The organism is Chryseobacterium sp. 7, assembly GCF_003663845.1.
Lineage (GTDB): Bacteria > Bacteroidota > Bacteroidia > Flavobacteriales > Weeksellaceae > Chryseobacterium.
The window spans coordinates 1,960,827-2,018,497 of the sequence record NZ_RCCA01000001.1; the positions used below are offsets into that span (position 1 = coordinate 1,960,827).

Consider the following 57,671-nt stretch of genomic DNA (forward strand, 5'->3'; position numbering starts at 1 on the left):
GCAGGAATTCCGGAAGATGATCCCCGAAACCCTGCGACGATTGCAGATAACGTGGGAGATAATGTAGGAGATGTTGCAGGAATGGGAGCCGACCTTTTCGGATCTTATGTGGCAACAGTTTTGGCAACGATGGTGTTAGGTAGAGAAACAATTTCTGATGATGCATTCGGAGGTTTTGCCCCAATTCTTTTACCGATGTTGATTGCTGGAACAGGAATTATATTTTCCATGATCGGAACTTTGTTTGTAAAAATTAATGATAATGAAGGTTCATCCACTTCCAGTGTTCAAAATGCTTTAAACCTCGGAAACTGGGGAAGTATTGTGATCACCGCCATTGCCTCTTACTTTCTTGTAACGTATATCCTTCCTGAAAAAATGGTTCTCAGAGGCCATGAATTTACTAAAATGGGAGTATTCGGAGCTATTATGGTAGGATTGGTAGTAGGAACTTTAATGAGTATCATCACAGAATATTATACCGCAATGGGGAAAAGACCGGTTTCCAGTATTGTAAGACAGTCTTCCACAGGGCATGCAACTAATATTATCGGCGGCCTTTCCGTAGGAATGGAATCTACTTTACTTCCAATTATTGTGCTGGCAGGAGGAATCTATGGTTCTTATCTGTGTGCCGGACTTTACGGAGTAGCTATTGCCGCAGCGGGAATGATGGCTACTACAGCAATGCAGCTTGCCATTGATGCTTTTGGTCCCATCGCAGATAATGCAGGAGGAATTGCCGAAATGAGCGAACTTCCTAAAGAAGTACGTGAAAAAACAGATATTTTGGATGCTGTAGGAAATACAACTGCAGCCACTGGAAAAGGATTTGCAATTGCTTCAGCTGCTTTAACGGCATTGGCTTTATTTGCAGCGTTTGTAGGAATTGCAGGTATAGACGGTATTGATATTTACAGAGCGGACGTTCTTGCCGGATTATTTGTAGGAGGAATGATTCCGTTTATCTTCTCATCATTGGCAATTACAGCAGTAGGGCAGGCAGCCATGGCGATGGTGGAAGAAGTGAGAAGGCAGTTTCGTGAAATTCCCGGAATTCTGGAAGGAAAAGCACAACCGGAATATGAAAAATGTGTAGCCATTTCTACAGATGCATCCATCAGAAAAATGATGTTACCGGGTGCTATTGCAATCATTTCACCACTATTAATCGGATTTATCTTCGGACCTGAAGTGTTGGGAGGGTTCCTTGCTGGAGCTACAGTATGTGGTGTATTGATGGGAATGTTCCAGAATAATGCAGGAGGTGCCTGGGATAATGCCAAAAAATCCTTTGAAAAAGGTGTTGATATCAATGGCCAGACCTATTACAAAGGTTCAGAACCCCATAAGGCATCCGTAACAGGAGATACGGTGGGAGATCCATTTAAAGATACATCAGGGCCTTCTATGAATATCCTGATCAAATTAATGTCAATTGTTTCTTTGGTTATTGCACCTACTTTGGCCGTTTTACATAAAGATAAGATTGAGGCGAACAGAAAAGCTAAAATTGAAAGTCTTACAGGAATTACTACTGCTGCAACAGGTATAAATGGAGATACGAAAATCATTACTGTTGTTCCGGGAGAAATTAAAGGGCACCTTAATGAAAGCGGAGACTTTGTATATGAAACTGGAAATATTCAGAAAATAAAACTGGACGGAGGAAAAACAATTGCCGTTGGAGACGGAAGCCAGCTTTACCAGCTTTATAATGTGGTTAAGCAAAAAGACAAATCTGCATTAGATCCTAATAAATGGTATACCATTGAAAACCTTTATTTTGAAACAGGCTCAAGTGATCTGAAAGCAGAATCAGCACTTCAGTTGAATACATTGGCAGAAATTTTAAATGCTTATCCGGATCTGAAAATAAAGCTGGGCGGATATACAGATAATAGTGGTAATGAAGATAGCAATATCAAATTATCCAATCTGAGAGCACAAACAGCAAAACTTAAACTTCTTGAGCTAGGAATTTCCGGAGACAGAATAGAAGCAGAAGGATACGGATCACAGCATCCTGTATGTGAAGCGAATGATACTGATGAATGTAAAGCAAAAAACAGAAGAATTGATGTGAGAGTACTTGCTCTTTAAAATCAAATAAAAAAGTAGAAAAGCATCGCCTTGGCGGTGCTTTTTTTATTGATTATCCTTAAAAATAAAACCTGCACAAATAAAATATCCACAATCATCTGTGAAAATCTTTGCGATCTGTGGGAAAAACAACAGCAGAAATATCAAAGATTCCTTTTCAAGTAGTCCAAAGCCTGAATAATCAACTCATCTTTTTTAGCAAAGCTAAACCTGATATAATCAGAACTGTTTCTGGAATTATAAAAAGCAGAAAGAGGAAGGCACGAAACCTTTTTTTCAATCGTAAGCCATTTTGAAAACTCTACATCTGTCATCGTTTTAGAAATTTCCCTGAAATTAACAACCTGAAAAACACTTCCTTCCGATTTTTGTTCTACCTGTAAAGGAGTATCTTTAATCAGTTCATTAAAAATATCTCTTTTATGCTGCATAATTTCTTTATTGATTACGGGATCAAATACATCAAGGTATTTGGCAATTGCATATTGAGCAGGAGCACTGGCACTGTAAGAAATATACTGCTGATGACACTGGAATCTAGCCGTTAAAGCTTCAGAAGCCAGCATATAGCTCACTTTCCATCCGGAAGTATGAAACATTTTACCAAAAGAAAAAATACAGAAAGTCTTTTCCCTGAGCTCCGGATGAATAAAAGAACTGTAATGTTCTGCTTCATCATAGCAGTAAGTATCATATATTTCTTCGGAAATTAAATAAATATCACGGTCTTTAATCAATTCATACAACTGGTTCCAATCTTCTTCTTTCCATACTTTTCCGGTTGGATTTTGGGGAGAATTGACGATGACTGCTTTGGTTTTTTCTGTGATGCAATTTTTGAATATATCCCAATTGATCGTAAAATCTGTTTCCAGATCATAATAGACCGGAATGCCGCCATTCATTACAACAGAAGGTGCGTAAGTATAATAGGAAGGTTGTAAAATAATAACTTCATCATTCTGATTCAGAATTGATTTGAGGGAAGTATATAAAGCAAAGGTTGCACAGGGAACAATCGTAACTTCTTTATTTGTGACGCTGATGCTGTTAGTTCGTTTGGCATTAAAGTGTATGATACTTTCAATAAGAAGAGGGTTGCCGGCAAGCGGTTCATAATGATGAGTGTTATTTTCAGCGGCTTCTTTTAAGAATAAGGTAAGACGTTCATCAATATCGAAATCAGGAAGGCCAAGGGAAAGATCAAAACTTCCGTGCCTGATTGCCAGTTCGGACATTTCCGTAAAAAAGGAATAATGAGTAAATCCGTAAATTTTATCCACCTATTTTGTATTTTAATCAAATATAATAAAAATTAAATATCATATTTAATTTAAAATTAACGAATTGTTAGTTTTGTTGTGAATTTCGCCATTCCTTGTCTATTTTATAGATGCTACTATTCAATAAAATTTGTTATTTTTAAGAAATTTATTCTTTATGAAAAAAATACTTATACCGTTATTTACTATGGCTGTAATGACCAGCTGCGGGACGGCAAATATATCCAATGGTAACACTTCTCATCCTGTATCTACCAAACACAGCAAAGCATTTAACAATGCTTATAAAGAGATTAATGCCGCAGATTTAAAGAAAAATCTCTATGTGATTGCGGCAGATGATATGGAAGGCCGTGATACCGGAAGTAAAGGACAGAAAAAGGCGGGTGAGTATATGATCAATTACTATAAAAACCTTGGAATTTCAGCCCCTAAAGCATTAGGCTCATATTATCAGAAAGTACCATCTGAATTCATGAAGCAAAGAGGAGGTGGCAATCTTCCGGATTCAGAAAATATTTTAGCTTTTATTGAAGGAAGTGAAAAACCAGACGAGATTGTGGTGGTTTCTGCACATTATGATCACGTAGGAACCAAAAATGGAGTAGTATATAACGGAGCAGACGATGACGGAAGCGGAACTGTAGCTGTAATGGAAATTGCCAAAGCATTCCAGCAGGCTAAAAAGGCAGGTAAAGGCCCTAAAAGATCTATTCTTTTCCTTCACGTTACAGGAGAAGAACACGGACTGTTTGGTTCAGAATATTATTCCGAAAATCCTGTTTTCCCACTAGCGAATACTGTTGTTGACCTTAATATTGATATGATCGGGCGTGATGATCCTGCCAACAGAGGAAAACAATATGTCTATGTGATTGGTTCTGAGATGTTAAGTTCTCAGCTTAAAGTAATTAACGAAGCCGCAAACAAAAGAACCAATAATCTGGAGCTCAATTATAAATATGACGATTTGAATGATCCTGAACAATTGTACTACCGTTCAGATCATTATAATTTCGCCAAGCATAATATTCCTGTAGCATTCTTCTTTGATGGTATTCATGAAGATTACCACAAACCAGGCGACGATCCTGAAAAGATTGATTATCAGCTGCTGGAAAAAAGAACTCAGCTTGTTTTTACAACCGCATGGGACATTGCTAACAGGGATGAAAGAATTGTGGTTGACAGAAAATAATTAAATTTTAATAATAATTTAACTATAAAAAAATGGAATGTTCATTCCATTTTTTTATTTTTGTAGAGTGAATAAAAAAGAACAGATAATTATTGCTGCTATGAAACTCCTTATAGAGAAAGGAGTACAGTCTACACCCATGTCTGCAATCGCAAAAGCTGCTGGTACAGGAATGGGGACTATTTATAATTATTTTTCTACCAAAGAAGAGCTGATTAATGCTATTTATTTGTATATAAAATCTGTTGAAGTACAGTTTGTTATTCAGGAATCTAATGAATCTTCGTTGAAAATTACCTTTCTGAATTATTACAAAGCTTTCATTAATTTCAATATCCAGAATCCGGAGTTCTTCTTTTTTATGGATCAGATGCAGAATTCTCCTGTTATTACTGAAAAAACAAGAGAAGAAGGGCGTATAGAATTTTCACCTGTAACAGAACTTATCCTGAAAGGTCAAAAAGAAGGGATCATTAAAGAAATAAGTATGGAAGCTATTATACAGTTTCTGGGAGGCACATTGACCAATTATGTCCGCTGGGTACTCAATATGAACACTGAAGATCAAAAGAACGGGCATTTGGAGCAACAGCTAAGAATGGTCTGGGATGCGATAAAAGAATAAAAAAATTTAACACTAATTTGGAATGAACATTCATTCTAAATAATAAAATGTAAACAAATGAGAACAATTTTTATGACCGGTACCTCTACCGGATTAGGAAAAGCAGCTGTAAAACTTTTTTGTGATAAAGGATGGAAAGTAATTGCAACCATGCGTAAACCTGAAAACGAAGAAGAGCTGGGTAAGTTGCCTAATGTGACTTTAATGGCTCTTGATGTGACAAACAGTGAACAGGTAAAACAAGTTGTTGCTGAAGTCAATGGAAAATTTGATGTAGATGTTGTGTTCAATAATGCCGGATATGGTTTGGCAGGTCCGTTTGAAGGAGCAGATGAAGATCAGATTTTCAGAAATATCAACACTAATTTATTGGGAGTGATGAGGGTTACGCAGGCTTTTATTCCGCATTTCCGTAAGAAAGGGCAGGGAATGTTTATTTCTACAACGTCTATTGGGGGATCCGTTACTTTCCCGATGAATTCTGTATATCATGCTACTAAATTTGCAGTAGAAGGATGGAGCGAAAGTTTGGCATACGAGCTTGAACCTTTTGGTATTACTGTAAAAACGGTTGCTCCGGGCGGTATCAATACAGATTTTGCGGGTAGAAGTCTGGATCTTTCAAAACATGAAGCCTATGAGGAGATGTTTGCTAAAATATATACTGTTTTTAGCGATCCTGAGAGACGCGCTTCTTATTCAAGTGCAGAGCAGATTGCCGAAGTAGTGTACGAAGCTGTAACCGATGATAAAGCTCAGTTAAAATATATTGCAGGAAATGATGCGAAAGACCTTTTTGCCTTAAGAAATGCAGTAGGGCAAGACAGCTTCCATAAAGAAGTTAAAAATATTTTTCTGGGAAAATAATCACGAATCTCTGAAATTCTGAAAGCCTGCAATTTAATTTTGCAGGCTTTTTCGTTAGAATTAAATATCTTTACTGTTTATATAAAATAATAATGACCATTCGAGAAGCAAAACCGGAAGACATTCCACAGATACAAATTGTAAGAAATGCTGTGAAAGAAAATAGGCTGTCAGATCCGGGGTTGGTAACCGATAAAGATTGTGAGGAATTTTTATTTCAAAGAGGAAAGGGCTGGGTATGTGAGGTAGAAAATCAGGTTGTTGGTTTTTCTATTGCCGATCTGAAAGAAAATAACATCTGGGCACTCTTTGTACATCCTGATTTTGAAAACCATGGAATCGGTAGAAAACTTCATGACATCATGTTGGATTGGTATTTTCAGCAAAATAAAAATTCAGTATGGCTAGGCACATCACCAGGAACAAGAGCTGAAATATTTTACAGAAAATCTGGCTGGATTGAAACTGGAACCCATGGTAAAGGAGAAATCAAGTTTGAAATGACCTCTGAAAACTGGAAAAATAAAAAACTATGACATCAAAACTGAAATCTATCAGACCTTTTATCGGAGCACAAAACTTTGAAATCAGCAGAAGCTTTTACAGAGATCTGGGGTTTGAAGAAGTTATTCTGGAACCTAAATTATCACTTTTTAAACGAGAAGAAACAGGCTTTTATCTTCAGGATTACTATGCAAAAGACTGGATTGATAATACCATGATTTTTATGGAAGTTGCCAATACCGACGAATTCTGGAAGGAACTTTTGTCTCTGGGACTTACAGATAAATATGAGAATGTAAGACTTACTCCTGTAAGAACCATGGATTGGGGAAAAGAATGTTTTGTACACGATCCGTCTGGAATTTTGTGGCATTTCGGTGAGTTTTTTTAAGAAAGAGAAATATGATTTACGCATTCGATACCTATTATTATGAAGATTATGCCAATACCGTGTGTATTGCCTTTGAAGACTGGACCTCTGAAAAAGAAGTGGAAATTTTTATAGAACATACCTCTGTAAATTCAGCATATGAAAGCGGAGCCTTTTACAAAAGAGAGTTACCATGCATTGTAAGCCTGTTGAAGAAAATAACATTAAGACCAGAAGACATTATCATTGTGGACGGATATGTCACTTTGGATAATGACGGCAAAATTGGCTTGGGCGGGCACCTTTATGAAGCTTTAAATGAAAATTGTCCTATTGTCGGAATTGCAAAAAATGAATTTACTACTCCGGATTCCCAGCGAAGAAGTGTTTTTCGTGGTGAAAGTAAAACACCGCTTTTTGTAACAGCAAAAGGAATGAATGTAGATGAAATTCAGCTGAAAGTAGAAAAGATGCACGGCACTTACAGAATACCCACGCTTCTGAAAAAACTTGATCAGCTAAGTAGAGCATAAAAAAACAAAATCTTACAGAAGAGTAAGATTTTTTTAAAACAGTAATATACCGATCAGTATATTGTAAAAATAAAATCTATGAAAGAAGTATTTATAGTTTCAGCAAAACGAACTCCGGTTGGAGGTTTTATGGGAAGCCTGTCCGGATTTACAGCGCCTCAGTTGGGAGCTCTTGCCATTCAGAATGCGTATGAAAGTATTGGGCTTGCTCCGGAGCATATCGACAGCGTTTATATGGGAAATGTACTGAGTGCAGGACTAGGACAATCGCCAGCAAGGCAGGCCGCTATTTTTGCTAAAATTCCTGTTGATAAAGATGCTACAACTATCAACAAGGTTTGTGCGTCCGGTATGAAATCAGCCATGATTGGAGCCCAGCAGATTCAGCTTGGACTTGATGATCTCGTTATGACAGGAGGTATGGAAAGTATGAGTAACGTTCCCCATTATGTAAAAATACGCCAGGGAACAAAGCTGGGAGATACCAACCTTACTGACGGAGTGATCAAAGATGGCCTGTGGGATGTGTATAACAATTTTCATATGGGAAGTGCCGCCGAATTAGGCGTGAAAAAATACGGACTTTCCAGACAGGAACTTGATGAATACGCCTTGTTTTCATATCAGAGAGCTCAGAAAGCCGCTGAAAATGGAAAATTCAATAATGAATTGATTCAGATATCGATTGAAGGTAAAAAAGGGACTACAATCGTTGACAAAGATGAAGATATTGATAAACTCATTCCTGAGAAAATCTCTCTGTTGAAACCTGCATTTGAAGCAGACGGAACACTCACCGCTGCCAATTCCAGTAATCTGAATGACGGCGCAGCAGCAATACTATTAGCATCTTCTGAAGCTGTAGAACGTCATAATCTAAAGCCTTTGGCTAGAATTATAGCCTATACAGATGCTGCCCAATCACCAGAATGGTTTACCACTTCTCCTTCTATAGCGATTCAAAAACTTCTGAAACAAACAGGTCTTAATCTTTCGGATATTGATTATTTTGAAATTAATGAAGCGTATTCTTCCGTGATTTTATCCAATCAGAAAATCCTTGGATATGATCTGAATAAAGTAAATGTGTATGGAGGTGCGGTTGCCTTAGGACATCCGATTGGCGCTTCAGGTGCCAGAATTATAGCCACTTTGGTGAATGTTTTACTCCAGGAAAAAGGAAGGTACGGGATTGCTGCCATCTGCAATGGTGGAGGAGGAGCTTCCGCAGTTCTTATCGAAAATATAGGTTTGAAGAGCTAAAATATCTTAGATTTCAATGATTATAATAAAAAGATCTTTCTTGAAGTTAAATTTGAGAAGGATCTTTTGCGTTGGTAACAGATTGATTATCCATTGATAAATCAAAATTTTTAATAAATACTATAAGACTGAAAACAGCTTATTTTTATTAAACTGACAAATATCATCACATTGTTATTTTTATTCATTCTAAATAAATATAAATTTGTCCCAAGAAATTAAACGAAGAAAATGAAGAAAATAACTACTCTTTCCGGCATTATACTTGTTTCGCTGATGAATGCACAGATGCAGTATTGTATGCCAACCTTTCAGTATGGAGCTGACAGCAACATGATCAGTAATGTGACTTTCGGAAGCATTAATAATACCTCACCTGTACAATCGGGGAATACACAAATCTATGAGAATTTTACGTCAATGTCAACAGATTTGCAATCCGGAAGTAATTATACAATATCTGTAAAAGGCCCTTCAAGTACATTTCCGAGTGACGTAGCAGTTTTTATAGACTTTAATCAGAATGGAAATTTCGATGATGCAGGAGAAAGCTTCTATATCGGAAGACTGGAAGCTGCCAATCCAGCCAATGCTTTTACGATTAATAATACGATAGCAATCCCTGCAAATGCTGCCAACGGGAGTACCAGAATGAGGGTTCTTAAAAATACCAATGTTCAGGCATATTCAAATCCTGCAGCAGCAAACTCCATCAGTTCAGCCTGTGACATCAGTTTAAGAGCAGGGCAGACAGAAGATTATACAGTGAATATTATAGGAAATACAGCCAATTTCCCGGCTCCTTACTGTGGTACTGAAAATATTACAAGCCTTACGGTAAGCGAAATAAGCACCGTAGAATTTGCAGGAACAGTTAAAAACAGCGTGCTTGACGGAAACTCTGATGTTCTTGAAAACTTTACAGCAACTGTTTTCAATGTGAACCGAGGAAATACCTATCCGATAACGGTAACAGGAGGCACTCATGGTCAGGCTACTGTATCAGCCTATGCTTATATTGATTTTAACCATAATAATCAGTTTGATACTGATGAAATGTTTAATCTGGGATATCTGGATAATTCAAATCCGGTGCCTGGTCAGCAATCTGGCGTTACAACCGGCAATATCACCATACCGGCAGGTGCACAGCTGGGAGATACCCGATTCAGGCTGGTAAAAGCTTATGAATCTAATTCATGGATGGGAACTTTAGAAAATCTTCCATGTCCTTCAGGTTGGTTTATCGGTCAGGTAGAAGATTATACCCTTAAAATTCAGCCTGAAAATCTTTCAACATCAGAAGTTTCAAAAGAGGCTTCAGCCAATGTGCAGCTATACCCGAATCCTACATCAGGTTCAGTAACGATCAAGATGAAAGAAGGATTGGAGAAATATGAAATTTACAGCATGTCCGGACAAAAGATGCTGGAAGGTAATTCTATGACGGTTTCTATGGACAGTTTTGTTCCGGGGACTTATCTGATCAAAATCAAAACAAAAAATCAAAAAACAGTCATAGAAAAGATTATTAAAAAATAGACACATCATATCTAAATCATATCCATATCAATTTTTGTTTTTTAATCGACAGGTCGCTACCTGTCGGTTTTTTTTATTGTAATGAATTTTGACGGTATTATGAGCCAGATTCCAGTAAATTCATCAGATCCTGCTTAGAAAGTCCCTGAAGTTTCTTCCCGTCGGTGGTAAGCAGATTCTGAGCCAGTTCTTTTTTCTTTTTCTGAAGGGTAAGTATTTTTTCCTCAACAGTATTGGAACAGATCATTCTTACAGCAATTACATTTTTGGTCTGTCCTATGCGGTAGCTACGGTCAATGGCTTGATTTTCAGCTGCAGGATTCCACCACGGATCTACAAGATAGATATAATCTGCCTGAGTAAGATTAAGACCAACTCCTCCGGCCTTTAAGCTGATCAGAAATACACGGATGTCTTCATTGCTCTGAAAATGAGCTACTTTTTCTCCTCTGTCTTTTGTTTGCCCTGTTAAATACTCAAACTGAATGTTGTGACGTTCCAGCTCAGTTTTAATCAAATCCAGCATTCCTACAAATTGTGAGAAAACAAGGATTTTATGATCTTTTGACTTCCCAAGGATCTGTTCCATCAAAATTTCGATTTTAACAGCATTTTCACCGGAATACCCCTCTTTCATCAGAATTGGGGAATTACATATCTGTCTGAGCCTTGTAAGGCCTGTAAGGACATGCATACTATTTTTGTTCAGATCATCATCATCATTAGCCGCAATGAATTCTCGGAGTTCTTTTTCATAAGCATCGTAAATCTTGCGCTGTTCGGTATTCATTTCACAGTAGATTACTGTTTCTGTTTTTTCCGGAAGCTCTTTGGCAACCTGTTTCTTCGTTCTTCTGAGGATAAATGGTTTTATCTTTTGCTGAAGCTCCACTGCACGCTTACTGTACTCAAATTTATCAATAGGAATGGCATAAATATCTTTAAAATACTGTTTGCTTCCCAACAATCCGGGACAGGCAAAAGAAAGCTGGCTGTAAAGGTCAAATGTGCTGTTTTCAACAGGGGTACCAGTCAGTACAATCCTGTTTCTCGATTGAAGCAGGCGAGCGGCTTTATATCTTTCTGAATTAGGGTTTTTAATCACCTGTGATTCGTCCAGAAATACATAGTTGAAATTAAAATTTTTCAAAAACTGAATGTCCGAAAGCAGCATTCCATACGTGGTAAGGACTACCTCATAATCAGGCATATGAGCTGTTGTTTTCGGTCGGTCTGCCCCATAATGAAGCAAAACTTTTACAGAAGGTGCAAATCTGCTCATCTCTTCCTGCCAGTTGAAGAGCAGGGAAGTAGGAACAACAATCAGATTGGTGGTATGCCCTCGCTTCTCCCTTTGCGAAAGGATAAAAGCAATAATCTGGATGGTTTTTCCAAGCCCCATATCATCAGCCAGACATCCGCCGAATTTGAATTCGTCAAGAAAATTTAACCAGTTCAGTCCGTCATGCTGATAATCTCTCAATTCTGCTTTCAGTTCAACAGGAATAGTCACTTCCGGAATGTCTTTTACCTTTGAAAACTTTGTGGAATAGGAAGTAAGTTCTTCCTGAATTTCTTTGCTCAGGATTTCTTTTTCGAACAGTGACGTCACCTCCGTAAAATTGATTTTCGGAATTTTTAAAAGTTCTTCATCAATTTCTCCTGCACGGAAGTAAGCGGAAATTTTTTCCATCCATTCCTCAGGGAGAATTCCCATGCTGCCATCATCCAGCTGAACAAATTTACTCTTATTCCGGATGGCACGGTGAAGCTGTTTCAAAGAAGCTTCTTTGGGGCCAAATCCTACTTTTAGCTTTGCATTAAACCAATCCAGTCCGCTGGTGATCTGAATATTGATTTTAGCACGGTGAGAATTTAATTTATTGTTTTTCAGTTCGTTAAAGCCGAGTATGATGATTCCTTCATTTCTCCAGGTCTCAAATGCATCAAGAAACCAGTTGCTATCCAGGAACTTATCTCTGTGAAGATAAAAATACTGATAGCCGTCCATCTGCTCTTCAAAATCAGGATGCTGCTGCATTACTAAAGAAGTAAAGCGCGCTTCAGCTGATTCATTTCTTTCTATTTTAAACGGATTTCCATTTTGATCCGTATCAAAAAGCTGCCTCCTGGAATACACAGGAACTTCTATATCTCCGTATTTCATAACGGGAGTAATTCCTATATAATTTTCCTGCTGACGAAGATAAATGACTTTTTCGGTTCGATAATTCTTATCTTCAAACTGTACTTTTGTTGCAGGCTGTATGTATTTGTAATTGATGTGAATACGTTCTTCTATGGGAGATAGGATATTCTCCATAAACGCATCATATTTTGAAGAATGGATCAGTAAAATCTCATTATTAGCTTTAAAAAACCGAATGATTCTGAGCACATCCGGGTCATCTACAAAGCTGAAAATGTTGCGGTTATAGACAAAATATTCATTTCTGAGTACAATATTTTTAAAAGGAACAGAAATGTCATTAAACAACAGTTCTCCTGTTATTTCGAAAAACGGATCTTTCTTAAATACAGATAATTGAACCTCCGCATCTAAAGTATTTAATTCAACCTGATAAAGTGACTTGGCCGAAACAGTTTCTGCAATTTCACGGTCATGATAATAGACTTCCAGTTCAAGAGGATTCTTTACAATGAGTTTTAAAGCTTCCAGTTCTGCCGGATTGTAATCTTCATTATAATTATTCTGAAAAGAGGTAATGGCTGTGTAAAATTTGATGTCTGCCGGTTTCTCGGCTTTCCATATCAGCTGCATGGCATCTACAGGAGTGACCGGATTTTTTATTTTCCCTGTCTGCGTTATTTCTGCCTCCATCAGAGAGAAGGTCATATGATTATAATAACGGTGTTTGCCGATAACTAATATTTGTTTTTTACCATTTTCCAATACTGCCAGTTCATCCAGTTTAGAAGGAAGCTGAGGAAGAAGGCTTTTTGTAAGCATCACATCATCTATAGGAAGCATTTCCTTGATTCTGGGGTGTATTTCAATTTTGCCATCAGCATATTCCAGTTGGAAATATTGATCCAGATCCGGTTCATTTTCAAGGCCGTATACTCTGGCTTTTGGAATAAGAATCTTTTTACGGAGAGCTTCATCAAAAAACAAACGGTAATTTTTATCCTCAATGATGCAGTGGATAATCTCTGCCTGATGAGAGCAAAGCTGGTCTTTTGGATTGTCACAAGTACAGGAGCACATTAACGAGCTTCCGATTTTACTGATGGTAACCATCGGAAAATCCTGTAATGAAGATTGTTTTGTAAATATTCCTGTATTAATTTCAATAGCAGCGGGATAGATCTCACGAAAATCCCTGATCCCAATGAATGTACTGTCTGAAGTATGTTTCAGCAGGTCATATACGGATAGTGTACTGATATTGATGTTGTCAAGAATATATTCTGCCATAAAAATAGATGGAGGCAAACTTACAAAAAACAAATGTATTGAAGAATCCGTTTTGGCTACAGCTTACCCCATTTTGGCAACTTCTGCGTTTGTTCTAATGCTGAACTTTGTCCTGTAATTTTAAACCAAGAAAAATGAAAACAATTTTTATAACAGGTGCTTCTACAGGATTAGGTAAAGCAACTGCCCAATTATTTCAAAACAAAGGATGGAGAGTAATCGCAACGATGAGAAACCCTGAAGCTGCGGCTGATCTTGCTGCGTTGGAGAACGTAACGGTACTTCCTTTGGATGTTACCAATCCGGAGCAGATACAATCTACCGTAAAAAAGGCTTTGGAGCTTGGCGATATTGATGTGGTGTATAATAATGCAGGATACGGCTTAATAGGACCTTTGGAAGCGCTTTCTGATAACCAGATCGTAAAACAGCTTGACACGAATTTATTAGGGGTTATACGTGTTACACAGGCCTTTATTCCTTACTTCAGAGAACAGAAAAAAGGAATGTTCATTTCTACAACGTCTATAGGAGGACTGGTTGCTTTCCCGTTAAGCTCTACGTATCATGCTACCAAGTGGGCGCTTGAAGGATGGAGTGAAAGTCTGGCTTTTGAGCTTAATACATTGGGAATTGATATTAAAACCGTTTCTCCTGGAGGAATTAAGACTGATTTTGTAAGCCGTTCTTTAGACTCAGCCTCAAGCCCGGCTTATGAAGACATGACCAATTCTCTGTTTTCTAAGATGGAAGGGATGATGGAAGCCGCTTCTACACCGGAGCAGATTGCAGAAGTAGTGTACGAAGCAGCTACAGATGGCAAAAAGCAGCTGAGATATGTAGCCGGAGAAGATGCTAAAGCAATCTATGCACAACGCCTTGAATTAGGTGATGAAGCTTTCAGAGAGCAGTTTGGAAAGCAGTTTATTTAGTCAGGTTTTTAAAAGACAGGATAAAGTAATTCACACTTATACTGTCTTTTTCAACAAATAATTTATAATTTTATATCATGGAAAAGAAAGATAACATCCCTTTGAAAATTTCATCCATATCCGAACTGCATAATATGCTGCAGCTCCCTAAACCGCTTCATCCTTTGGTAAGTCTTGTGGATAATACAAAGATGAATATCAAAAAAGATATGCTGAAGAGAAGCTTTATGATGAATTTTTACAAAATCTCATATAAATATTCTACTGTTGGAAAAATGGGTTATGGACAGGGATATTATGATTTCAATGAGGGAGGAATGATGTTCACGGCACCCGGGCAGGTTCTTTCTACCGATGAAAATGCAGAATACTGTGGGTATACTTTGCTGGTGCATCCGGATTTTATCAGAAGTTATGATTTAGCAAAGAAAATCAAGAACTTCGGTTTCTTTTCTTATGATACGAATGAGGCTCTGCACCTGTCTGATCAGGAAAAAACAACAATTACAGGATTGCTGGACAATATTGGAAATGAACTCAATACTGCCATTGATGAAGTAAGCCAGGACGTTATTGTTTCTTATATTGATGTTCTTCTCAATTACAGCAACCGTTTTTATAAAAGACAGTTTATTACCAGAAAGGCAGTAAATAATGATTTGCTGACCAAAATGGATGTTGTGCTGGAAAACTACTTCAATCAGCAGGAAACATTAAATAAAGGGCTTCCTACGGTAGAATTTCTAGCTTCCACACTCAATCTGTCTCCTCATTATCTGAGTGATATGCTCCGAAATCTTACCGGATTAAATGCTCAACAGCATATTCATGAGAAACTGATTGAAAAAGCAAAAGAATACCTTACCACTACTGGTTTTTCTGTATCTGAAGTGGCCTATGCCCTTGGATTTGAGCACCCACAGTCATTCAATAAGCTGTTTAAAAAGAAGACAGAGAAAACTCCTCTGAGTTACAGACAGTCTTTCAATTAGATATATCACCCGATTTAAATATCGGGTGTTTTTTATTTACTGCTTTTCTTTTATAAGTGTTTCGATTTTAAGTTTTGTCGTATTCCACTCATCATCTAAAATACTGTAATAAGCAGCATTTCTTGTGCTGCCGTCACTTAGAACTTTATCTTTACGTAAAATACCTTCAAATACACCACCAATTTTTTCAATGGCTTTTCTTGATCTGAAATTATTGTCTTTTGTTTTTAATTGTACTCTGTTGGTTTTCAAGCAGTTTACATTCAATATTGATGGCTGTTCCCCAGAATTCTTTAGTAATCCATGTCCATCCGATTTCCAATTTTTTGTCTGCAGGGTAAATTTCAAAAAAACGTGTGGATCCAATTAGTTTTCCGGTTTCTTTATGACGAATTACAAATGGGTATTGATTTCCCGTCTCTCTTTCGGATAATGCAGATTCATAGTTTTTATAAAACAGGGTTTTGTCTGAACAGTCTGTAGGAACCAGTGCCCAGAGTTCTTTATCAGCAGCAGCGGTATATAATTCTTCAAAATGTTCTTTTTCAAGAGGAATTAATTCAATGGTTTTTCCTTTCAGAATTGTTGGGTAAGCAATCCACTTTTCTTTCATGGTTTATTTTTGTAGATCGAAATTAATGAAAAATGAAAATCTAAGTTCAAAAAAATAAGTGATTTTATACCATGTTGATGACTGTATTTTTGTTATTGGTTAAAATGGAACATAAAAATGACAAAAACGGACTAGATTTTAATGCACAAGCATATCTAAATTTGCACAAGGAATTTTTATCAACTGTTATAATGAACGAGAGAGAATCTTTTAATGCCAAAATGCCGACAGCCTGTTTTTTACTTTTCTTTGCCCACGGACTTGTTTTTTCTTCATGGGCGAGCCGGATTCCAATCATTAAAACAGCACTTTCCATTAATGAAGCACAATTGGGAACACTTTTGCTTCTTATGCCGATAGGACAGCTTTCCACCATGGTTTTGGCCGGAAAGCTGATCAGTATTTACGGAAGCAGCGGCATTATTAAAAGATGTTTTTTGCTGTATCCTTTTTTTCTGTTATTAATTGGTTTGTCACCTTCTTATTGGACGCTGGGAGTTGTTCTGTTCTTTTTTGGAGTTTCCGGGAACATGTGCAATATCGCCATCAATACACAGGCTATTGAAATAGAATCTATCACCAAAAGAACACTTCTTTCTTCCTATCATGGAGCCTGGTGTTTTGCAGGTCTTACAGGAGCCGTCATAGGTTTGCTTATGATTAACCTCCATGTGGGAACTTTTTACCATTTTGCTGTTATTTTCATTTTGGTAGGAATCCTTTGGTACTACAGTAAAAGAAATCTGACGAATATTATTCATAAGGCAGAACCTCAAACCCGTTCCATATTCAAGGCTGTGAATCCAACATTGGTTGGTTTGGGAATTATAGGATTCCTGAGTATGGCGATTGAAGGAGCCATGTTCGACTGGAGCGGAGTGTATTTTCAAACAATAGTTAAAGCACCTGAAAATCTTGTGATACTGGGATATACGAGTTTTATTTTAATGATGACTTTAGGCCGTTTTATCGGAAACAGAATCATTGAAAAGTATGGGAAAAAGATTGTTCTGCAATGTTGCGGTATTTTGATGAGCGGAGGACTCTTCCTAAGTGTTTTCTTTCCGCAACTGTGGATCTGCATCATTGCTTTTATGATTATTGGTCTTGGAAGTTCACTAAGTGTACCTTCTGTTTACAGCACGGTAGGAAAGGTGAGTACGGTAGCTCCGAGTATTGCTTTGTCATTTGTTTCCAGCATCTCGTTTTTAGGATTTTTGATGGGTCCGCCTCTTATCGGATATATTGCGGAAAGCTTTGATCTCAGATACTCTTATGGCCTATTTGCCTGTTTTGGAATTTTACTGGCTATTATGGCAGGGCAGATGAAAGTATTCAGGAAATCGTAATGAATTTTTCTGTTATTAATAAAATACAGCCCTGAATTCAAGGAATTCAGGGCTGTTACTCTATAAAATTTAAATCCAGTTTTCTATAAGATGAAGCCACAACGCTTTTTCTTTATTAAGCAGAAAAACAGCAGATGATTTCCTTTTGGTTGTGATTTCTCCGGTAACCTGTGTTTCAATATACGTTGCCAATCCATGATGCTCAGAATGATTGACAACCATATTTTCAACCTGAATATTTCTCTCCGGAAATTTTCCAAATACGGCCGGAAGCCATTCTTCAAGCATAGATAGGGTAACGGTCTCTCCGTTTCCGTTTATCATTTTAAAATCTGGCGAGAATCCGGCTAACAGTTCCTTATAAAGACTTTTCTGATTCTCCGCTTTACCCTGAAACCATTTTTCAATATTTTTGTGGAACTCTTCTATTTCCCAAATGATTTTTTCTGTATTTTTCATAATTAAATGTATTTATTTTTGATTTAAATTTACCTTTTAGTCAATGATTTTTCATTAAAATTTTAATTGATTTAATAAAATATAAAGTTAACTATATAGTTGACTTTATATTTTGTATATTTACAACAAATATAGTACAAATGGATTTTGATTTTATTAAAGAATTAAGATATAAAGCTCTGGACAGCAGGCTGAAAAGAATCAGCGACAGGATGTCTCATGATGTACGGAAATTTTATAAAGAATTCGGGATTGATGTGGAGCCCAACTGGTATCTGGTTTTTATGCTGCTGCAAAAGAGGGGTGAAATCTCAATTACTGATATTGCTGAACCATTAGGATATTCGCATCCGTCTGTGGTAGTTATCGTTAAAAAAATGAGTGAAAGCGGTTATCTCATCATCAAAAAAGATAAGGTGGATAAACGCAAACAGATTATTTCATTATCTCCAAAAGCTATTGAAATGCTTCCCCGGCTTGAACAGATTTGGGACAGTTGTGAAAAAGCCATTCTGAAGGTATTATCAGAAGATCTCTCAATTTTCACTTATCTGGATCACATTGATCAGGAATTAAAAAATGAATCTTTTCATCACAGGTTTAAACAGGAATATTTAAAATCAATCCAATCATGAAAACATTAATTCTCATCACAGCGTTTCTTTTTTCTCATAGTTTGATTTCGGCAACGGAAACAAAAGTAATGGTCAGAGCAAAAGCAAGAGATGCCAAATTTATCGGAACTTCATTGGGAGGAGCTCATATTATCATCAGAAATAAGCTTAACCAAAGAATTCTGGCAGAAGGAAATACCACCGGAAGCACCGGAAATACAGATCTGATTATGAAAACTCCCAAAATCCGTGGAAACTCCATTGCAGATGAGCAGACAGGAGGCTTTATGGCAGCAGTGGATATTGATGAACCTACATTTGTGAATATAGAAGTCATTTCTCCTTTGAACAGCAAGCAGGCGCAAGCCGTGGTAAATACAGAACTATGGCTTATTCCGGGCAAGCATATTTTAGGAGATGGAATTATCCTGGAGATTCCGGGATATATTATTGATATTCTGAAGCCCAGAACCCATCAGTATATTGCTTTGAACAGCATTAAAGATAAACCCTTTCTGTTTCAGGCTAATATTGTGATGATGTGCGGATGCGTCATTGATAAAGGAGGTCTATGGAATTCCGATGAAATTGAAGTAAAAGGAATTCTGAAAAAGGACGGAAAATTTGTAAAAAATGTTGAAATGTCTTTAGTGTCAACCAATCTGTTTGAAGGAAGCCAAATGATCATTTCTCCGGGAAATTATGAACTCACTCTGTATGCTTATCACGAAAAAACCGGAAATACAGGGGTAGATAAGGTAAATTATGTGGTTTTTGAATAAACGAAATAAAATATATTCGAATGAAAAGAGACTTCTGTGAGGTCTCTTTTGCATTATAAAACCTGAAGTTCTTTAAAAACCTCAATAATGGCCTCAATTAGCCCTTTATCTATATTTTTTTCCGCAGCAGCGTCCGGAAGGAGAGCCCTTAAGTCACCGTGATCATCACGTTCAATAACCACTTCAGTTCCATCCACATCTACGTATAATTTGTATCCATAAGAGAAGGTGGCAAGTTTTCCATTGAAAAGCAGTTCTTTACCCTTATACGTTACGGGTACTTCAAATTCTTCCATTGCTGTAAGTTTATATTCAATTTAAAATCCGGGCAAATGTCGGAAAATTTTCATTCATATTCTCATACAAGTTTTCCTGATAAAGCTAAATAATCCGAATCACCAGGAATTTTTCCGGGTTAAAATCTGTATATTTATCGATAGTTATGAAAGCATTTCTAAAAAGAAATGATCAATGCAATTGAAACAAACCTTTATGAAAAATACAATTACCCTTTTCTGGTTCAGACGTGATTTGAGGTTAGAAGATAATGTAGGGCTTCACCACGCTCTTCAGTCTGAAGCTCCGGTAATGCCTGTTTTTATATTTGATACGGATATTCTCGATAAGCTTGATGATAAGGAAGACAGAAGGGTAGACTATATTCACCAGGTCTTGGAAGATATTAATATTTCATTGAAAAAGCACCATTCAAAGCTCAGTACTTATTGCGGAAAACCTATAGAAATATTCAGAAAACTTGCTGAAGAATATACTATTGAAAGTGTTTTCTGCAACAGAGATTATGAACCTCAGGCGATTGAGAGAGATAAGGAAATTTATTATTTTTTTAAAGAAAACAATATTCCTTTTAAAGCTTATAAAGATCAGGTAATTTTTGATAAAGACCAGATTATTAAAAAAGACGGCTCTCCTTACACTGTTTATACTCCTTTTGCCAGGAAATGGAGGGAAACATTGACTCCTGAACATTATCAATCTGTTGAGCTAAACTTTAAAAACCTTTTTCCACAGGAATATTCTGACATTCTTACTTTAAAGGAAACCGGTTTTAAAAAAACGGATTTTGATTTTAAAAAACCGATTCTGAATGCTTCTATTATTGATAACTATGATCAATTTCGGGATTATCCGGCATTACAGCATACTACACAGCTCGGAACTGCTTTACGGTTCGGAACCATCAGCATCAGAAAATGTGTGGCTTTTGCATTGAAACATAATACGGTATGGCTTTCGGAACTGATCTGGCGGGAATTTTTTATGCAGATTTTATATCATTTTCCTCAGGTGGTTCATCAATCATTCAAAATTCAGTACGATAATATTCATTGGCGGAATAATGAGGAAGAGTTTAAACACTGGTGTGAAGGAACTACAGGTTACCCAATTGTAGATGCCGGAATGAGAGAGTTGAATCAGACAGGTTTTATGCATAACCGGGTAAGAATGATCGTTGCAAGCTTTTTATGTAAACACTTACTGATCGACTGGCGTTGGGGAGAAGCTTATTTTGCCTTAAAACTCAATGATTATGATCTGTCCGCAAATAATGGAAACTGGCAATGGGCGGCAGGTTCGGGCTGTGATGCAGCTCCTTATTTCAGAGTTTTTAATCCGACCGCTCAGATGGAAAAGTTTGATAAAGACTTACTGTACATCAAAAAGTGGCTTCCAGAATGGAATACACCAGAATATCCTTCTCCAATAGTAGAACATACCTTTGCCCGTGAAAGATCCTTATCCGAGTACAAAAAAGGGTTGGCATCATCATGATCAACACCGGGCTTCGGGAGAACAGCAGAAATAAAATAGCCGGAAGTAATTTACTCTCGGCTTTATATTCTGTAATTTGTTGTATTCTGGGATCAGAACGGCTCTGCCTTTAATTTTTCCGTTTCTCATTCGGTCATATACCTCATTAGCCTGATCCAGGTTATATTTTTCAATTTCAATATGAATTTTTTTATGTCTTGCCAATCCTACCACTTCCATGAGCTCAACTCTTGATCCCCAGTAAGGATTTGTTATGCTCACTCCAAATGGCAGACCAGACATGCTGTATTGATAATGCCCACCGCCTAGTCCAACGATAGTAAGGTCACCATCCAGACTCACAATTTTACTTCCAAGTTCAATGGTTGATGTAGCCCCTACAAAATCAATAACTACTTTAGCTTTTTTAATTCCAGTGATTTTTTGAATCTGTTCCGCAGCATCTGCATCTTTCGAGTTCACAGTAAAAGTAGCGCCTAGTTCTTTGGCGAAGGCCAGCTTTTCATTTGTCACATCACACGCAATGATCGTACTGCCACTAACTTCTCTAAGGATTTGCAGGGCAACGTGTCCAAGTCCTCCCACACCAATTACTACAACGTATTCATCCGGGGTTAATTTAGACAATGATCTTTTAATCGCAGAATAAGGGGTGAGGGCTGCATCAGTAAGAGGAGCTGCAATCACAGGATCCAGATCATAAATAGGAACTAATAACCTAGAAGAGGGTACAAGCATATACTCAGCCATTCCTCCGTCTAGTCCCAAACCGCCTCCATAAGCCATTTCTGACTGATGATCACAATAGTTTTCTTTGGATTGCTGACAAGGTTTACAATGACCGCATCCCCAGGGACCATACACCAAAACAGCATCTCCTTTTTTATATCCTTTCACATCAGGGCCTACTTCTTCAATCCAGCCCGCATTTTCATGGCCTAATGTGAATACTGAACCTGCTACGGTTCCTTCATCAATAATGTGAAGATCAGAGTGGCATACGCCGGCGCCTCCAATTTTCAATAAGACTTCATCACCTTTAGGAGTGGGTTTTTCCATATCATTTACAACACGGACATCTTTGTGCCCGAAAAAACGTACTGCTTTCATAACTTAATATTTTAAAACTTATATCTTAAATGTACGAAAATTGATCCTGAATAACGAGTGATTTAATTGGTAATAAACTAATATATCTCATAGAATTAAGAATGAAATTCAAGAGCTATTTACTTGAAATTGATTAAATTAAACAAAGTGTAAAGTTTTTTATACGATATGATTGAGATCATACTCGGTGGTATAAACACTTGGTTATATTTGGGCATAGAAAATTTCATATTTCTGACAAATTACAGTATAACCTTCCGATAATTCGGGAGGTTTTTTATTTATCTGCAAATCATTGTTTTAGTCTGATTGTGCAGGTTTTTGAACTGTAGCCCCACCAGGGATCGAACCTGGATCTAAAGTTTAGGAAACTTTTATTCTATCCATTGAACTATGAGGCCTGGTTTAACTCATAAAATTACAAATTATTTGCGGGAATAGATTAATGATCAGGATGTTGAGCAGAATATTACTTATAAAATATTCTATGCTACTTCCCGTACATGGATTATTCGTCTTTATATCGTCTCATTAAATGTTCATTTATATACCTTATTTTACCTTATTTCATTTTTCTGATGAAAATAATTAATTGTAAAACAATAGGTTATACTTTTGTTTGAATTTTAAAGGTATATTAATGTACTTTATTTATATTTATAAGTATATTTGTATACTAATTTGTTTGATATGAATTTTGATCTTATAAAATCAGTTGTAGAACTTGTTCAGCAATTTGTGGAGCAAAATGAAGCGAAAACTATATATAGTAATGACCTGAAAGGATTTACAGAATGGGTCAGCGCTTCCCCGAAGGCTTATCCTGAGATACAAAATCCAGATTGGGTAGGGAAGGAATCAGGAAGAAGTTCAGATAGTGTAATCAATACTTTATTGATAAGAATAAGCAGATATGCAAAATCTTATTCCAGATCGGTCATGAGTAATTCAGGCTTTTCAAGCCAGGATGATTTCATTTATCTTATAAGCCTGAAAACCATGGGGGCCATGTCAAAAATGGAATTGATAAAACATAATGTGCAGGAAAAATCTTCAGGTATAGTGGTCATCAACCGCCTCATCCACAATGGCTGGGCTGAACAGACGGTCTCTAAGAAAGATAAAAGAGCAAAGCATATTAAAATAACAGACAAAGGGCTCACTGTATTGAATAATCATATGGATGAAATTCGTAAAGCCTCTCAGGTAGTAACAGGAAATTTAAACCCATCAGAGAGAATGCTGCTTATTTCAATACTTTCCAAACTGGATGAGTTTCATTATTCTGTTTATCAGATGAATCTTGAAACAATGGATATGTTAGAAGCCGCTTATAAAAAGCTGAACTGATCCATAAGCTGCCTTATAAACTCTTGTAAAACTATTAATTAAATAATGATGAATACCGGAAACCCAACAAAAAAAATTGCCGTCATAGGATCTGGATTTTCAGGTCTTTCAGCCGCTGCTTACGCCGCTAAATCCGGAAATGAGGTGCATGTATTTGAAAAACACGATCAACCCGGAGGCAGGGCAAGACAATTTAAGACAGAAGAAGGGTATGTATTTGATATGGGCCCAAGCTGGTATTGGATGCCTGACATTATTGAAGGTTTTTTCAACGATTTTGATTGCAAAGTATCCGATTTTTTCACCCTTGTTTCCCTGGATCCACAGTTTGAAATGGTTTTTTCGGAAGAAAAAGTTTCTGTGCCTGAAAATAATGATGCAATAAGAGAACTCTTTGAAACAATAGAAGATGGCGCAGGTAAGCAGTATGACAGATTTATGGAGTCTGCGAAATTCAAGTATGAAGTAGGGATGAAGGATTTTGTGACCAAACCCTGTTACAGCTGGCTTGAGTTTGCTTCATTAAAAATAGCAGGTAGCGCTTTTAGGCTTGATCTTCTCAGTAATTTCCGAAAATATGTATCAGGATATTTTTCTGATGAAAAATTAAAATCTCTGATGGAATTTCCGGTAATCTTTTTAGGGGCTTCCCCACAGAATATTCCGGCTCTTTACAGTCTTATGAATTACGGCGGCTATGTTTTAGGAACCAAATACCCAATGGGAGGATTTTATCAGCTTGTTCTGGCAATGAAAGACGTCGCGCAAAAACAGGGCGTAACCTTCCATTTTAATCATGAGGTTCAGAAAATCAATACAGGAAATGCAGAAGTTGTTTCGCTCACAGTAGATGGTAAAGAGTATGAATTTGACGCAGTTATTGCTTCATCAGATTATCATCATACCGAAACATTAATTCCCAAATCTCTCAGAAATTATAATAATGCCTACTGGGAGTCTAAAACGTTTGCTCCTTCATGTTTGATTTATTATCTGGGAATTAAAGGAAAAATTCCTCACCTCAAGCACCATACCCTTTTTTTTGAAAATGAGCTGGATGATCATATAGACTGCATTTATCAGAATAAAAAATGGCCGTCTAAACCGCTTTTTTATGTGTGCTGTCCTTCAAAAACAGATCCGGATGTTGCCCCTGAAGATTGTGAAAATCTTTTTTTGCTGCTTCCTCTTGCGCCGGGAATCCATGATGAAGAATCTGTCCGTGAAAAATACCTGACGGAAATGCTTGGAAGAATTGAAAAGCATACGGGAGAAAGCAATCTCGCTTCAAGAATTAAATATAAAAAAAGCTATTGTGTAAGCGATTTTATTTCAGACTATCATGCGTATCAGGGAAATGCTTACGGTTTATCCAATACATTGTCCCAAACGGCAGTTTTAAAACCTAAAATCAGAAATAAAAAGATCAGGAACCTCTTTTATACCGGGCAATTGACGGTTCCCGGGCCAGGAGTACCGCCATCGGTTATTTCCGGGAAAATTGTAGCATCCGAAGTCAATAAACTAAAACTAAATTAATATGAAAAAATTGTTTGATGAGTTGTCTTGCGAGGTAAGCAAGTACACTACACGGAAATACAGTACCAGTTTTTCATTAGGCATATTGGCATTAAAACCATCCATAAGATCCGCTATTTATGCCATTTACGGTTATGTGCGGCTTGCAGATGAAATTGTAGACAGTTTTCATGGCTATGATAAAGAAAAACTTCTGAAAAGATTAAAAGTGGAAACCTATGATGCGCTGGAAGATGGTATTTCCATCAATCCTATTCTGAACTCATTCCAGGAAACTGTTCGCCAGTATGATATAGATGTGCAGCTTATCAATCAGTTTTTGCACAGCATGGAAATGGATCTTCAGAAAATAGACTACAATTCTGATTTGTATAATGAGTACATCTACGGTTCAGCTGAAGTGGTAGGGCTTATGTGCCTGCACATATTCACAGGCGGAAATAAGCAGCAGTTTGAGGAGCTTAAGCCATTTGCCATGAAACTAGGCTCTGCATTTCAGAAAGTTAATTTTCTCAGAGATCTGAAAGATGATTATCAGGTGTTGGGCCGCACCTATTTTCCCTCTCTGAATATGTCTGTATTTGATAATACAGTGAAGGCTCAGATTGAAAAAGAAATTGAAAATGAATTTAAAGAAGCATTGCAGGGAATTAAAAAGCTGCCGGGTTCTTCCATTTTTGGCGTATATCTGGCTTACAGGTATTATCTGTCTCTGTTTGAAAAAATAAAGAAAACCAGTTCCCAGCGTATTTTGCAGCAAAGAATCAGAATTGCAAATTCACAGAAGCTCCTTGTAGCATTCAAAAGTTATATACGGTACAAATCTGCTTATTTCTAATAGTAAAATCTATTTTTTTGAAAGGTTTAAGAATGAATTAAAAAAAAGAAATAATGTACAGATTATATAGAGAACAGCAGCTTAATTGTGATAAGGAAACCGCCTGGAAATTCTTTTCATCTCCGCATAATTTAGCAGAAATTACCCCGAAGAGTATGAATTTTGTAGTTCTTTCAGATATTCAGAATAAACCTGTTTTTGAAGGAATGGAAATAGATTACAAAGTCTCGCCCGTATTGGGAATTCCGATGGGTTGGAAAACAATTATAAGCCAGGTAGACGAATACAAAAGTTTTACAGACTTTCAGAAGGAAGGACCCTATAAATACTGGAATCATTTTCATGAGTTCATCCCTAATGAAAAAGGGATATTAATGAAAGATACAGTAGACTATGAACTTCCGTTGGGTATTCTGGGAAAAGTTGCCCATCAGTTATTTGTGAAAGAAAAGCTTAAAAGCATTTTCGATTTCAGATACAGGATTTTGGAAGATCTTTTTAACAGCAAAACACAATTATCATGAATTTTCTGATTGTTTTGGGTGTTTTTATAGCTATGGAAGGTGCTACATGGCTTATCCACAGATATATCATGCATGGCTTTCTCTGGACCCTGCACCGGGATCATCATGATCACAGCCATGACGGAAAGCTTGAAAGGAATGATCTGTTCTTTTTTATTTTTGCAAGTCCTGCTATTGCCCTGTTATATCTGGGAGTTAAGCAGGAATTCAGTCATTGGTTTTTTATCGGCCTGGGAATCAGCCTTTACGGAATGGCTTATTTCTTTGTGCATGATATTTTTATTCACCAGAGAGCAAAAGTTTTTACAAAAACAAAAAATCCCTATTTCCTTGCCATAAGACGGGCTCATAAGCAGCACCACAAACATTTGGGTAAAGAGAGGGGAGAATGCTTTGGCTTTTTGTGGGTTCCTGTTAAATATTTTAAAATGTATTTCAAAAAATGATGCCCTATACCTACATACTGATTAATTTTTTCACTGTCATTATTTGCTTTGCAGCATCTTTTGACAGAAGAATACAGTTTAACAAACTTTTCGGAAAGTTTCTGCTGTCATCCACCATTGTAGCGGTTCCTTTTATCATTTGGGATATATGGTTTACCGCAAGAGGAGTGTGGTGGTTTGATCTCAAATATACCCTAGGATTTAAAATAGCGGGACTTCCTGTGGAAGAATGGCTGTTTTTTTACTGTATTCCTTTTGCCTGTGTTTTTACCTATTACTGCATTGAAAAATTTTATCAGCTTGAGTGGGTTGGCGCCTTTAATAATCTCATCGTATTTACATCTGTTATTATCCTTTCTGTAATAGGGTTTCTTTATTATGAAAGAATATACACCTTGCTTACGGTAATCGTCACCCTGTTTACGCTTTGTTATCTTCATTTTATAGCTAAAAAAGGATGGATTGGAAAAGCCAGTTTGGTATACTTGATTCTGATGCCTGGGTTTTTCGCGGTAAATGGATTACTGACCGGTTCATTGATACCGTCGCCTGTTGTAAACTATAATCCTGAAGAATTTCTTGGGATAAGGATGATCACCATTCCTGTTGAAGATGCAGTATATGGCTACAGCCAGTTTTTACTTAATATTTACTTCTTTAAAAAAATAACGAAAAATGAAAAATAAATCAATATTAAAAATAATGGTTGCCTTCGCTTTATTGTGTTTCACCGTATCCTGTACTTCCATGCCTGAAAAAGCGCAACCCGTTAATCAGTTTGATGTTAATAAATACCTGGGTACATGGTATGAGATCGCAAGATTCGATTATCGTTTTGAAAAAGATCTGGACAACGCAATCGCTCAATATAGCCTGAATAAAGATGGAAGTGTCAATGTCATCAACAGCGGATACAATATAAAAAAGGATAAATGGGTGTCGGCAGAGGGAACGGCAAAATTCAGAGGTGATAAAAATACAGCAGCTTTGAAAGTAAGCTTTTTCGGACCTTTTTATGCAGGGTATAATGTCGTGGCACTGCAAGATTATCAATATGCATTGGTAGCTGGGAAAAATTTAGATTATCTGTGGATCCTTTCCCGTGAAAAAAGTATCCCTGAAAATGTAAAACAGAATTTCATCTCCAAAGCCCGGGAAATAGGATACGATACTTCTAAGCTCATCTGGGTGAAGCAGGATAAGAAAAGTCCTTTTGATAAATAGACATTTAATTTTAAAATCGAAACATATGCTAAAAATACAGGCACAATCAAAAATACCTACAGATTACGGATTATTCACCGTATATGCATTTTCAGAACATGAAGAAGACTGGAGCCCGCATTTGGTTCTGGTAATGGAGAATACAGATTTTGAGAAGACAGTTAACGTCCGTTTTCACTCAGAGTGCATTACCGGAGAGGTTTTTCATTCCAAAAAATGTGAATGCGGTCAGCAACTTGATGCTGCCATGAAATATATGTCTGAAAATGGAGGAATGATCATCTATCTCCGTCAGGAAGGAAGAAATATCGGAATCATCAATAAGCTCAGAGCTTATGCGCTTCAGGAGCAGGGTATGGATACCGTTGAAGCTAATCTTAAGCAGGGACTACCGGCTGACGGAAGAAACTTTGACGTAGCTGTAGAGATGCTGAATCTTTTGAACGTCCGAAAAATTAATCTCCTAACCAATAATCCTGACAAAATAAAGTCCATTGAGAACAGTGAAATTATTCTCAACAGCAGAATTCCACTGGAAATTGATTCCAATGAAATTAATGAAAGCTATCTTATCAAGAAAAAAGACTATTTTGGCCACCTTTTAGAAAAAATTTAATGGCTGCCAGGCAGAGACAATGATATTAACCTGTCAAACCCAATCATCATGGAAAAAATACTTCTTACGGGAGCTACCGGCTATATCGGTAAAAGAATGATCAGCGTAATTGCTGCACAGGGATATAAAGTTGTCTGTTGCTGCAGGGATGTCAGCCGTTTTACCAGGAATATGGATGTCGATGAACAGCTCATTGAAGTCATTGAAGTCGATTTTCTCAAACCGGAAACCCTGAAAAATATTCCTGAAGATATTTCGGGAGCTTATTACCTGATGCATTCCATGAGTAATTCTGCTGATTATGAGGATTCGGAAAAAAAGTGTGCCTCCAATTTTTCCGGTTATATAGAAAAGACACAATGTAAACATATTGTCTACCTTTCCGGATTGGTGAATGAAAAAGAACTGTCAAAACATCTGAACTCCAGGTACGAGGTCGAAAAAATCCTGATGGATTGCAGGGTTCCCGCAACGGTTCTTCGTGCAGGGATTATCATTGGATCCGGAAGCGCTTCTTTTGAAATTATCAGGGATCTCGTTGAAAAACTGCCGGTGATGGTAGCTCCGAAGTGGCTGTACACTCAATGCCAGCCGATAGGCATCGCCAACGTTCTGGATTTTCTGATTTTTGTGCTCTTCAAAGAAACTGCTTACCAGAAAAACTTTGACATCGGATGTGATGATGTGCTGACCTATAAAGAGATGTTATTACAGTTTGCAAAAGTAAGAGGTCTGAAAAGGACAATTTTTACATTGCCTGTGATGACCCCCAGATTATCCTCATACTGGCTTTACTTTATTACCTCCACTTCTTACAATTTAGCAAAAGCACTGGTGGGAAGCATGAAAATTGAAGTAGTCTGCCGCCCGGAAAGTCTCATAGAAATCAAATTGATTACCGGTATTCAGCCATTCTCGTATGATACAGCATTAAAGCGGACTCTTGCAAAAATTCAGGCCAATGAAATTATATCCAGCTGGAAAGACAGTTTTATCAGCAGCCGTCATGATTCCACACTGAAACCATACCAGGATGTCCCAAAATACGGTTGTTTTACAGATCTCAGAAGTGAAGAATATGATGACAGGGAAGCTTGCATGGAACGTGTTTTTCAATTAGGAGGCACTCATGGCTGGTACGGACAGGATCTTTGGAAGATAAGAGGACTGTTTGATAAACTGGTTGGCGGGCCAGGATTGAGAAGGGGGCGCAGACATCCTACAGATCTTAAAGAAGGGGATGCACTTGATTTCTGGAGAGTACTCTATGCCAATCGTAATGATGGAAAGCTTATATTATTCGCTGAGATGAAACTTCCCGGAGAAGCCTGGCTGATGTTTAAAATTTACAGGAATAAGATCTGGCAAAAAGCTGTCTTCCGTCCAAAAGGTCTCTGGGGAAGGCTGTATTGGCTGATGGTACTGCCGTTTCATGGATTTATCTTCAAAGGAATGATCAGAAGGTTAAGTGGAAAGCAAAAATGAAATTTTTTAATAAAAAAATCTATAAATTTAAATTTTAAGAATATTTTAACATAGTGCAGGTTTTTTAGGCATTAATATTGTTTATTTATATACCAAATACTTAAATATTACATTATGAATAATTCAGATTACAACAAAGCAGAAAAAGCGGTAAACGAAACAGAAAATACGCTTAAAAATGCAGCTGATGATGCAAAATGGAAGATCAGTGACTTAGCAGATAAGGCTAAAGATTATATCAATGAAAAAAGAGACAATGATCAGGAAGCAACTCAGGAAGACTGGATGGAAAGAGTGAAATCTAATATTTCTGACGCTTGGGATGATATTAAAGATAAAGCAGATGAGGCCTGGGAAAAAACAAAAGATGCTGCAGAAGATGTGAAGGCAGAATGGAGAAAGAAAACAAATTAATGTTAGTTTGATAAAAGACCAGAACTTTTAAAGTTCTGGTCTTTTTATGATTATTCATTTTTTGTAGTTTATTTATATTCTATATTGAGATGTGCTTTATCTCATTTAAAGTGTTCATTCACCAAGGTTATAGTTATATTTTTTAATCATCTTAAAAAATTGAAATAAGAGTCTCTACTTAAAAAATTACGCTGTAATCATACCTGTCTGCAAAGAAAATACCAATGGCTTCTGAAACATTTCTATGAATTTTTTCTTAAAATTTTTATAAGATCAGTAGTTTGTAAACTTATCCCATTTTTCATCAATATATAATTACATATCATATTCTTTATAGAATTAATTTTTCCTGAAATTTTTGCCTATATTTTTAAATAGTATTGATCAATTAATTGTTCGTGTTATTAATATGGGGAATAGTAAAAATGTGGTATGAATTTGTTATTCATAATACTTTAAAAATTGCTATGTTTTGAAATATTGTGAGTATTTTTGAGGTTTAAATATCTGTAACTAATTATTGATTTTAACTTCTATGATTTTAATTGTTGATGACAATCAAAGTAATCTTTATTCACTGCAAAAATTACTTGAATCCAAGGATTTTCAGGTGGAAACAGCCAATTCCGGTGAAGAGGCTCTGGGTAAAGCCCTCAAAAATGACTATGCCCTCATTATTCTGGATGTTCAGATGCCAGATATGGATGGCTTTGAAGTAGCAGAAACATTGGCAGATTACAGTAAAACAAAAGAAGTTCCCATTATATTTTTATCTGCTGTCAATACAGACAAAAAATTTATAACGAAAGGCTATGCTTCCGGTGCTAAAGACTATGTAACCAAACCTGTAGACCCTGAAATTCTTTTACTCAAAGTAAAAACGTTCTATAATCTTCAGGAACAGAATATAGCCATGAAAAAGACTCAGCAGAATCTTGAGCTGGAGGTTAAGGGAAGGCGTGAATCACAAGTGACGATGAAGTCTCAGATAGACCATTTCCACTTAATGCTGGAGTCGCTTCCACAAATTGCATTTACCCTGAATGAAGCTGGAGCTGTGGATTTTGTTAATGGTAAATGGTATGAATATTCCCTCTCAGAGCAGGATTTTCCTGAAATACATCCGGATGACCCTGATATTACAGAAGAATTTGAAAGATGCCGTAAAAAAGGAAAAGCTCTTGAGCTGGAAATCAGAATTAAAAACGTAGCTTCAGGTAATTACCGCTATCATTTGCTTAGAGTAACTCCCGTATATGACGAAGACCGTATAAAAAATTGGGTGGGAACTTTTACTGATATTGATGATCAAAAGAAAGTTGAAAAAGAAAAAGATGAATTTTTAAGCATCGCAAGCCATGAACTGAAGACTCCTTTAACGAGTATAAAAGCTTATGTACAGCTATTGGAAAGAAAACTGAAGCTAGACAAAGAAAGCTCTGAAGCAGGGTTTGTAACGAAAGTTCAGGGACAAATTGAAAAGCTGAATACACTGATCACTGACCTGCTGGATGTTTCCAAAATAGAAAACGGAAAACTGAAAATTAATAAAAAACCCGTTAACCTGGAAAATGTAATCAGTAATGCCATTGAAACAATATTACAGACCCATGATCAGCGTGCAGTAAAAATTGAACGTCATGGTACCAAACCTGATATTTTGATTCCTTTAGACGAAATCCGTATAGAACAGGTGCTCATCAATTTTCTTACCAACGCGATTAAATATTCACCCGATAATAATCAGGTTATTGTCACCACTTTTGTAGATAAAGAAGCAGAAGAAGTAAGAGTGAACGTAACCGACTTTGGAATTGGGATCCCGGATTTTAAACAGGATGCTGTATTCAAAAAATTCTATCGTGTAGAAGAATCTTCACTTCAGTTTCAGGGAATGGGAATCGGATTGTTCATCTGCTCTGAAATTATCAAACAGCACCATGGAAGCGTAGGGGTTTCCAGTATAGTAGATGAAGGCTCTACTTTTTATTTCACATTACCACTAAACTAATTTTGATGCCGAAAAAAATAATAAGAAATCTTCAGTTTGGAGTAGGTCTTTCACTTTTGATTTTAATAGCCAGCTCACTGGCCTCTTATTGGAGTATCCAAAATCAGATGAATCACCGTGAAAGTCTTTCTAAAAGCAGACGTTCTGTAACAGCCGTTAAAGATGTGCTGGTTGCTTTACTGGATGCAGAAACAGGAAACAGAGGTTATCAGCTTACCGGAAGGGAAGATTTTCTTGAGCCTTATAAAAGAGGGTTAAGAGAATATCCTAAAGCTTTGGTGCGTGCTGAATCTTTAGATATCAATGATGAGAATCAATTACAAAGACTCGCAGGTTTAAAAGCAGCAGTAGATCAGGTAATGCACAATCTGAAAAGTCTGGTTGAGAACAGACGAAGAGGAATTATCATGACTCAGCAGCAGATTACTGAAGGTAAAGCCTATATGGATCAGTGCCGGAAAATTGTTAATGATTTTGTTCAGTATGAAGAAAGCCAGGTTGAAATTAAAAATAACGATCTCAACCGTTCATCTGGCACAACTGTTATTTTTATTCTCTTTTCCGCAATTGCTGCAGTAGTAGTAACTACATTTTTCTATATAAAAATGCGTGCAGATCTTATCCGAAGAGATAAGCTGGAGAAGATGCTTAAAGCAAAAGATGAAGAAATGACACGCCGTGTAAGTGCTATTCAAAAGATTGCCAACAGAGTAGCTAACGGTGATTACAGTGAAAAAGTAGTGGATAATGCTCAGGATGATCTTGGAGACCTTGTAGAATCTCTTAACAATATGACAGAGTCTCTCAAAACCTCCTTTGATAAAATTAACAAGAGCGACTGGCGCCAGAAAGGGCTTGCTTTACTGAATGAATCCCTGGTAGGGAATAGGACTGTACAGGAAGTTTCCGACAAATCTTTACTACAGCTTATTGAATATGGAAAATGTATTAATGGCTCCGTATATTTATATGATGAAGGTATTCTGAAGCTCAATAAAGCATTCGGATTGGAATCCAATATGAAAAAGGCTTTTGAGCCGGGAGAAGGAATGGTGGGACAGGCTTTTATTAATGCTAAGACTCAGGTTTATAATAATCTTCATGAGGATGACTTTGTCGTGACTTTCGCCAGCAGTACCATACAAATTTATGGAATCATATTGCTCCCGCTTTTTGCAGATGGTCATATAATAGGAGTGTTGGAACTTGGTTCCACTTCTAATTTTGAGGAAGACAGAATAAGCTATTTTGAGGAATGCTGTACAAATATAGGAATTGCCCTGAGCGCTGCAAAAAGCAGAGAAAAAGAGCAGCAGCTACTGGAAGAAACCCAGGCTCAGTCTGAAGAATTGCAGGTTCAGCACTCTGAGCTTGAAAATCTGAATACCGAGCTGGAAGCACAGACACAGAAACTCCAGGCTTCTGAAGAAGAGCTGAAAGTACAGCAGGAAGAGCTGATGCAGGCCAATGCAGAACTGGAAGAACGCTCGAGATTGCTGGAAGAAAAAAATCATCTGATTGCTGAACGTAATAATGAAATTCAGAAAAAAGTAGAAGAGCTGGCATTAAGCACGAAATACAAATCTGAGTTTTTGGCCAATATGTCCCACGAATTGCGTACTCCGCTGAATTCAATTCTTCTTTTATCCCGATTAATGACAGAAAATCCGGATGAAAATCTCAATGAAGATCAGATGGAGTCTGCCAAAGTCATTCATAGTTCAGGCACAAGCTTATTAACTCTTATTGATGAAATTCTGGACCTTGCCAAAATAGAATCCGGTAAAATGACTCTTGAATATCAGGATGTGGCCATTGAAGAAGTGGTAAAAGATCTGAAGAGTCTCTTCAATCCGGTATTTCAGGAGAAGAATCTTCCGTTTAATATCGAGATTGATGCAGATGTGCAGAAAGTGATCGAAAGTGACCGCCTTAGAATTGATCAGGTATTGAGAAATTTATTATCAAATGCCTTAAAATTTACTACAAAAGGAAGCATTGGTTTGCACATCAAAAAACATTCTGAAAAACCTGATTTTACTATATTTTCAGTGAAAGATACAGGTGTTGGAATAGCAGAAGATAAGCAAAAAATTATCTTCGAAGCATTCCAGCAGGCTGATGGTTCTACAAAAAGAAAGTTCGGAGGTACAGGTTTGGGTCTGTCTATAAGCCGTGAAATTGCAAGACTCCTTGGAGGTGAGCTTGTTCTGAAAAGTGAAGTAGACAAAGGAAGTGAATTCAGTTTTATTATTCCTGTACATGCCGTATCAGAAATTATTCAGTCTGAAACAGATCAGGATCTTGTAGAGGTGATTCTTGAAGACGTAGAAGAAATTCAGCATATTCTTGATGAAGGAGAAACAAAAGCAGTTTCCGTAAATACCCTTGAAATTCCTGAAGATGTAGCAGACGACCGGGAAAATATTCAGGAAGGAGATAAAGTAATTCTGATCATTGAAGATGATATCAATTTTGCAAAAGCTTTATTGAAATACGCCCATATGCAGACTTATAAAGGAGTGGTTGTGGTAAGAGGAGATCATGGGCTTTCAGCGGCTCAGAAGTACCATCCGCATGCCATTTTACTGGATGTTCAGCTTCCTGTAAAAGATGGCTGGGAGGTGATGGATGAACTGAAATCTGATCCTTATACTAAACATATTCCGGTTCATATGATGTCTGTTCTTCATCTTAAAAAAGAAAGTTTGATGAAAGGTGCCGTAGATTTTATTAATAAACCGGTAGCTTTGGATAAGATGACTGATGTTTTCAGAAAGATTGAAGAAGCTTTGAAAAAAGGATCTCAAAAAGTCCTGATTGTAGAAGAAAATGCTAAACATGCCAGTGCATTGTCTTATTTCCTGAGCAATTTTAATATCTCTTTATCCGTAGAACATACAGTAGAAGATAGTGTAAAAGCCCTGACTTCTGATCTTGTGGACTGCGTTATTCTGGATATCGGAAGTACAAAAGGGAATGATTATCACGTAATAGAATCTATCAAAAGTCATGAAGGACTGGAAAACCTTCCCATTATCATCTTTACAGAACATCACTTATCTAAAGAAGAAGAACTTAAAATAAAGCAGTACGCAGATTCAATTGTTGTAAAAACAGCACACTCATACCAAAGAATTTTAGATGAAGTAGGCTTGTTCCTGCATCTGGTAGAAGAAAAAAACAATTCTCCAGAAAATAATACAGGCAGAATGCTGGGATCTTTAACCGAGGTGCTGAGTGGCAAAAAAGTACTGATTACCGATGATGATGTCCGCAATATTTTTTCTTTAACCAAAGCATTGGAAAAATATAAAGTTGAGGTTATTGTAGCCATGGATGGAAAGCATGCTTTGGAACAGATTCACCACAATCCGGATATAGATGTCATCTTAATGGATATGATGATGCCGGAAATGGATGGCTATGAAACTATAAAACAGATCAGAAAGATGCCGCCATTTAAGAAGCTGCCTATTATAGCGGTCACCGCAAAATCAATGATTGGAGAACGTGAGAAATGCATTACAGCAGGAGCTTCAGATTATATCTCAAAACCTGTAGATATCGATCAGCTATTGTCACTGCTTCGAGTTTGGTTATATGAAAGTTAAACAGATAAATTTCTGATGAAGAAGAAAATTTTAATTGTGGATGATGATCCACGCAATATATTTGCATTGAAACTTACCCTTAAGGCTCGTGGGTATGCTGTAGAAACCTCTACAATGGCTAGGGAAGCTTTAGAAATGCTAAAGGCTGATCCTGATTTTTCAATGGTGCTTATGGATATGATGATGCCTGGAATAGACGGCTATGAAGCTGTAAGAATCATAAGAAATACCCCTGAGATCAAAGATATTCCAGTTATTGCAGTAACCGCACAGGCTATGCCTGAAGACCGTCAGAAATGCATTGAGGTAGGCGCCAATGATTATGTTTCAAAGCCTATTGATGTAGACCTTTTACTAATGGCAATAGAAAAACTTTCATAGATGCTGGAACCAAGTATCGTAAAAGACGAAGAAGTAGAATATCTGATCAATGATGTCTATGAAATGTACGGCTATGACTTTTCCGGTTATAGCAGGGCTTCGTTTAAAAGAAGAGTAAACAGGATATGCCTTTTGGACAGGTTTACCAGCTTCGCGGAACTTAGATATACCCTAATGAATGATACAGAATATTTAAAACGTTTTGTAGAAGAAGTAACGGTAAACGTCACAGAAATGTTTAGGGATCCTTCTTTTTTTAAAGCATTGAGAGAGAAGGTTTTTCCTCAGTTAGGTACTTATCCGCTGATCAGGATCTGGATTGCGGGCTGCTCTACAGGAGAAGAAGCGTATTCTATAGCCATTTTACTGAAAGAAGCAGGGTTATATGATAAATCCCTGATATATGGTACAGATTTAAATCCTGCAGTTCTTGAAACAGCCAGAGCCGGGGTTTTCCCACTATACCAAATGAAATTGTATTCTGAAAACTATATGCTTTCAGGTGGCAAAAGAGATTTTTCTGATTATTATACAGCCAATTACGACAGTGTAAAATTTGATAAAAGCTTACAGGAAAAACTTATTTTATCTACTCATAATCTGGTGTCAGACAGTTCTTTTAACAGTTTCCAGCTGATTATATGCAGAAATGTTCTGATTTATTTTGACAGAGAACTGCAGGAAAGGGTATTCAAGCTTTTTGACAACAGTCTTGAAAATTTAGGTTTTCTGGCTTTGGGAGCAAAAGAAACACTTAGGTTTTCCACTATTGAAAAGAATTATCATCAGATCGAAGACCAGAAAATCTGGAAAAAGCTTGATCATCATTAATAACTAATGCTATGGAATCACAGAAGAACATTGAATTAATTGTTATAGGAGGATCAGCAGGCAGTTTACAGGTCATTATTGAAATGATCAAAAACCTGAATGATAGCCTAAAAATTCCAATTGTAGTGGTGGTTCACCGTAAAGCTCAATCAGGAGATATTCTGAGAACCTTATTGCAGCAGTTTACAAAAATACCGGTGATAGAAGTAGAAGATAAAACTGAAATGGAAAATAATGCCTTATATATTGTTCCGGCAGATTATCATTTGCTGTTTGAGAATAAGAAAAATATGTCGTTAGACAGCTCAGAAAAAATGAATTATTCCCGCCCTTCAATAGATGTTACCTTCAGGTCTGCAGCAGAAATTTACGGAGAGAATATGATTGGAATTCTTTTATCCGGAGCCAATGCTGATGGAGTAGAAGGACTGTGCTATATTAAAAAAAATAACGGACAGGTCTGGATTCAGGATCCTGAAACGGCCGAGGTGGAATACATGCCCAGACATGCTGTAGAAGAAATAGATTATGACCTCATTATCAAACCTGATAATCTGGCAGAATATATCAATCAGTTGTAATAGAATAACCTAAATAATATGAACAAAAAGAAAATTTTAATTTTTGATGATGATGCTGCTATTTTGGAAGTGATTACCATCATATTTGAAGAGAACGGCTATGATGTCGAAATCTCGGAAACTTCACATGATATCCTGGAGAAAGTAGCAGAATATCGTCCGGATGTTATTCTGATGGATAACTGGATTCCTAAAATTGGAGGAGTGGAAGCCACAAAACTTCTTAAAAACAGTGAAGAATTTAATCATATTCCTGTCATCTATGTTACGGCAAACAATGATATCGCAGCTTTAGCTTCCGAGGCGCAGGCAGATGATTATGTATCAAAACCTTTCAATCTGGATGATCTTGAGGAAATGGTGGCAAAGCATATAAAAGAAAAGGTGTAAATCTTACGACTTTCCAAATAAAAATCTCTCAAACTTTGAGAGATTTTTTTATTTATTTTTCAATACAGAAATCATTTGATTTTTTGTTACATGATAACTGTTAATGTTATGAATTAAAGAGCGTAATAAAAGATAAAGCTGTGGATTTTCAACAATGGTATCAGAAAATGTCTGCACCAGAATTAATTTTTTTGAAACAATATTGTGGGCAGTAGTGTACTCGTTGCTAAGATCAATGTCAATATTAAATTCAGATTTTACTTTGAAATTAAAATATTCATCTATTAAATGTTTATCATTAATCAGGTCTAATGGTTCTGTTTTCGTTTCGTCCATAATGTTGATAATTAAATTTTAAAATACAAATCTTATACCGTACATAGGAAAAGCAAAGGAGATTATTAAAAAAAAGGTATATTTGTATACTATTTTAATTGAAATGAATTTTACCCTCATTAAAGATTGTATGACGCTCCTTGAGCAGTTTGAATCGGATGCCAGTATATCCCCCAATTCATATGCCAACACTATTGAAGGCTTTAAATCCTGGATTTCTGATCAGGAAAATGCTCAGCAAACGATTGTTGCTGGTGAAGAACCGTACTGGGAAGGTAAGGAAAACGGCAGAACACCGGAAAGTGCTATAAGTACATTACTTGTACATCTTAACCGATACGCAAAAACTTACTCAAAATCTGCTATATCTGATTCTGAATTTTCTACCCAGGAAGACTTTATTTATTTAATTAATTTAAAGGCTTTTGGTGAAATGACTAAAATGTCTCTTATTAAAAAAAATGTTCATGATAAACCGGCCGGTATGCTTATTATAGCAAGATTGCTACGCCAGGGGCTTATTGAACAGACAGATTCTGACCTGGACAAGCGAAGCAAAGTAATCCGTATTTCTGAAAGAGGACTTATGATCCTGGAAAAGCAAATGGAGAAGATTCGCCAGGCTACCAATATTGTTGCCGGAAACCTCAATCATAATGAGAAGATGGACCTTATCCGTATTCTGAATAAACTGGATCGTTTTCATTATCCTATTTTTTCAAGGAATATTAATCCTGATCAGCTTATCAATACAGTGTATGATGAATATGCTTTCAAAATTTACAGCAGCTAAAAATAATCCAAAGGTTACTGTTTCAAAAAAATAGATAAATAAAAGAATCTACCCTTTAGGGGTAGATCCAGTAGATAATACATCTCATTTTTTTAATTAGACAACAATAAAAAGCACAGCCGACAATGCTGTGCTTAAATTTTTATTTCAAATTTAATTGCAATTTCAAGAGTAGTAAGAAAAGCAAATAAAGTTTCCACTTCGATGTTTATTACATAGTAAATGTAGTAATAATTTTAATACAAAATATGAATTTAATGTTAAAATTCACAAGTTATCCACAATTTGTTGTGGATAACTTGTGGGATCTTTGGAACTACTGCTCAGAAAGGTATCTTAATACAAAATCGTTCAAGGTTTTTTTCTCCTCATCCGTTCCTTTATTGTCCATATGCCCATGATTGATAAGAGTAGGCTGTACCATCATATGATACTTTTTCTGTTCTTCTCCATTGGGTAATACTCCTTCATCAGCCGGATAATCATTAGAGCGTAAAGTATACACTCTAGGAACAGACGTTCTAGGCAGAAACATTCTCCGGTTATCCATAGTGATCAGTTTATACACCAGATTAGGATGCTGATTGGTGAATAATGCCGCCATATCACCTCCATTAGAGTGTCCTATGAGAATCAGATGTTGGTAATCCAGTTCCGGTTTTGTCTTTTTAAGCTCATTCAGTACAAACAGAATATTATCCGAACCATTTTGCCAGAAAGGTCTTCTTAAGATCTGCAAATTCCCTTCTGTCGGTAAAAGACTGTCTGTGGTAAGCTCATGCTGAATGCTTACGGTAAAATAGCCTTTTGAAGCCAGTTTTTCCGTTAAATACGAATATACAAAATAATCTCCGCCCTTATTAAAGCCATAACCATGATTGAATATAATAATCTGTTGATTAGGAATTTTCTTATTTGTTTTAGGATAGTAAAAAGCAACCGGAATCTTACGGTTTCTGCTTTGGTCAAAGAAGGTTAAAGTATCCAGCTTTACTTCATAATCTCTATTTTCAGTATTTTTCTTTTGCAGGGTGCAGCCTGTCATAAAAATAGAAGCTGCAATAAGAACGGATAGAGTGTACTTCATGAATTGGTTTTTATGGGACTGAATAAAAGAATGACCTTAATTCTTCCGCAAATATATGAGGTAATTCCAACGCGGCAAAGTGTCCTCCTTCATTCATCTTTTTAAAGCTGGTCACATTCAGAAAACGTTCTGCCCATTCTTTTGGAAATTGAGCCTCGCGGGGAAATACAAGTATTCCTGCAGGAACATTGCTTTTTTGATGAACCTGTGTTCCGCTCCATAAAGCGGCTGTATCTTCCTTATACATTCTGGCAGAAGAACCTATAGTTTGAGTTACCCAGTAAATCATAATATTCGTTAGTAATTCATCTTTTCCTCCAAATGCTGTTTCAATCAGTTCCGGTGGCGCGCCTGCATTGGTAAAGCTTATGATCCAGGCTGCCAGTCCGGTAGGAGAGTCATTGAGACCATATGCTAGAGATTGTGGTTTGGTAGACTGTACCATGGCGTAAGCTCCTTCACAGTACCACCATTGCTGAACGAATTGTGCGAAAGCCTGCTCCTCTTCACTCATTGTTGTGAAATCTTCCTGACCGGTAGGATATCCTACATCGGTAAGGTGAACGGCTTCCAGTACTTCAGGGTATTTTGAAGTCAGTGCTTTTACTACGCCCATCCCGATATCTCCACCTGCAGCACAGAATTTTTCATAGCTAAGCACTTCGGTCATCAGTTTTTTCCAGAGATCTGCCACCTTTTCACTGCTGACTGCTGTTTTATCAGAAAAACCAAATCCGGGAATGGAAGGAATAACGAGATCAAAACTATGTTCTCCCTCTATAAGCAAAGGAATAATTTTATGAAAACGATAATAGCTGTCCGGCCAGCCATGAGTAAGAATCAATGGTTTTGGATGGGGGCCTTTTCCCCTTATGTATTGAAAATGAATCAAAATTCCGTCTATCAGTGCGATATACTGAGGATATTGATTCAATTGCTGTTCATGCATTCTCCAGTCATAATTGTTGATCCAGTAGTGGGTAAGTTCTTTCAGATAAGTTTCGTTTGTACCGTAGCTCCACCCGGAATTTTCGGGTTCTCCGGGCCAGCGGGCATTTTGTAAGCGATTTTTAAGATCAGTGATAACCGATTCGGGAATGTTTACTGTAAATGGTTCCATATTTTTTATATTTTATTGGTGTGTGTTGGTTTTGTAAAATACTGTTAGTAAGATGGTTATCAAAGTTAAAAACTTTCTCTTTTAATAAATGTTGTCAAAATCATAAATTTTTTGATTTTTTAATGAAGAAAAATAGGTAACTTTAATTCATTAAAATCTCGTAATACATATTACTATGAGTCAGGTGTTATTTTTAACCCTGAACATCTTAGGTTCAATTTTCTGAACCCAATACCTAATTATATCATATTTAAAAGGAAAGACAATATGTCGTTTGCAGTATCAACGGTTATTAGCGGTTAATCTGTTGTTGATTGTTGATATTTAATATTAAAAAAATCATTATGGAAATCTATACAATAGCCATCATTGGCGGAACCGGAAAATCCGGAAAATATCTGGTAGAAAATCTTCTTGAGAAAGGATATCATCTTAAACTTTTAGTAAGAAATCCTGAAAATTTCACCCTTCAAAACCCACTCATTGAAGTTGTAAAAGGAGATGCAAGAGATGAAACGGCGATAGATAAATTGATTGAAGGGACTGATCTTGTTATGAGTACTTTAGGTCAACCAAAAGGGGAGAAGTCTATATTCAGTGATGCTGCAAAAAATATCATCTCTGCAATGAATCATTATGGGATTAAACGTTACATTGTAACAACTGGTCTGAGTGTAAATACAGCATCTGATCATAAAAATGAGAGGGTAAATATGGCTACAGACTGGATGTATCAGAACTATCCAGAAACAACAGCAGATAAGCAAAAAGAATATGAAATTCTTCTGGAAAGTAACCTCGACTGGACTTTAGTAAGATTACCATTGATTCATCTTACAGAAGAAAATTTTTCAATAGAAACAAATCTTACGGACTGCAAAGGTGAAGGAATCAATGCAGGAGATCTGGCTGAGTTTCTGGCTTCCCAGATTGAAGATTCTGAATACATACAGAAGAGTCCGTTTTTGTATAACCTGAAAGGGTAAAGAATATTTAAAGAAGAAGCTGTCTCAATAATCTGGCTAGTGGATTTTTGTCATTCTGACGAAGGAAGAATCCCGTTAATAATCAACAACATGGGATTCTTCATTACACTTCATTTCATTCAGAATGACAATTTCGAGACAGCTTCTTTTAATTCTTATAAGAGTTTTATTTTTTTCGCCCATACATCAAAATGCGCTTGAATGCATAAATGGCCGGATATTTTGTAAACCTTTTTGCAATACGAGATTTAAATTCAGAGATGAATTTTTCTTTCTGTTCTCCTTCTAAACGTTCTAAATAAGGCAGTAGTGCTGTTCCTGAGATAAAAGCGTATAAGGCTTCGTGATCGTCTGCAATAATAGGATAGACCTTCTGCAATATTTCAATATCCTGAATTCCGTTGTCAAATAATATCTGTGCATAATCATCCATAGACAGTACGGGAGAATCTCGGTTGAAGTGATTTAACTGTGATGCATAAGGCTCTTCATCTGCCATTTTCGTTAAAATTTGGTTCAGAATATTTTCTTTCTGAACGGGCATTTGGATGGCTAATTGTCCGTTTTGTGAAAGCAAGCCAATGATTTTAGGAAATAAAATTTCGTGATCATCAGCCCATTGTAAAGCGGCATTACTGAAAACAAGATCCCATTTCTGGTCAGACTGTGCTGTTTCTTCAATAGTCTGAAGCTTAAAATGCAGATTTTCATTCTCGTACTTCTTCGATTTCTCAAGCATTTCTGCCGATGAATCTATTCCGAGAAAGGTGGAGCCTGTCAGTTTTTCAGCCAGAATAGAAGTCTGTTCTCCGGTACCACAGCCTAAATCAATGGCTTTTATATTATTTTCAGGTTTGATTAATGCTGCTAAATCGTAAAAGGGTTTGTAACGTACATCTTTGTACTGATCATATAATTCAGGGTTCCAGGGCATAAAAATAATTTTTGTAATGGTTGAATAAAGATAGGAAATCTCAATAAAAAATCGGCTGTTTTTATAACAGCCGATTGTATTTATTGTTCCAGTTTTTCTTTGATATATTTTGCGGTGTGAGACTTCTTATTTTTTGTCAGATCTTCAGGTGTTCCTGTAAATACGACTTCTCCACCATGTTTTCCGGCTTCCGGACCGATGTCAATAATATGGTCGGCACATTTGATGATATCAGGCTGGTGCTCAATAACAATCACGGAATGTCCAAGATCAATCAATGCCTGTAATGATTTCAATAATTTCTGAATATCATGGAAGTGAAGTCCTGTGGAAGGTTCGTCAAAGATGAATAACGTTTTATCTGTTGTTACTCCTTTTACAAGGAATGAAGCCAGTTTCACACGCTGTGCCTCACCGCCGGAAAGGGTAGAAGAGCTTTGTCCCAACTGTAAATAACCTAAACCTACTTCCTGTAAAGGTCTCAGCTTCGTTACAATTTTGTCTTCATTATTATCTTTAAAAAACTCCAATGCTTCATCTACAGTCATGTGAAGAATATCAGAGATGTTTTTCTCATCAAATCTTACTTCAAGAATTTCATTCTTGAATCGTGTTCCTTTACAAACTTCACATTCAAGCTCAATATCTGCCATAAACTGCATGGACACATTGATTACACCTTCTCCTTTACATTCATCACATCTTCCGCCATCTACGTTGAAAGAAAAATGTTTAGGCTTATAACCCATCATTTTAGCTACTTTCTGCTTGGCAAAAAGATCACGGATATCATCGTAAGCTTTTAAGTACGTTACAGGGTTTGAACGGGAAGATTTCCCAATTGGATTCTGATCAATCAGTTCAATATTTTTGATCAGTTTTTTCGGGAATTCTACAGAATCATAGTCTCCTTTTTTACCCCCCATTCCGAGCTGAATCTGGATATCATTGGTAAGGATTTCTTTCATCAAAGTAGATTTCCCACTTCCTGAAACTCCGGAAATGACTACAAGACTTTCCAAAGGTACGTCTACATCTATATTTTTAAGATTATTCTGACGGGCTCCTTTAATGTGAATCCATTCTTTTGCTTTTCTTCTTTTCTTCGGAACTTCTATTTCAAGTCTTCCGGTAAGATACTCTGAAGTAAGGGTATTGGCTTTTTTCAGATCTTTGTAATCTCCTGCAAATACCAGTTCCCCACCAAGATAACCTGCTTCCGGACCAATATCAATAATATAGTCGGCAGCTCTCATTACATCTTCATCATGTTCTACCACAATAACGGTATTTCCAAGGTCACGAAGGTTTTTCAATACTTCGATCAGATTTTCTGTGTCTTTGGAGTGTAACCCGATAGAAGGCTCATCTAATATATAAATGGAACCTACCAAAGAACTTCCCAGGCTGGTTGCCAGGTTGATTCTCTGACTTTCCCCTCCGGAAAGGGTATTGGACGTTCTGTTTAATGTTAAATATCCTAATCCTACTTTTAATAAGAATTCCAGACGGGTTGTGATTTCGTAGATCAGTCTTTTGGCGACTTCTTTGTCGTGATCTGAAAGCTTTAATCCATTGATTACAGGTGCCAGTTCATCTAAAGGAAGCTCAATCATGGACTGGATGTTGTGTCCGTCTACTTTTACCCAGCTTGTTTCTTCACGAAGTCTCAATCCTTCACAGGTAGGACAAAGAGTTTTTCCTCTGTAACGGGAAAGCATTACTCTATACTGGATTTTATAAAGGTTTTCTTCAAGCATTTTGAAGAAATTATTGATACATGGGAAATTACCTTTTCCGTCACCTTTCCAAAGGAAGTTTTTCTGTTCTTTGGTTAGCTGATGATAAGGCTTGTGAATAGGGAAATCACCTGCTTTTTTGATGAAATCTTTTTTCCATTCGCTCATGGTTTCTCCTCGCCAGCATACAACGGCATCTTCGTAAACAGACAACGTTTTGTTAGGAACTACAAGATCTTCGTCAATCCCGATTACTTTTCCATATCCTTCACATGCCGGGCATGCTCCATAAGGGTTGTTAAAGCTGAAAAAATGAACGTTGGGTTCCAGGAACTCCATGCCGTCCAATTCAAATTTATTGGAAAATTCTTTTACTTTTTCAGTATCGGTGTTTTTTAATGAGCAATAGCCGCGTCCTTCATAGAATGCCATTTGAATAGAGTCTGCAAGCCTTTGTAAAAAACTTTCGTCTTCTTCATAGGAAAAACGGTCAATCACAAGATTGATGGTCATTCCCTTTTCAGGAGTGAATCCAAAGCTTTCCAGATCTTCAATTCCGGCCAGATTTCCATTGATTTCAAGCCTTGTGAAACCAGCCAGTTTTAAAATATTCAGGGTTTCTTTAAAATTGTCTGCATCGTATTCTAACGGAGCTGTCAATAGAAAAGAAGTATCCTTTTTAGAAGCTTTGATGAAATCAACCACATCAGAAACCGAATCTTTTTTCACTTCTTCTCCGGAAACCGGTGAAAAGGTTTTCCCGATTCTTGCAAATAAAAGCTTCATATAATCATAGATCTCCGTAGAAGTTCCTACAGTAGAACGAGGATTGGAAGAAATTACTTTCTGCTGAATGGCAATAGAAGGTGCAAGTCCCTTGATGTCATCTACTTTTGGCTTTTCTAATTTTCCCAAAAACTGACGGGCATAAGAACTTAAACTTTCAACGTATCTTCTCTGTCCTTCTGCATAAATAGTATCAAAGGCCAAAGACGACTTGCCGCTTCCTGAAACCCCTGTGATAACAATCAGTTTGTTCTTCGGAATCAGGACGTCTATATGTTTCAGATTGTTAAGATGTGCATTCTTAACGAAAATCTGTTTTTTTATATCTATTTCTGTTGTATTAGCCATATTTTGTTTGTTCATATAAAAAACTGTACAGCATTCGGCTGTCAGTCATGGTGTTCTGCCTCAGAATATTCCGGGGCTGTCATCAATTGAACTTTTATCTGTATCCCTGCATTCATCAGATATTCTGTGTCTGCATTTCTTAATATTACCGACAGAATTTCGGTTGAAAAAGGAATACTTTCATCGTAAAATTTAGACCCACAAAATTACGAAATTTTAGCGGAAATTTTATGTTTATATTATTGTTAAAAATTATTATTATAAATGTAAAATAAGAAGACAAAAGTGGAAATATTAATGATGAAAAGAGAGAAAAGTAACTGTTTTTTGTGGACTTATTATTGTTTTATAGCTTATAATACAGGATTTTATATGACTTTTAAAAATACATTGTATTTTTTTACTCAAGTATTGTTTTATGTTGTAAAATTATTTAAAATTGTATCCGTAAATATGTAATATAGAAATGAGAAAATTATTCAGAGATCTAGTTACACATTTAATGAGAAAAAGATAGAATTACTCCCTCACACAGATGCAGCTTTACGCTGCATCTTTTTTTATGACAACTATCATTTGCCTGTCTTGGTGAACTCCCTTACTTTTGACCCTGTTAAAAAAACTACGGAAACAATTATGATCAAAAAGATAGGAAGTGCTTTTTTTCTGGGATCTTTACTTTGGGTAAATGCACAGGAAAAGACAACGGATATTGAAAGCATTGAATTTCAGGGAAAATTTATCTCCACTCCTTATAAAAGTGCCAATCAGAACATCAGTGTGATTACCAGAGAAGATATTGTAAATTCTCCGGCTAAAAGTATTGATGAAATTCTTCAGCAGGTAACAGGAATGGATATCAGAAGGAGAGGAACTAATGGGGTACAGAGTGATATCAGTTTCCGTGGAAGTTCTTTTGAGCAGGTTCTACTGCTTCTGAACGGAATCAGAATGAATGACTCCCAGACCGGACATAATAATATGAATATTCCGGTAGATCTGGATGACGTAGAAAAAATAGAAATCATAAAAGGGCCGGCTGCCAGACGTTTCGGGCAGAATGCTTATGCCGGGGTTATCAATATTATTACCAAAGCTACACCTGGAAAAAGAGTAAAGATCAGTGCAGATGGAGGAGATTACGGTACTTATGGTCTCGGGTTCAATGCCCAGATTGGAAATGAAAAATTCACAAACTCTCTTCAGGCAAACTCTGCTTCTTCAGAAGGATATATGTTTAATACGGATTATGAGATCAGAAATGTATTTTATCAGGGAAAACTGAACATCAAAAATGGAGACGTAAGGGTTCAGGCTGGTTTTTCTGAAAAGAAATTCGGGGCTAATGGCTTTTATGCTTCTAGTGCCGCAACGAAGCAGTATGAGGAAACGCAGGCTTCTATCGTAAGTGTGGCACATCAGCAGACTTTTGGAAAACTTAAGCTTAATTCTAATGTGTATTGGAGAAGAGGACAGGATATGTACCTTTATGACAGATGGAACCCGGATTTTTACCGAAATATGCACATTGGAAATAATGTGGGTGGAGAAGTGAATTCCAGCTACCAATGGGGATTGGGAACCACCGGAATTGGTGTTGAATTGAGAAAAGAATTTTTAGCGAGCAGTAATCTGGGCGACAGAAACCGTTTTGTATCTCAGGTTTTCTTTGAACATCATTTTTCATTACTGGATAAAAAACTGAACATCAGTCCGGGAATTTCTTGGGCAAACTATTCGAAGGAAGGAAATTTCTTTTATCCGGGACTGGATGTAGGGTATAACTTCAATCCTAATCATAAAGTATACGGAAACATTGCAAAAGTACACCGTATCCCGACTTTTACGGATCTGTATTATATCAGTAAAACAGAACAGGGAAATCCGGATTTACAGCCTGAAAATGCTTTGTCATCAGAGGTTGGCTACCAATATCAGGATAATAAGATTTTAGCTAAAGTAAGCGGGTTTTTAAGAAATTCCAGCAACTCTATTGACTGGGTGAAAAAGGATATAAACGATAAAGTTTGGTATGCCCAGAATGTAGGAGATATCAAAACCAAAGGGATTGAAGCAGAGTGGAGTCACAGACCGCTGGACTGGTTAAAATATACAGTCGGATATACGTATATCGACAGTAAATATGATGAAAAGAATGGATTGGTTTCAAGATATATATTGGATAATCTGAAGCATCAGCTGGTTTCTAAATTAGAAGTGAAATTCCTGAAAAACTTCACGAATGAGCTTGTTTACAGGTATAATGAAAGGGTAAACTTAGGAAGTTATAATTTACTAGATGAAAAGTTGAGCTTTGCTAAAAAAGACTACTCTGTGTATGTGCTGATTAACAATATTACGAACACACAATACACGGAAGCGTTTGGGGTAGCCATGCCGCAAAGGTGGTTCCACATTGGTTTTTCTTATACAATTAATATTAAGTAAATGTTAATTTGAAATGAATAAAAGTTAATATTAACAAATTGTTAAAAAATATACATTTGCAAAAATTTTTTATGAAACGTCTTATAGGCTTAGGTTTACTCCTTGGAATTTCTTTTTTTAAAGCACAGGAACACATTTCCAGCTTCAATGCAGTGACTCTGACCTATAAGTTTCATCCTAAATTTTTCCTTTATGCGGAAGGGCAGATGCGTGGTAACGAAGATTATACCTACCCGGATTATTATGAAATAAAAGGGGGCTTAGGGTATAATCTTACCAAAAATCATAAACCTTTTGTAGGGCTTGGAAGATATGTGAATTATAAAGACCACAGCTTAAGCAGAGAAGAATTCAGGGTATGGCTGCAGGACGTTATTGATGTCAAAAAAGGCATCGTAAAGTTTGAAAACCGTTTCCGTGCTGAGAAGAGCTGGTTTTATGAGCCCAAAACAGATCTGACTTCCCAGAGAATGCGTTACAGATACCGCCTGAATATAAGTGTTCCTTTAAACTCCAAAACCATCGAAAAGGGAACTGTTTTCGCTAATGCCTATGATGAGGTTTTCTTTGTAACTCCCATGAAGCCTACTTTTGCCAGAAACAGAGTCTATGGCGGTTTCGGCTATCAGATTGATGATTATTTTGGTATTGTGAGCGGATATCTTTGGCAGCGTGAATTTGAAGCAAAAGGAAACAAAAATTTACATTTTATTTATCTTGCTTTAAACATCAACATTGATGGTACAAACCACCACACAAAGACTTACGATTTCCCGGGTGCGGATTAATTCTTGTTTAAATCTGCCTGAAAATTTAGCAGCTCCAGTTTAGAAGTAAGATAATGGTCATTCAATAAGGCCTGATATTTTTCAATGACTACTGATATAGCATTTACTTCATTTTCAAGGTATTTGTCCTTATTAAAATAAATATATTCAGAGTTTACAAATTCCTGTAAGAGGGTTTTATCTTCAAGCTTTAAGCCGTCTTTATAAGCTGAATTTTCAATCAGTTCCTTAGTCTTGAGCTTAAACGGTTCTTCTGCTTTCAATAGTTTGGCTCTATGTTGTCGGATTTCTTCAAAAGGTAGTGTAACAGCCATAAACTGCAGGTATACCGTAAAATCATTAAGGCTTTTCTGGAATACATCGAACTCCCTGTCTATTACAGCAAAATTTCTATATTTGCTAAGAAGTTCCTTCTTAATATCTTCATTGGAAAAATGATAATAATGCTGAAAAATAGCTTTATCATTTTCCAGGAGCTCTTCTTTTACTCTTTTCAGTTCACTTTCCAGTTTAGGGATAAGACCTGAGGCATCCTTTGCTTTGTATAAAGTACCGTCAAATCTGAATGTTTTTATCTCTTTCGGATAAGAGGCCAGATACTGCAGCGTCTGAATATCACCTTCTATTCCTGATTTTTCATAGACTAAAGATACTTTTTTGTCACTGAAAAAATCTTCATCATGGTGAGAAGAAGCATCAGAAATTACAGATTCAATATTTTCTATAATAGGATTGTGTCTTTCGTAATATCCATTGAAATTTGAGCTGAAGGTTTTATAGATATTATTATCCTGGTACAGTTGGATGAAAGTTTCATCCTCAATCATTTCTCCTACATTTTTGACGGTACGTAAAGTCAGGTATTTTGAGGTCATGATTTCACAGATCTTATCAAATCCACTGATGATTTCTTTGGCGTATCTGTGGTCTGTAGCTGTATTTCTGGTTTCGTTTGTTTTAATCCTTTCAATTCTTTTTAAGATATCGGGATGTGAAGTCCACTGATCTTCAATTTCTATTCTGGATTTATTATAGCGGGTAAGATCTTCAGCGTCTATTTTTGGAAGTCCGTTTACGTAAGGATGATTATTTCTTTCAGATATAATTTTCATCAAAGAAAACTGGTTGCTGTAAAGGTCTTTCGGAAGATACTTTTGATTGCTTTCAATATAAAAATTAAAAGAACTGTTAAAAGCAACATCGCTTAGTTCCAGCCTCAATAAAGATGAAGCCTGTTCCTCTGGATTCGTAATATAAGTTGAAATAGCATCTGCATGGTATTCCATTTCTCTTTGCAGCGAAGCATGATTTTTGAAAAGGAAATTAGACATACTTTTAAGAACAGACTGAAATGCATTGATAAAGCTGACAGAAATTAAACCGAAAATCTTAAAAATAGCATTCCCTCCAGAAAATTCCATGATGAAGTTTTCGTAATCTTTATTGTTATATACGGTTTCGAAAATTATTTTTTCAGCCTGATTTACATATCCGCCCACTTTCATGCTTTTTTGAGAGAAATGCCCGAACTCATGAGCCAGAATAGTTCTCAATTCTCCCACACTGGTAGTGTTGATGAGTCCAACGCCAATGGTCAGATTTTTCTTTACCGGCAAAAACATACTCCAGAAAATAGAATTATAACTTACACTGGCGTTTACATCCGGTGAAAGAAACACTTTTTGCGGAGCTTTCACTTTTGTTTCAGCTACAATTTCATCAATGATCGCAAACAGATCTGGCTGCTGAGACCTGTTAACTTCCAGTAAATGCTTTGTACTGTAATGGTTTTTTCTGAAAATGAACTTAACAAGAAATATAAACACAAAAATACCGACACTCAGGAGTCCTCCCGCTCCTAAGACTGTAAAATAATTGACAGAAATACTCAGCACTTTTATGGCTCCATATCCTAATAAGAATACCATGAGCAAAGAAGCAAGTATAAGAATCAGATAGATCAGGAAAAAAACTGAAATGGATACAATAGCAGATACCAGCTTAGACTGGTAAGCCGATGAAATTTTGGGTAGGTTATTAGTCATGTGTGTTTTATTAATATTTCTCTATCAGGTAACGATAGGCTTTCAGGTATTTATTGAATCTTTTGATGTCTTTAGGAGTAAGCTCTCTATTTACTCTTCTGAGGTCCATATTGTCACGAAGGTCATTCATTTTTACCGCAACAGAAAGGAGGGATCTTTCTGTTCTTTTGATAAATTCATCATAATCTTCTTCAGGATCAAATTTGGTAAGACAGCTGATGGCGAAAATAATATATTCAGGAAATCCTTCAGATCTTAAATAATCAAGACTGAACTCTTGTGGATGATCTTCTACTACATCATGCAGTACTCCTACAATTTTTTCGTCCAGTGTTTTACCATAATTCATCACACGCATTACGTGGCCAATGTATGGAGCATGGTATTTGTCGGTTTGTCCTTTATGAGCCTTATCGGCAATTTTGATTGCTTTATTCAGTAATTCTTCTTTTGTCATTGCTAATGAAAAATAGAATACAAAAATAGAAAATGCCTTAAAAACTAAGGCATTTTTATTAAAATTATTTCAGGTGATTTTATGAATTGCTTTCATCCTCTACAGGTGCGTGCGGAGCATTGTTTTTTACGGATTCTATGCCATTTTCCATTCCGTTGTCAGATTCATACATCTGGCTGGTTCCTATGATCTGGCCGTTTCCAGCTTTAAGATTAAAATAACATCTGCCGTCATTGGCTTTATTTCTTTCAAACTTTAAATCTTCCTGAGCGTTGATTTTTACAGACCCGATTCCGTTTTCGCAGGATGGCTTTGTGCTGTAACCCTGACTGGTTAAAATAACCTGTCCGTTTCCTGCCTTAAGGTTAAACTGAAAGTCTCCGTTTGTTCTTTTAGAGATGATAAATTTTCCCATGGTAATAGTTTTTGTGATTATTTGGATGGTATTAGTTTTTTAGGATCTGCCTGAATTTTCTCTGGGGTAATGACATTTAAAATTTTGTATTGTGAATGATCTTTTGAAGGTTCTTTCAGGGCAAGATAGATAAGGGTATCATCAGGTTTTTTTATCAGCATTTTATACAGTCCTTTTTGCTGATCTTCTTTCAAACCAAACGATCCGGATAGTTTTTCTGTCTGCAGTTTTTTTATAGTATCTGTTTTAATAAGCGATCTGAAAAGATCCTTTTTTTGAGCCGTCAGTGCGACAGAGATAAGGAGTAGGGGAAATAATATAATTTTCATGTGTTATTTAATTTAAAATAAAAATAATATTTTTTTTTGAATAAAACCATTGAATATCAGGAAATTCAATGATCATGACAATAAACACGGGAAAAACAAAAGCGTCTCAAAAACTGAGACGCTAAATCAAATTTATGTTATTAAAGACTAATAAGCTCCTTTTTCGATATAGTGAGCTGCCACTTTTTCAGTTAAAGCTACTACATTTGGATGGTTGGTATACTTTGTAAATCTTCTTAATCCGGAAAGCATCATTCTCTGCTCATCTCCTTCAGCGAAAGAAATGATTCCTTCTTTAGCGGCAGTGATGATTTTCTCAACAGCTTTGTAAAGGTTCAGCTGAGCCATAGCTGCTTCTACAGATTCAGGAGAGAAGTGTTTCTCTGCTCTTAGTACTGCAGATTCTGCCATGTAGATCTGGTTAAGGATTTCAGAAGCATTCAGTAATAAATGCTGCTGTTTTTCAATATCCATCATATATTTCTGAAGAGCAGCACCGGAAACCATTAAGAAAACTTTCTTAAGGTTAGCGATAATTGCTTTTTCCTCACTCATGAATTCTGAATAATCAGGAACTTCAAATGAAGGAATACCCATCAATTCTTTGCTGATGGCCATTGCAGGAGATAAAAGATCTAATTCACCTTTCATTGCTCTCTTAATAAGCATTCCTACTGCTAGCAATCTGTTGATTTCGTTGGTGCCTTCATAGATTCTTGAAATTCTTGAATCTCTCCATGCTGCTTCCATAGGAGTATCTTCAGAGAATCCCATCCCTCCGTATACCTGAATTCCTTCGTCTGCAGTGTGCTGTGCAAGATCAGAAACGAATACTTTAAGGATTGAACATTCTACCGCGAATTCTTCAACACCTTTCAGTTCTGCTTCCTGGTGGCTTAATCCAGCTGCTACCAGTTCATCAATTTTATCCTGAACGTCTTTAGCTGCTCTGTAAGAACCTGCTTCACTTACGAAAACTCCGGTTGCCATTTCAGCAATTTTCTTTCTGATCGCTCCGAAAGTTGCAATAGAAACACCAAACTGTTTTCTCTCGTTAGAATACTGGATAGAGTGGTTTAAAATTCTTCTCTGTGCATCAAGACAAGCTGCCGCCAATTTGATACGGCCTACGTTCAATGCGTTTAAAGCGATTTTGAAACCATTGTTTCTTTCTCCTAAAAGATTTTCTACAGGAATCTTCATATCATTGAAGAAAACCTGACGTGTAGAAGAAGCACGGATACCCAATTTGTGCTCTTCCTCACCGAAAGTTAAGCTTCCCGGATTTTCAAGTTCAGACCTGTTGATGACAAATCCTGTTATATTTTTATCATCATCAATTTTAGCGAATAATGTGAAGGTATCTGCAAATCCTGCATTAGAGATCCACATTTTCTGTCCGTTGATGATATAATGCTTTCCATCTTCGGAAAGTTTTGCTTTTGTTTTTCCTGAATTAGCATCAGAACCAGCATCCGGCTCTGTCAAACAGTAAGCTCCGAATTTTGTTCCTGCCGCTAAATCCGGAAGGTATTTTTTCTTCTGCTCTTCAGTTCCGTAAAGAACGATTGGAAGCGTACCGATACCCGTGTGTGCTCCATAAGCAGTCGCTAATGAACCTGTAGTTCCGGAAATATAATCGCAGGCAAGCATTGTTGTTACAAAGCCCATTCCAAGACCTCCATATTCTTCAGGAACTGCGATGCCCAGCATACCCATTTCTCCTAATTTACGCATTGTCTCTTCAGTAAATGCATAGTCTTTCTTCTCAAAACGTTCTTTTTGAGGAACGACCTCTCTGTCAATGAATTCTTTTGCAGAATCACGAAGCATCTTTTGCTCCTCGTTCAGTTCTTCAATACTGAAAATTTCGTTTGCAGGAATCTGTTTGATCAGGAATTCCCCTCCTTTTAATGTAGCCATATATTATTTTGTTTTTATAACGATTAATCATTTTGTATAGGTGTATTCATGTAAAATGTATTAATGATTTTAATTTGGATTTCATGAATACATTTTACGTAAATACATCAGTACATTTTTTAAAGTAGCTCAAAAATAGAAGCCGCACCTTGTCCTGTTCCTACACACATAGAAACCATTCCGTATTTGTTACCGCGTCTTCTCATTTCGTCAAGAAGTTGAACAGTAAGTTTCGTTCCTGTACATCCAAGTGGGTGCCCAAGAGCGATAGCTCCTCCGTTTACGTTTAAGATATCAGGGTTTAGTCCTAATTCTTTCTTGATAGCCACTGATTGAGAGGCGAAAGCTTCGTTAAGCTCGATCAAGTCAATATCTTTTAATTCTAAACCTGCCTGTTTCAAAGCTTTTGGAATAGCATAGATGGGACCCATTCCCATGATTCTTGGTTCTAATCCGGCAGCAGCATAAGCTACTAATCTTGCTTCAGGCTCCAGTCCTAATTCTTTTACCATTTCCTCACTCATTACCATTACGAAAGCTGCTCCATCACTCATTTGAGAAGAGTTTCCGGCAGTTACGCTTCCTCCGTTGGCAAATACAGGTCTTAATTTTGCTAAACCAGCTAAAGAAGTATCTGCTCTAGGCCCTTCATCTACTGAAAAATCAAACTTTTTAGTCTGCATTTTCTGGTTTTCGTCCAGAAAATTATATTCTACAGGAATCGAAACAATCTGGTTGGCAAATTTTCCTTCCTGATTCGCTTTTAAAGCTTTCATATGAGATTCAAAAGCAAACTGATCCTGTTCTTCTCTTGTAATATTATATTGTTTTGCAACTTCTTCCGCAGTATAACCCATTCCCCAATAGTAATCAGGGTTTGTTTTTGCGATATCCGTTTCAGGAACTGGCTTATAACCTCCCATCGGAATGTATGACATAGATTCAGTACCACCCGCGATGATACAGTCTGCCATACCAGCCTGGATTTTTGCAGAAGCAATAGCAATCGCTTCACTTCCTGAAGCACAGTATCTGTTCACGGTTACTCCCGGAACTTTATCGGTATTTAACCCCATCAAAGAGATCAGACGTGCAACGTTCAGCCCTTGTTCAGCTTCTGGCATTGCATTTCCTACGATAAGGTCGTCAATTCTGTTTTTATCTAATTGTGGTAGCTCAGCCATTAATTTTTCAATAACGGTAGCCGCCATTACATCAGGTCTTGTAAATCTTAAACTTCCTTTTGGAGCTTTTCCAACGGCAGTTCTGAACCCTTTTACTATGTATGCTGTTTTCATTTTTTTTGTTTAATTAAATTGTTTTAAGAATTTTTGCCTCGTAGAGGTGTAAACTGTTCATAGATCTTTGTTTTTGCTTTTTGTGGAGCTCCGTAGGAGCGATCTGTTAATCATTAATCCATTCAAATAAATATTTTGGATCGTATTCTATCTCAAACTTTGACATAAAATCCAGATATTCTTCTCTAAAAGATTTCTTTTTATGATGTTCTTCCTGATTTAAAATATATTTTACAACGGAATCAACACTGCTTTTAGAATAAGAAAAAGCTCCATACCCTTCCTGCCAATTGAATTTTCCATTAATCCATCCTTTTTCATTAATGAATTTTGAAGAACCCGCTTTAATATCTCTTACTAAATCTGAAACCGAAAGTGTCGGATTCATACTTACAAGAATATGTACATGGTCCGGCATTGCAAAAACTGCGAATAATTTTTGGTTTCTATTGGAAACAATACCTGTAATAAACTGATGTAATTCTTCTCTGTTTTCTTTTGAAATCAGATTTTGTCTTCCTTTTACAGCGAAAACAATTTGAATATAAATCTGAGTGTAGGTATTGGCCATAATTAGCAGGTCGCCTCTACGAGGCTTTCCAATTTTTAAAATTATTCATGCTATTAACAGTTCGCTCCTACGGAGCTTCCTATTAGTTTCTCAAAGGTTTACCATTTTGTAACATATACTGAATTCTTTCCAGAGTTTTTCTTTCTCCGCAAAGCTGAAGGAAAGTTTCTCTTTCAAGGTTCAATAGATACTGTTCTGTTACTACTGTTGGTTCAGATAAGTTTCCGCCTACCATTACGTTGGCCAGTTTATCAGCAATTTTCTTATCGTGTGCAGAAATAAAGTTTCCGGTTAACATCTGGTCTGTTCCTACGTAGAACATTCCTAATGCATCTTTACCAAGAACTTTTACTTTTTGCTCGATAGGTTGTGTATATCCTTGTTCTGCCAATAGTTTTGCAACTTTTTTAGCTTCAGCAATCTGTCTGTTTTTGCTTACGGAAACAATGTCTTTCCCTTTTTCAAGGATTCCCATGTCGTAAGCCTCATAAGCGGAAGTAGCTACTTTACCCATGGCGATGTTCATGAAAGCATCACGAAGTCTGTTATTTTTAACATCATCATTGTGGAATTCTCTGGAAGTTCTTAAAGTCAGTTCTTTAGTACCACCACCACCAGGGATTACACCCACTCCGGTTTCTACCAATCCAAT

55 protein-coding genes and 1 tRNA gene (2 of these 56 cut by a window edge) are annotated in these 57,671 nt (G+C 36.7%); 35 read left to right on the forward strand and 21 right to left on the reverse strand.

Annotated elements, in window-relative coordinates; translation table 11 throughout:
- Positions 1-2,103 carry the 3' portion of a sodium-translocating pyrophosphatase gene (locus tag CLU97_RS08975; protein WP_121487621.1) on the forward strand. It extends 630 nt beyond the left edge of the window, so the window shows 2,103 of its 2,733 coding nt (coding positions 631-2,733); its start codon lies off the left edge, out of view; its stop codon occupies positions 2,101-2,103.
- Positions 2,104-2,246: 143 nt separating this feature from the next.
- Here the strand turns inward: CLU97_RS08975 and CLU97_RS08980 are convergent, their stop codons facing one another.
- Complete coding sequence (locus CLU97_RS08980; RefSeq protein ID WP_121487622.1) at positions 2,247-3,386, reverse strand: aminotransferase class I/II-fold pyridoxal phosphate-dependent enzyme; 1,140 nt, start codon at positions 3,384-3,386, stop codon at positions 2,247-2,249.
- A gap of 157 nt (positions 3,387-3,543) precedes the next feature.
- On the opposite strand from CLU97_RS08980, the gene CLU97_RS08985 reads away from it, so the two are divergent.
- From CLU97_RS08985 to CLU97_RS09020, 8 genes are all read left to right on the forward strand, one after another.
- On the forward strand, positions 3,544-4,584 hold the full coding sequence (locus tag CLU97_RS08985; RefSeq protein WP_121487623.1) for a M28 family metallopeptidase: 1,041 nt from the start codon (positions 3,544-3,546) through the stop codon (positions 4,582-4,584).
- Positions 4,585-4,621: 37 nt separating this feature from the next.
- A complete protein-coding gene (locus tag CLU97_RS08990) occupies positions 4,622-5,209 on the forward strand; it encodes a TetR/AcrR family transcriptional regulator (RefSeq protein ID WP_262689793.1) in 588 nt (195 codons plus the stop codon).
- A 57-nt stretch (positions 5,210-5,266) separates the two neighbouring features.
- Positions 5,267-6,076 carry an SDR family oxidoreductase gene (locus CLU97_RS08995; protein ID WP_121487625.1) on the forward strand — a complete coding sequence of 270 codons (810 nt, stop codon included), beginning with the start codon at positions 5,267-5,269 and terminating at the stop codon, positions 6,074-6,076.
- A gap of 92 nt (positions 6,077-6,168) precedes the next feature.
- On the forward strand, positions 6,169-6,612 hold the full coding sequence (locus tag CLU97_RS09000) for a GNAT family N-acetyltransferase (protein WP_121487626.1): 444 nt from the start codon (positions 6,169-6,171) through the stop codon (positions 6,610-6,612).
- Positions 6,609-6,971: a glyoxalase gene (locus CLU97_RS09005; protein WP_121487627.1), complete on the forward strand. Its 363-nt coding sequence runs from the start codon at positions 6,609-6,611 to the stop codon at positions 6,969-6,971. The genes CLU97_RS09000 and CLU97_RS09005 overlap by 4 nt, the downstream gene beginning before the upstream one ends.
- 11 nt (positions 6,972-6,982) lie before the next feature.
- The gene (locus tag CLU97_RS09010; protein WP_121487628.1) at positions 6,983-7,483 is read left to right on the forward strand and encodes an endonuclease V; all 501 of its coding nucleotides are present in this window, start codon (positions 6,983-6,985) and stop codon (positions 7,481-7,483) included.
- 78 nt (positions 7,484-7,561) lie between these two features.
- Positions 7,562-8,746 carry an acetyl-CoA C-acyltransferase gene (locus CLU97_RS09015; RefSeq protein ID WP_121487629.1) on the forward strand — a complete coding sequence of 395 codons (1,185 nt, stop codon included), beginning with the start codon at positions 7,562-7,564 and terminating at the stop codon, positions 8,744-8,746.
- Between the two features lie 231 nt (positions 8,747-8,977).
- Positions 8,978-10,288, forward strand: a complete 1,311-nt coding sequence (locus CLU97_RS09020) for a T9SS type A sorting domain-containing protein (RefSeq protein WP_121487630.1) — start codon at positions 8,978-8,980, stop codon at positions 10,286-10,288.
- A 97-nt stretch (positions 10,289-10,385) separates the two neighbouring features.
- Here the strand turns inward: CLU97_RS09020 and CLU97_RS09025 are convergent, their stop codons facing one another.
- Positions 10,386-13,727 (reverse strand): DEAD/DEAH box helicase, encoded by a 3,342-nt coding sequence (locus tag CLU97_RS09025; protein ID WP_121487631.1) that lies wholly within the window; start codon positions 13,725-13,727, stop codon positions 10,386-10,388.
- A gap of 134 nt (positions 13,728-13,861) precedes the next feature.
- Between CLU97_RS09025 and CLU97_RS09030 the strand changes: the two genes are divergently transcribed.
- Entirely contained in the window at positions 13,862-14,659 is a 798-nt protein-coding gene (locus tag CLU97_RS09030) for an SDR family oxidoreductase (RefSeq protein WP_121487632.1), read from the forward strand.
- Positions 14,660-14,736: 77 nt separating this feature from the next.
- Positions 14,737-15,651: a helix-turn-helix domain-containing protein gene (locus tag CLU97_RS09035; RefSeq protein ID WP_121487633.1), complete on the forward strand. Its 915-nt coding sequence runs from the start codon at positions 14,737-14,739 to the stop codon at positions 15,649-15,651.
- Positions 15,652-15,687: 36 nt separating this feature from the next.
- Here CLU97_RS09035 and CLU97_RS24020 read toward each other — a convergent pair whose 3' ends face one another.
- Positions 15,688-15,903: a GNAT family N-acetyltransferase gene (locus CLU97_RS24020; RefSeq protein WP_228437605.1), complete on the reverse strand. Its 216-nt coding sequence runs from the start codon at positions 15,901-15,903 to the stop codon at positions 15,688-15,690.
- Positions 15,863-16,264, reverse strand: coding sequence for a GNAT family N-acetyltransferase (locus tag CLU97_RS09040; protein WP_228437607.1), 402 nt, complete (start codon positions 16,262-16,264; stop codon positions 15,863-15,865). Before CLU97_RS09040 ends, CLU97_RS24020 begins: the two co-directional genes overlap by 41 nt.
- A gap of 191 nt (positions 16,265-16,455) precedes the next feature.
- Between CLU97_RS09040 and CLU97_RS09045 the strand changes: the two genes are divergently transcribed.
- Entirely contained in the window at positions 16,456-17,613 is a 1,158-nt protein-coding gene (locus tag CLU97_RS09045; protein WP_121489687.1) for an MFS transporter, read from the forward strand.
- A gap of 69 nt (positions 17,614-17,682) precedes the next feature.
- Here CLU97_RS09045 and CLU97_RS09050 read toward each other — a convergent pair whose 3' ends face one another.
- Entirely contained in the window at positions 17,683-18,072 is a 390-nt protein-coding gene (locus tag CLU97_RS09050; protein ID WP_121487634.1) for a hypothetical protein, read from the reverse strand.
- A gap of 140 nt (positions 18,073-18,212) precedes the next feature.
- On the opposite strand from CLU97_RS09050, the gene CLU97_RS09055 reads away from it, so the two are divergent.
- Positions 18,213-18,707, forward strand: a complete 495-nt coding sequence (locus CLU97_RS09055; protein WP_121487635.1) for a MarR family winged helix-turn-helix transcriptional regulator — start codon at positions 18,213-18,215, stop codon at positions 18,705-18,707.
- Positions 18,704-19,468 (forward strand): hypothetical protein, encoded by a 765-nt coding sequence (locus tag CLU97_RS09060; RefSeq protein WP_121487636.1) that lies wholly within the window; start codon positions 18,704-18,706, stop codon positions 19,466-19,468. Before CLU97_RS09055 ends, CLU97_RS09060 begins: the two co-directional genes overlap by 4 nt.
- Positions 19,469-19,521: 53 nt before the next feature.
- On the opposite strand, the gene CLU97_RS09065 is transcribed toward CLU97_RS09060, so the two are convergent.
- Positions 19,522-19,764, reverse strand: a complete 243-nt coding sequence (locus CLU97_RS09065; RefSeq protein ID WP_079241477.1) for a hypothetical protein — start codon at positions 19,762-19,764, stop codon at positions 19,522-19,524.
- 196 nt (positions 19,765-19,960) lie between these two features.
- Here CLU97_RS09065 and CLU97_RS09070 point away from each other — a divergent pair, with 196 nt between their 5' ends.
- On the forward strand, positions 19,961-21,262 hold the full coding sequence (locus CLU97_RS09070; RefSeq protein ID WP_121487637.1) for a cryptochrome/photolyase family protein: 1,302 nt from the start codon (positions 19,961-19,963) through the stop codon (positions 21,260-21,262).
- Here CLU97_RS09070 and CLU97_RS09075 read toward each other — a convergent pair whose 3' ends face one another.
- On the reverse strand, positions 21,263-22,372 hold the full coding sequence (locus CLU97_RS09075; protein WP_121487638.1) for an NAD(P)-dependent alcohol dehydrogenase: 1,110 nt from the start codon (positions 22,370-22,372) through the stop codon (positions 21,263-21,265).
- Between the two features lie 329 nt (positions 22,373-22,701).
- Positions 22,702-22,773: transfer RNA gene (locus tag CLU97_RS09080), tRNA-Arg, on the reverse strand.
- Between the two features lie 289 nt (positions 22,774-23,062).
- On the opposite strand from CLU97_RS09080, the gene CLU97_RS09085 reads away from it, so the two are divergent.
- From CLU97_RS09085 to CLU97_RS09160, 16 genes are all read left to right on the forward strand, one after another.
- Positions 23,063-23,722: a MarR family winged helix-turn-helix transcriptional regulator gene (locus CLU97_RS09085; protein WP_121487639.1), complete on the forward strand. Its 660-nt coding sequence runs from the start codon at positions 23,063-23,065 to the stop codon at positions 23,720-23,722.
- A gap of 45 nt (positions 23,723-23,767) precedes the next feature.
- The gene (locus CLU97_RS09090; protein WP_228437609.1) at positions 23,768-25,261 is read left to right on the forward strand and encodes a phytoene desaturase family protein; all 1,494 of its coding nucleotides are present in this window, start codon (positions 23,768-23,770) and stop codon (positions 25,259-25,261) included.
- A 1-nt stretch (position 25,262) separates the two neighbouring features.
- A complete protein-coding gene (locus CLU97_RS09095; RefSeq protein ID WP_121487640.1) occupies positions 25,263-26,099 on the forward strand; it encodes a phytoene/squalene synthase family protein in 837 nt (278 codons plus the stop codon).
- Positions 26,100-26,149: 50 nt separating this feature from the next.
- On the forward strand, positions 26,150-26,623 hold the full coding sequence (locus tag CLU97_RS09100) for an SRPBCC family protein (RefSeq protein WP_121487641.1): 474 nt from the start codon (positions 26,150-26,152) through the stop codon (positions 26,621-26,623).
- Complete coding sequence (locus tag CLU97_RS09105; RefSeq protein WP_121487642.1) at positions 26,620-27,069, forward strand: sterol desaturase family protein; 450 nt, start codon at positions 26,620-26,622, stop codon at positions 27,067-27,069. Before CLU97_RS09100 ends, CLU97_RS09105 begins: the two co-directional genes overlap by 4 nt.
- On the forward strand, positions 27,066-27,755 hold the full coding sequence (locus tag CLU97_RS09110; RefSeq protein WP_121487643.1) for a lycopene cyclase domain-containing protein: 690 nt from the start codon (positions 27,066-27,068) through the stop codon (positions 27,753-27,755). The genes CLU97_RS09105 and CLU97_RS09110 overlap by 4 nt, the downstream gene beginning before the upstream one ends.
- Entirely contained in the window at positions 27,745-28,293 is a 549-nt protein-coding gene (locus tag CLU97_RS09115; protein WP_121487644.1) for a lipocalin family protein, read from the forward strand. The genes CLU97_RS09110 and CLU97_RS09115 overlap by 11 nt, the downstream gene beginning before the upstream one ends.
- Positions 28,294-28,318: 25 nt before the next feature.
- On the forward strand, positions 28,319-28,909 hold the full coding sequence (gene ribA, locus CLU97_RS09120; protein WP_121487645.1) for a GTP cyclohydrolase II: 591 nt from the start codon (positions 28,319-28,321) through the stop codon (positions 28,907-28,909).
- Between the two features lie 48 nt (positions 28,910-28,957).
- Positions 28,958-30,394: an SDR family oxidoreductase gene (locus CLU97_RS09125; protein ID WP_121487646.1), complete on the forward strand. Its 1,437-nt coding sequence runs from the start codon at positions 28,958-28,960 to the stop codon at positions 30,392-30,394.
- A gap of 114 nt (positions 30,395-30,508) precedes the next feature.
- Positions 30,509-30,808, forward strand: a complete 300-nt coding sequence (locus tag CLU97_RS09130) for a hypothetical protein (protein ID WP_121487647.1) — start codon at positions 30,509-30,511, stop codon at positions 30,806-30,808.
- Between the two features lie 535 nt (positions 30,809-31,343).
- Positions 31,344-32,819, forward strand: a complete 1,476-nt coding sequence (locus CLU97_RS09135) for a response regulator (protein WP_121487648.1) — start codon at positions 31,344-31,346, stop codon at positions 32,817-32,819.
- 5 nt (positions 32,820-32,824) lie between these two features.
- Entirely contained in the window at positions 32,825-36,433 is a 3,609-nt protein-coding gene (locus tag CLU97_RS09140; RefSeq protein WP_121487649.1) for a response regulator, read from the forward strand.
- A gap of 15 nt (positions 36,434-36,448) precedes the next feature.
- A complete protein-coding gene (locus CLU97_RS09145; RefSeq protein WP_121487650.1) occupies positions 36,449-36,814 on the forward strand; it encodes a response regulator in 366 nt (121 codons plus the stop codon).
- Positions 36,815-37,645: a CheR family methyltransferase gene (locus CLU97_RS09150; protein WP_121487651.1), complete on the forward strand. Its 831-nt coding sequence runs from the start codon at positions 36,815-36,817 to the stop codon at positions 37,643-37,645.
- 11 nt (positions 37,646-37,656) lie between these two features.
- Positions 37,657-38,226 carry a chemotaxis protein CheB gene (locus CLU97_RS09155; protein ID WP_121487652.1) on the forward strand — a complete coding sequence of 190 codons (570 nt, stop codon included), beginning with the start codon at positions 37,657-37,659 and terminating at the stop codon, positions 38,224-38,226.
- An 18-nt stretch (positions 38,227-38,244) separates the two neighbouring features.
- Positions 38,245-38,616: a response regulator gene (locus CLU97_RS09160; protein ID WP_121487653.1), complete on the forward strand. Its 372-nt coding sequence runs from the start codon at positions 38,245-38,247 to the stop codon at positions 38,614-38,616.
- Positions 38,617-38,664: 48 nt separating this feature from the next.
- On the opposite strand, the gene CLU97_RS09165 is transcribed toward CLU97_RS09160, so the two are convergent.
- Positions 38,665-38,952 (reverse strand): hypothetical protein, encoded by a 288-nt coding sequence (locus tag CLU97_RS09165; RefSeq protein WP_121487654.1) that lies wholly within the window; start codon positions 38,950-38,952, stop codon positions 38,665-38,667.
- A gap of 82 nt (positions 38,953-39,034) precedes the next feature.
- Between CLU97_RS09165 and CLU97_RS09170 the strand changes: the two genes are divergently transcribed.
- The gene (locus CLU97_RS09170; RefSeq protein WP_228437611.1) at positions 39,035-39,745 is read left to right on the forward strand and encodes a MarR family winged helix-turn-helix transcriptional regulator; all 711 of its coding nucleotides are present in this window, start codon (positions 39,035-39,037) and stop codon (positions 39,743-39,745) included.
- Positions 39,746-40,061: 316 nt separating this feature from the next.
- Here the strand turns inward: CLU97_RS09170 and CLU97_RS09175 are convergent, their stop codons facing one another.
- A complete protein-coding gene (locus CLU97_RS09175) occupies positions 40,062-40,832 on the reverse strand; it encodes an alpha/beta hydrolase (protein ID WP_121487656.1) in 771 nt (256 codons plus the stop codon).
- Between the two features lie 10 nt (positions 40,833-40,842).
- Positions 40,843-41,952 carry an epoxide hydrolase family protein gene (locus tag CLU97_RS09180; protein WP_121487657.1) on the reverse strand — a complete coding sequence of 370 codons (1,110 nt, stop codon included), beginning with the start codon at positions 41,950-41,952 and terminating at the stop codon, positions 40,843-40,845.
- Between the two features lie 344 nt (positions 41,953-42,296).
- Here CLU97_RS09180 and CLU97_RS09185 point away from each other — a divergent pair, with 344 nt between their 5' ends.
- Positions 42,297-42,938 (forward strand): NAD(P)-dependent oxidoreductase, encoded by a 642-nt coding sequence (locus CLU97_RS09185; RefSeq protein ID WP_121487658.1) that lies wholly within the window; start codon positions 42,297-42,299, stop codon positions 42,936-42,938.
- Positions 42,939-43,104: 166 nt separating this feature from the next.
- Here the strand turns inward: CLU97_RS09185 and CLU97_RS09190 are convergent, their stop codons facing one another.
- Positions 43,105-43,872, reverse strand: a complete 768-nt coding sequence (locus tag CLU97_RS09190; RefSeq protein ID WP_121487659.1) for a methyltransferase domain-containing protein — start codon at positions 43,870-43,872, stop codon at positions 43,105-43,107.
- Between the two features lie 80 nt (positions 43,873-43,952).
- Positions 43,953-46,745 (reverse strand): excinuclease ABC subunit UvrA, encoded by a 2,793-nt coding sequence (gene uvrA, locus CLU97_RS09195; RefSeq protein ID WP_121489689.1) that lies wholly within the window; start codon positions 46,743-46,745, stop codon positions 43,953-43,955.
- Positions 46,746-47,381: 636 nt separating this feature from the next.
- Between uvrA and CLU97_RS09200 the strand changes: the two genes are divergently transcribed.
- Together CLU97_RS09200 and CLU97_RS09205 are read left to right on the forward strand one after the other, a co-directional pair.
- On the forward strand, positions 47,382-49,193 hold the full coding sequence (locus tag CLU97_RS09200; protein WP_121489690.1) for a TonB-dependent receptor plug domain-containing protein: 1,812 nt from the start codon (positions 47,382-47,384) through the stop codon (positions 49,191-49,193).
- Positions 49,194-49,264: 71 nt separating this feature from the next.
- Positions 49,265-49,981, forward strand: coding sequence for a DUF2490 domain-containing protein (locus CLU97_RS09205; RefSeq protein WP_121487660.1), 717 nt, complete (start codon positions 49,265-49,267; stop codon positions 49,979-49,981).
- On the opposite strand, the gene CLU97_RS09210 is transcribed toward CLU97_RS09205, so the two are convergent.
- From CLU97_RS09210 to CLU97_RS09245, 8 genes are all read right to left on the reverse strand, one after another.
- The gene (locus CLU97_RS09210; protein WP_121487661.1) at positions 49,978-52,026 is read right to left on the reverse strand and encodes a M48 family metallopeptidase; all 2,049 of its coding nucleotides are present in this window, start codon (positions 52,024-52,026) and stop codon (positions 49,978-49,980) included. The genes CLU97_RS09205 and CLU97_RS09210 overlap by 4 nt on opposite strands.
- A gap of 10 nt (positions 52,027-52,036) precedes the next feature.
- A complete protein-coding gene (locus CLU97_RS09215) occupies positions 52,037-52,483 on the reverse strand; it encodes a phosphohydrolase (RefSeq protein ID WP_121487662.1) in 447 nt (148 codons plus the stop codon).
- A 79-nt stretch (positions 52,484-52,562) separates the two neighbouring features.
- The gene (locus tag CLU97_RS09220) at positions 52,563-52,898 is read right to left on the reverse strand and encodes a YegP family protein (protein ID WP_121487663.1); all 336 of its coding nucleotides are present in this window, start codon (positions 52,896-52,898) and stop codon (positions 52,563-52,565) included.
- A 17-nt stretch (positions 52,899-52,915) separates the two neighbouring features.
- Positions 52,916-53,227, reverse strand: coding sequence for a hypothetical protein (locus CLU97_RS09225; RefSeq protein ID WP_121487664.1), 312 nt, complete (start codon positions 53,225-53,227; stop codon positions 52,916-52,918).
- 147 nt (positions 53,228-53,374) lie between these two features.
- Entirely contained in the window at positions 53,375-55,150 is a 1,776-nt protein-coding gene (locus CLU97_RS09230; RefSeq protein ID WP_121487665.1) for an acyl-CoA dehydrogenase family protein, read from the reverse strand.
- Positions 55,151-55,269: 119 nt separating this feature from the next.
- Positions 55,270-56,448 carry a thiolase family protein gene (locus CLU97_RS09235; protein WP_121487666.1) on the reverse strand — a complete coding sequence of 393 codons (1,179 nt, stop codon included), beginning with the start codon at positions 56,446-56,448 and terminating at the stop codon, positions 55,270-55,272.
- Positions 56,449-56,554: 106 nt separating this feature from the next.
- Positions 56,555-57,019, reverse strand: a complete 465-nt coding sequence (tnpA, locus tag CLU97_RS09240; protein ID WP_121487667.1) for an IS200/IS605 family transposase — start codon at positions 57,017-57,019, stop codon at positions 56,555-56,557.
- An 82-nt stretch (positions 57,020-57,101) separates the two neighbouring features.
- Positions 57,102-57,671, reverse strand: the final stretch of a protein-coding gene (locus tag CLU97_RS09245; RefSeq protein WP_121489691.1) for a 3-hydroxyacyl-CoA dehydrogenase/enoyl-CoA hydratase family protein. The gene runs 1,824 nt beyond the window's last position; only the last 570 of its 2,394 coding nucleotides appear in the window; its start codon lies beyond the right edge, outside the window; its stop codon occupies positions 57,102-57,104.

Coding starts and splice junctions, on each gene's coding strand:
- CLU97_RS08985 (WP_121487623.1), top strand. CDS start 3,544: ATGAAAAAAATACTTATACCGTTATTTACTATGGCTGTAATGACCAGC.
- CLU97_RS08990 (WP_262689793.1), top strand. CDS start 4,622: ATGTTCATTCCATTTTTTTATTTTTGTAGAGTGAATAAAAAAGAACAG.
- CLU97_RS08995 (WP_121487625.1), top strand. CDS start 5,267: ATGAGAACAATTTTTATGACCGGTACCTCTACCGGATTAGGAAAAGCA.
- CLU97_RS09000 (WP_121487626.1), top strand. CDS start 6,169: ATGACCATTCGAGAAGCAAAACCGGAAGACATTCCACAGATACAAATT.
- CLU97_RS09005 (WP_121487627.1), top strand. CDS start 6,609: ATGACATCAAAACTGAAATCTATCAGACCTTTTATCGGAGCACAAAAC.
- CLU97_RS09010 (WP_121487628.1), top strand. CDS start 6,983: ATGATTTACGCATTCGATACCTATTATTATGAAGATTATGCCAATACC.
- CLU97_RS09015 (WP_121487629.1), top strand. CDS start 7,562: ATGAAAGAAGTATTTATAGTTTCAGCAAAACGAACTCCGGTTGGAGGT.
- CLU97_RS09020 (WP_121487630.1), top strand. CDS start 8,978: ATGAAGAAAATAACTACTCTTTCCGGCATTATACTTGTTTCGCTGATG.
- CLU97_RS09025 (WP_121487631.1), bottom strand. CDS start 13,727: ATGGCAGAATATATTCTTGACAACATCAATATCAGTACACTATCCGTA.
- CLU97_RS09030 (WP_121487632.1), top strand. CDS start 13,862: ATGAAAACAATTTTTATAACAGGTGCTTCTACAGGATTAGGTAAAGCA.
- CLU97_RS09035 (WP_121487633.1), top strand. CDS start 14,737: ATGGAAAAGAAAGATAACATCCCTTTGAAAATTTCATCCATATCCGAA.
- CLU97_RS09040 (WP_228437607.1), bottom strand. CDS start 16,264: ATGAAAGAAAAGTGGATTGCTTACCCAACAATTCTGAAAGGAAAAACC.
- CLU97_RS09045 (WP_121489687.1), top strand. CDS start 16,456: ATGAACGAGAGAGAATCTTTTAATGCCAAAATGCCGACAGCCTGTTTT.
- CLU97_RS09050 (WP_121487634.1), bottom strand. CDS start 18,072: ATGAAAAATACAGAAAAAATCATTTGGGAAATAGAAGAGTTCCACAAA.
- CLU97_RS09055 (WP_121487635.1), top strand. CDS start 18,213: ATGGATTTTGATTTTATTAAAGAATTAAGATATAAAGCTCTGGACAGC.
- CLU97_RS09060 (WP_121487636.1), top strand. CDS start 18,704: ATGAAAACATTAATTCTCATCACAGCGTTTCTTTTTTCTCATAGTTTG.
- CLU97_RS09065 (WP_079241477.1), bottom strand. CDS start 19,764: ATGGAAGAATTTGAAGTACCCGTAACGTATAAGGGTAAAGAACTGCTT.
- CLU97_RS09070 (WP_121487637.1), top strand. CDS start 19,961: ATGAAAAATACAATTACCCTTTTCTGGTTCAGACGTGATTTGAGGTTA.
- CLU97_RS09075 (WP_121487638.1), bottom strand. CDS start 22,372: ATGAAAGCAGTACGTTTTTTCGGGCACAAAGATGTCCGTGTTGTAAAT.
- CLU97_RS09085 (WP_121487639.1), top strand. CDS start 23,063: ATGAATTTTGATCTTATAAAATCAGTTGTAGAACTTGTTCAGCAATTT.
- CLU97_RS09090 (WP_228437609.1), top strand. CDS start 23,768: ATGATGAATACCGGAAACCCAACAAAAAAAATTGCCGTCATAGGATCT.
- CLU97_RS09095 (WP_121487640.1), top strand. CDS start 25,263: ATGAAAAAATTGTTTGATGAGTTGTCTTGCGAGGTAAGCAAGTACACT.
- CLU97_RS09105 (WP_121487642.1), top strand. CDS start 26,620: ATGAATTTTCTGATTGTTTTGGGTGTTTTTATAGCTATGGAAGGTGCT.
- CLU97_RS09110 (WP_121487643.1), top strand. CDS start 27,066: ATGATGCCCTATACCTACATACTGATTAATTTTTTCACTGTCATTATT.
- CLU97_RS09115 (WP_121487644.1), top strand. CDS start 27,745: ATGAAAAATAAATCAATATTAAAAATAATGGTTGCCTTCGCTTTATTG.
- ribA (WP_121487645.1), top strand. CDS start 28,319: ATGCTAAAAATACAGGCACAATCAAAAATACCTACAGATTACGGATTA.
- CLU97_RS09125 (WP_121487646.1), top strand. CDS start 28,958: ATGGAAAAAATACTTCTTACGGGAGCTACCGGCTATATCGGTAAAAGA.
- CLU97_RS09130 (WP_121487647.1), top strand. CDS start 30,509: ATGAATAATTCAGATTACAACAAAGCAGAAAAAGCGGTAAACGAAACA.
- CLU97_RS09135 (WP_121487648.1), top strand. CDS start 31,344: ATGATTTTAATTGTTGATGACAATCAAAGTAATCTTTATTCACTGCAA.
- CLU97_RS09140 (WP_121487649.1), top strand. CDS start 32,825: ATGCCGAAAAAAATAATAAGAAATCTTCAGTTTGGAGTAGGTCTTTCA.
- CLU97_RS09145 (WP_121487650.1), top strand. CDS start 36,449: ATGAAGAAGAAAATTTTAATTGTGGATGATGATCCACGCAATATATTT.
- CLU97_RS09150 (WP_121487651.1), top strand. CDS start 36,815: ATGCTGGAACCAAGTATCGTAAAAGACGAAGAAGTAGAATATCTGATC.
- CLU97_RS09155 (WP_121487652.1), top strand. CDS start 37,657: ATGGAATCACAGAAGAACATTGAATTAATTGTTATAGGAGGATCAGCA.
- CLU97_RS09160 (WP_121487653.1), top strand. CDS start 38,245: ATGAACAAAAAGAAAATTTTAATTTTTGATGATGATGCTGCTATTTTG.
- CLU97_RS09165 (WP_121487654.1), bottom strand. CDS start 38,952: ATGGACGAAACGAAAACAGAACCATTAGACCTGATTAATGATAAACAT.
- CLU97_RS09175 (WP_121487656.1), bottom strand. CDS start 40,832: ATGAAGTACACTCTATCCGTTCTTATTGCAGCTTCTATTTTTATGACA.
- CLU97_RS09180 (WP_121487657.1), bottom strand. CDS start 41,952: ATGGAACCATTTACAGTAAACATTCCCGAATCGGTTATCACTGATCTT.
- CLU97_RS09185 (WP_121487658.1), top strand. CDS start 42,297: ATGGAAATCTATACAATAGCCATCATTGGCGGAACCGGAAAATCCGGA.
- CLU97_RS09190 (WP_121487659.1), bottom strand. CDS start 43,872: ATGCCCTGGAACCCTGAATTATATGATCAGTACAAAGATGTACGTTAC.
- uvrA (WP_121489689.1), bottom strand. CDS start 46,745: ATGGCTAATACAACAGAAATAGATATAAAAAAACAGATTTTCGTTAAG.
- CLU97_RS09200 (WP_121489690.1), top strand. CDS start 47,382: ATGATCAAAAAGATAGGAAGTGCTTTTTTTCTGGGATCTTTACTTTGG.
- CLU97_RS09205 (WP_121487660.1), top strand. CDS start 49,265: ATGAAACGTCTTATAGGCTTAGGTTTACTCCTTGGAATTTCTTTTTTT.
- CLU97_RS09210 (WP_121487661.1), bottom strand. CDS start 52,026: ATGACTAATAACCTACCCAAAATTTCATCGGCTTACCAGTCTAAGCTG.
- CLU97_RS09215 (WP_121487662.1), bottom strand. CDS start 52,483: ATGACAAAAGAAGAATTACTGAATAAAGCAATCAAAATTGCCGATAAG.
- CLU97_RS09220 (WP_121487663.1), bottom strand. CDS start 52,898: ATGGGAAAATTTATCATCTCTAAAAGAACAAACGGAGACTTTCAGTTT.
- CLU97_RS09225 (WP_121487664.1), bottom strand. CDS start 53,227: ATGAAAATTATATTATTTCCCCTACTCCTTATCTCTGTCGCACTGACG.
- CLU97_RS09230 (WP_121487665.1), bottom strand. CDS start 55,150: ATGGCTACATTAAAAGGAGGGGAATTCCTGATCAAACAGATTCCTGCA.
- CLU97_RS09235 (WP_121487666.1), bottom strand. CDS start 56,448: ATGAAAACAGCATACATAGTAAAAGGGTTCAGAACTGCCGTTGGAAAA.
- tnpA (WP_121487667.1), bottom strand. CDS start 57,019: ATGGCCAATACCTACACTCAGATTTATATTCAAATTGTTTTCGCTGTA.